This window comes from Streptomyces sp. MB09-01, assembly GCF_033794505.1.
Lineage (GTDB): Bacteria > Actinomycetota > Actinomycetes > Streptomycetales > Streptomycetaceae > Streptomyces.
Window position 1 is genome coordinate 1 of the sequence record NZ_JARAYQ010000026.1, and the last position, 56,459, is coordinate 56,459.

Sequence of the window (56,459 nt, forward strand, 5' to 3'; positions counted from 1 at the left end):
ACCCGGATGTCATGCCCGTTAGCGCGAGATACTCATGACATCTCCCGGGGCGGGCGCAGCACGGCCCGTCCACGCAAGCCCCGGAAGATGTCATGAGTATCTCGCGCTAACGGGCATGACATCCGGGTGGTGCAGCGCTACGGTCGTGAAGTTGGCTGGAAGTCGCACAGGAGGCCCCGTGAAGGCGGAGAACGAGCAGCGCACGGGTTTGCTCTACGGATTCGGCGCATACGGGATGTGGGGGCTGGTCCCCCTCTTCTGGCCGCTCCTGATGCCTGCGGGGGCCGTCGAGATCCTCGCCCACCGCATGACGTGGTCCCTGGCCGTGGTCGGGCTGGCGCTGGTCGCGGTACGCCGCTGGGGCTGGATCCGGGAGCTGCTGCGCCAGCCGCGCAAGCTCGGCCTGACCGCGCTGGCCGCGTCGGTGATCAGCGTGAACTGGGGTCTGTACATCTGGTCGGTCAACAACGGCCACGTCGTCGAATCGAGCCTCGGCTACTTCATCAACCCGCTGGTCAGCATCGCGATGGGCGTGCTCGTGCTGGGCGAGCGGCTGCGCCGCGTGCAGTGGATGGCGGTCGGCATCAGCTTCGTCGCCGTACTCGTGCTCGCCATCGGCTACGGGCGGCCGCCGTGGATCTCGCTGGTCCTGGCCTGCTCCTTCGCGACGTACGGACTGATCAAGAAGAAGCTCAACATGGGCGGGCTGGAATCGCTGGCCGCCGAGACGGCCATGCTGTTCCTGCCGGCCCTGGGCTACCTGCTGTGGCTGGGCTCGCAGGGCGAGTCCACCTTCGCCTCGCAGGGCGCCGGGCACGCGCTCCTGCTGGCCGCGACCGGGCTGGTCACCGCGATCCCGCTGGTGTTCTTCGGGGCGGCCGCCATCCGCGTCCCGCTGTCCACCCTCGGGCTGCTCCAGTACATGGCCCCCGTCTTCCAGTTCGGGCTGGGCGTCCTGTACTTCCACGAGGCCATGCCGCCCGAGCGCTGGGCCGGCTTCTCCCTGGTGTGGGCCGCGCTCGCCCTCCTGACCTGGGACGCGCTGCGCACGGCACGGCGGTCCCGGGCGGCCTTCGCGGTGGCCCCGGCCGTCGCGCCGGCACCGGCCCGCGAGCCGGCGTAACGGCCTTCCGGCAGGCACACACCAGCAAACGCTCCCCACCCACGATCCCCGGTACAGGGCACCCGTACCGGGGATCGTCCGTTTTCCGAACTGCCCTGACCGGATTATGGTCTTGACGGACAGTCATACTCTCGCTGAACATCAGGCTCGCACTGACGCACTAACGCTCACCTGCTCTATCCCGCTCGTTCCGTCATATCCCCGCGGAATCCCGGAGCCCCCACATGAGCCTGTCCGTCTCCCGGCGCCTTGCTGCCGTGACCGCCTTCGCGGTCGCGGGCCTGATCGCCTCCACCGCCCCCGCCGCTCTCGCCGCCCCCACGGCGGTCACCGCGGCGCCCACCCCGCCCGACATCCCGCTGGCCAACGTCAAGGCCCACCTGTCGCAGCTCTCCACGATCGCCGCGAACAACGGCGGCAACCGCGCCCACGGCAGGGCCGGCTACAAGGCCTCGATCGACTACGTGAAGGCCAAGCTCGACGCGGCCGGCTTCACGACCACGCTGCAGACCTTCACCTCCAGCGGCGCCACCGGCTACAACCTGATCGCCGACTGGCCGGGCGGCGACCCCAACTCCGTCCTGATGGCGGGCGCGCACCTCGACTCCGTGACCTCGGGCGCGGGAATCAACGACAACGGCTCGGGCAGTGCGGCCGTCCTGGAGACCGCCCTCGCGGTCTCCAGGGCCGGCCTCCAGCCCACCAAGCACCTGCGCTTCGGCTGGTGGGGCGCGGAGGAGCTGGGCCTGGTCGGCTCGAAGTACTACGTCAACAACCTGCCGACGGCCGAGCGCGCGAAGTTCTCCGGCTACCTGAACTTCGACATGATCGGGTCCCCGAACCCGGGCTACTTCGTCTACGACGACGACCCGACCATCGAGCAGACCTTCAAGAACTACTACGCCGGCCTCGGCGTGCCCACCGAGATCGAGACCGAGGGCGACGGCCGCTCCGACCACGCCTCGTTCAAGAACGTGGGCATCCCGGTCGGCGGCCTGTTCACCGGCGCCAGCAACACGAAGTCCTCGGCCCAGGCACAGAAGTGGGGCGGCACGGCCGGTCAGGCCTTCGACCGCTGCTACCACTCCTCCTGCGACAACACGGCGAACATCAACGACACCGCCCTGGACCGCAATGCCGACGCCATCGCGTACGCGATCTGGAACCTCGGGGCGGGCACTCCGGTCCCGCCGGGCCCGTCCTTCGAGAGCACGACGGACGTGAACATCCCCGACTCCCCCGCTGCCGCGGTCAGCTCGCCGATCACCGTCTCGGGTGTCGCGGGCAACGCCCCGGCCACCACCAAGGTGGACGTGAACATCGTCCACACCTACCGCGGTGACCTGGTGGTCGACCTGGTGGCCCCGGACGGCACGGTCTACAACCTCCACAACCGCAGCGGCGGCAGCGCCGACAACCTCGTGCAGTCGTACACCGTCAACGCCTCCAGCGAGGTGGCGAACGGCGTCTGGAACCTTCGGGTCAAGGACGCGGCCGCGCAGGACGTCGGCTACGTCAACAGCTGGAAGATCACCTTCTAGCCGATCCGGCAGCACGGCGGCACCTGATCCAGAGCTCGAGGGCTCCGGTGCGATCCGACCGGATCGTGCCGGGGCCCGTCCCGGTCCTGGCTGCGCTTCCTGGTGACGCGTCCCGGCTACGCCTCCTCGGCGCCGCCCTGGAGCGAGGCGGGCAGCGGTTCCTGGATGCGGGCGCGCAGTTCCTCGGCGACGGCCGCGATGTCCGCGCGGCCCAGCTTCGCCGCCTCCACGAGATCGCCCAGCTCCTCCGGCGAGGGCAGCTGCCGGGCCCCGGCCACGCGCAGGTACGAGCGGGTCGCGGCGGCCGCGTAGAACTCGTTCATCGGGGATTCCAGGGCCGGGCACACCGCGAGGGTGTGCAGAAACGCGGCGGCCCGCCACGCGGTGTCCGGGGCGGGCTGTTCGGGCACCAGAACGAGGTCGTTCTGGTGGCGGGCGACCGCGGCGGCCACCCCCGAGGGGTCCCACACGGCGGGGTCGGACGGAAGATGGTGGGCCAGAGCGGTCCAGGCCCACTCCATGGTGATCTTCAATGCCCGAACCGCTCCTGGAAGTAGCCCCAGTGGTCGGCGAACTCCTCTATGCCGGACAGGAAGTTCTTCCGGTCCTCGTCGAGTTCGCGTTCGGTGACCTCGGTGATCAGCGCGGTGACCGTCGTCCCCAGGGCCGCCGCACGTGCCTTCAGGCGTTCGTGGAAGTCCTCGTCCAGGCGGATGGTGACGTGTCTCGACATGTCCAACACCGTACAGCGGGTGTGCTGTACGGGCAGCCGGAATGCCGCAAGGGTGGGCAGGGACACAGTCCCGGCCCACCCTTGCGGCACTCTCGTGCGGGGTGACTACTTGTTGGCGTCGGCCGCCTTCACCAGCGCGTCCTTGGTGACCGCGCCGACGTAGACCTTGCCGTCGTCGGTGACCAGGGCGTTGACGAGGCGGGTCGACAGGACCCGGCCCTCACCGAACTTCCCGGTGACCTTGTCCCCGAGGGAGTCGAGGAACTGCTTGGCCTCCTTGGGGGCGTTCTTGTCGTTCTCCAGATCCTTCAGGCCCTTGCCGGCGCCCGAGTCGATCCGCGCGATGGTCGCCCAGCCCTCGCCGAGCACCTTCACGTCGCCCTGGCCGTTCGGACCGCCCAGCAGCCCGTCCAGGCCCGGGAAGGACTCCAGCGCCTTGAAGGACTGGTCCTTGTCCCCCTTGCCCGAGCCGTCCACGCCCTCGGTCACCTTGGCGCCCTTGGGCGCGGTGAAGGCGAAGGTGTCGGCGGCCGGCTTGGCGAAGTCCACCTTGGTGAAGCCGGCGTCCACGATCGGCTTGCCGCCCTGGGCGGAGAGCAGCTGCACGCGCAGCGGCACGCCGTTCTTGGCGTCGACCGCGATCTGGACCGACCCGACCGTGGAGCCGCTCTGCTTGGGCTTGAGCACCAGCTGGTAGGCGTCCCGGCCGGCCACCTGCGCGGTGTCGCCGACGCTGACGTCGGTGGTCGGGCCGGCGGCCTTCAGGAGCTCCTCGGCGATCTTCTGGGGGGAGGCGCCCATCCGGTCGGCCGTCTTGTGGTCCTTGCCGGCGTCCTTGCCCGCCTGCGGGTTCTTCTCGTGGAAGACCTCGTTCGACTTGGAGTCGTAGCCCCAGACGTCGTCGCCGTTGTGGATGAGGCTGTACTCGTCCTTGCCGTCCAGGAACGTGAGCTTCTGGCGGTCCGGGCCGTCTGCCGCGACGCGGAAGGTGTGCGTGCCGCTCGCCAGCTGCGCGACCTTGTCCTCCGGGTTGGCGGAGCCGCCGGCGACCCCACCGCCGCCGAGCAGCCCGGTCGCGATCTTCGGGAGGCCCAGGTCGGTGCTGATCCTGGCCGTTCCCGACAGCTGCTCCACGTCGGAGGCGGCGACCTTCTCGATGAGCTGCTGCGCCGTCACCTTCGGCAGGTCGGGCCCGCCGGCGTTGGCGAAGGCCGGGACCATCGCCACGGTCGCCGCGGCAACACCCGCCACCGCCACCGGTACGGCGTACCGGGCGACCTTGCGAGAAGTCTTCGTGTTCGCTGCCATGTCAGTGCCCTGCCCTCTTGTGTCGACGGCGGCGACCGCCGTGTCGCCGCGCTCACCCGATCTGGTGGGGTTGATGACTCCATCTGACCAAATCACCGGCTCCAGGGCGTCAGCCCCCGGACGCAACTGCGCGTACGACCGTGGGATGACACGGGAAGGGCCCTCCTGCCCGGACCCGTAGGGGTCGCGGGGCGGAAGGGCCCGTTCCGATACGGCGGGTGCCCGAGGGGCTAGCCGGCGCGGTGCACCACGGCGTCGCAGAGCTCTTCGAGCGCCGACTTCGCGAAGCACTCGGGCAGCGGCGCGAGCGTGGCCCGCGCCTCCTCCGCGTACCGGACGGTGTCGCGGCGGGCCTGCTCCAGGGCGGGGTGCGCCCGCAGCCGGGTCAGCACCTCGGCGTGGCGGGCGTCGTCCGTCAGGTCGCCGTCCAGGAGGCGTACGAGTTCCAGGTCCTCGGGGCGCCCGTCCCGCTCGGCCATTTCGCGCAGCCGCAGCACGGGCAGCGTCGGAATGCCCTCGCGCAGGTCGGTGCCGGGGGTCTTGCCGGACTCGTGCGCGTCGGAGGCGATGTCGAGGACGTCGTCGGCGAGCTGGAAGGCGGTGCCGAGCCGCTCGCCGTACTGGGTGAGGATGTCGACGACCGACTCGTCGGCGCCTGCCATGAGCGCGCCGAAGCGGCCGGATACGGCGATCAGCGAGCCGGTCTTGCCGGCGATGACGTCGAGGTAGTGGGCGACGGGGTCGCGGCCGTCGCGCGGACCGGCCGTCTCCAGGATCTGACCCGTCACCAGCCGTTCGAAGGCCTCGGCCTGGATGCGTACGGCCTCGGGCCCGAGGTCGGCCAGTATGTGCGAGGCGCGGGCGAAGAGGAAGTCGCCCGTCAGCACGGCGACCGAGTTGCCCCAGCGGGCGTTGGCGCTCTCGACGCCGCGGCGCACGTCCGCCTCGTCCATGACGTCGTCGTGGTAGAGCGTCGCCAGGTGGGTGAGTTCGACCACCACGGCGGAGGGAACGATTCCGGGCGCGTAGGGATCCCCGAAACGGGAGGCGAGCATCACCAGCAGCGGCCGGAACCGCTTGCCTCCGGCCCGGACCAGGTGCTGTGCGGCCTCGGTGATGAAGGGGACTTCGCTCTTGGTGGCTTCCAGCAGACCCGCCTCGACGGCGGCCAGTCCGGCCTGGACATCGGTCTCAAGAGCCTGGTCCCGCACGCTCAGTCCGAACGGCCCGACGACGGTCACGAGGGGTACTCCTGTCTGCTGACGATCACGCTGACGATCACATGGATTGTCGATGTGTCGCTGCCATCACTCAAGCCAGCGTATCGGGTCTGTTTTCGATCACCGAGAGCGCCTTCCCGGCCACCACCCGCGCACTGCCTGATACACCCCGGTATGTTCTGAAGGAGCCGAAACAATCGGAGCATGCGCTTTGTCCAGAATTGCGACCGCCAGGGACGGGCCCGCGGAACCGGCGGACGACCAGCCGCCGCCCCGCGACGGCCACGCCTTCCTCGGCCACCCGCGGGGCCTCGGCACGCTCTCCGGCCTGGAGGTCTGGGAGCGCTTCTCCTTCCTCGGCATGCAGACGGTCCTCGTCCTCTACTTCTCGGACACGGTGGCCGGGGGCGGCCTGGGGATGAGCCGGGGCACGGCGGCCTCCGAGTCGGTGGCCTACGGAACCATGGTCCACCTCGTCGCCGTCGCCGGCGGATGGCTCGCCGACCGCATCCTCGGTTCGTACCGGGCCGTGCTCGCCACCCTTCTGGCGGCCGCCGGCCGGCTGACGACGGCCCGCTTCGTCGACCTGCTCACCCTCGTCTCGGTGATCGCCCCGGTCGTCCGCTTCGCGGTGATGTTCCGCAGACGGCGGGTGACGGGCCCCCTCGCGCTCGCCAACGGCATCCGGGCCCAGGCCGTCAAGACCTACGGCCAGGTGTCGAACCCCGTGCACGTCGGCCTCAACGGCGCCGTGGCGGTGGCGGCGGGCCTGGCCGTCTTCGCGCCGGCTCCGTGGCTGCGGCGCACGATGCACCCCGTCCACTGAGGTCCATTGAGGTGGTTCACACATGATCATCCGTACCGCGTTCCCGTACGAGACCACCCACGAGGATGTCCGGATCCCGATGGCCGACGGCGTGGAGCTGTACGCGCGCATCTGGCGCCCGGTGACGGACGCGCCGGTTCCGGCGCTGCTGGAGTACCTCCCGTACCGGCTCACCGACTGGACCGCGCCGCGCGACTGGCAGCGCCATCCCTGGTATGCGGGCCACGGCTACGCCTCGGTACGGGTGGACGTGCGCGGCCACGGCTGCAGCGGCGGGCGCCCCGGCGACGAGTACGACGCCCGCGAGCTGGCCGACGGGGTCGCGGCGGTGGAGTGGCTGGCGGCGCAGCCGTGGTGCACGGGGGCGGTGGGGATGTTCGGGATCTCCTGGGGCGGCTGCAATTCCCTCCAGATCGCCGCGCTGGCCCCCGAGGCGCTGAAGGCGGTCGTCACCGTCTGCTCGACGGACGACCGGTACGACAACGACGTGCACTACATGGGCGGCTCGGTGCTGGCCGTGGACATGCACGCGTGGGCGGCGACCATGCTGGCCTTCGCCTCCCGGCCGCCGGACCCGCTGTTCGTCGGCGACGGCTGGCGGCAGCAGTGGCTGGACCGGCTGGAGGCGGTCGAGCCGCTGGTCCACACCTGGCTCTCGCACCAGACCCGCGACGCCTACTGGTGCCACGGCAGCGTCTGCGAGGACTACGCGGCGGTCGGCGCGGCGGTGCTCGCGGTGGGCGGCTGGCACGACCCGTACCGGGACACCGTGCTGCGGCTGGTGGAGCACCTGCCGTCCGGGCGCGTACGGGGCCTGATCGGGCCCTGGTCGCACCAGTACCCGGACCGCGGACTGCCGCCCGGACCGGCGATCGGCTTCCTCCAGGAGACGCTGCGCTGGTGGGACCACTGGCTGAGGGGCACGGACAACGGGGTGATGGACGAGCCGCTGCTGCGCGCCTGGATCAGCGACTCGCACCCGCCGGCGACGGTGTACGAGGAGCTCCCGGGCCGCTGGGTCGGTGAGAAGGCCTGGCCCTCGGCGTCCGTGATCCCCGTCCCGTACGTGTTCCAGGGCGCGCCGGTGGCGGTCGCCTCCCCGCAGCACACCGGAATGGACGCCGGCCGTTTCTTCCCCTTCGGCAACGACGCCGACCTGCCGCCGGACCAGCGGGAGGAGGACGCGAAGTCCGCCTGCTTCGAGTTCCCGGTGGGGGGCGCGGAGCCGGTGGAGATCCTGGGCCGGCCCTCGGTGACCCTGCGGCTGCGGCTCGACGTGCCGTACGGGCAGGTGGTGGCCCGGCTGTGCGACGTCGCCCCGGACGGGACGTCGACGCTGGTCACGCGGGGCGCCCTGAACCTGTCGGCCCGCCAGGGCCGGGACCGGGCCGTGCCGTGGCCGGTGGGCTCGTACGAGGACGTCACCTTCGAGCTGAACGGCATCGGCCACGCCTTCTCGCCCGGCCACCGGATCCGGCTCGCCGTGTCCTCCGCGTACTGGCCGTGGATCTGGCCGCGGGCCGGGTCCGGGGCCGGCTGGACCCTGGACCCGGCGGGCAGCGCGCTGACCCTCCCGGTGCGGGCCGCGTCCACCGCTTCCGCCGCGTCCGTCGTGGACGGGGGGATCGTCTTCGAGCCCCCGGAGCAGGCGCCGCCGCTGGGGGTCGCCTTCCCGGCCACGCTGGACGAACCGCGCCCGGAGCGAGTCGTCGTACGGGACGTCGCGCGCGGGACGTGGCGGCTGGAGGTGGACCCGCGGTACGGGGGCACGCGGGTGTACCCGGACGGCCTGGAGTGCAGCGAGGACGCGGAGGAGGTGTACGAGATCCAGGACGCCGACCCGCTGTCCGCGCGGGCCCGCTCGCAGTGGCGGATCCGGCTCCACCGGCCCGAACTGGGCTGGGACGCGCGGGTGGAGACCCGGTCGGAGATCTCGTGCGACGAGGGCGGCTTCCTGACGTCGAACGAGGTGGTGTGCCGGGAGGGGGGCGAGGTGGTCTTCCACCGCACGTGGGAACGCCGTCTGCCGCGTGCGGCGGGCTGAACCGCCCTGCCGGGCGCCCTGGGGCTCCGCCCGGACCCCGCTCCTCGAACGCCGGAGGGGCTGAGATCGCCCTGCGGGCAACCCAGCCGCGCCCGGCGGCCGGCGCCAGCCACATCCGGCCCCGCCGGCGAGGTCGAAGGATCCGAGGCGCGGGGGTGCGGGGTGGCGGCCCCGGAGAGGGCGGTCAGGCGTACAGGCGCTCCAGGACCACCGCGATGCCGTCGTCCTCGTTGGACAAGGTGATCTCGTCGGCCACCGCCACCAGTTCGTGGTGGGAATTGGCCATGGCCACCCCGTGCGCGGCCCACGCGAACATCGGCACATCGTTCGGCATGTCCCCGAAGGCGATCGTCCCGGCCGCGGACGCCCCCAGCACTTCCGCCGCCCGCGCGAGCCCACTGGCCTTGTCGATGCCCGGCGGCTGGAGTTCCACCGTGTGCTCCCCCGCCATCGTGACGTTCACGAGGTCCCCGACCACCGCCCGCGCCACCCGCGTCAGCTCGTCGTCGTCCAGCTCCGGGTGCTGGAGCAGCACCTTGTTGATCGGGGCGGACCACAGGTCCGACCGCCGCGGCACCGGCACCGTCGGCAGGTGCGGGTGCCACATCCGGTAGCCCGGCCCTATCAGCATCTCCGCGTCCACCCCCTCCTGGTTGACCGCCGCGTAGACCTCGCCGATCTCCGCCTCGATCTTGCCGAGGGCCACCTCGGCCAGTTCCCGGTCCATGGAGACGGAGTGCAGCAGGAGCCCGCGCGCCGCGTCGTACACCTGCGCGCCCTGCGCGCACACCGCAAGCCCCGTGTAGCCAAGTGCGTCGAAGACGTGTCGGACCTGTGGAACGGGACGGCCGGTGACGATGATGTGGCGGGCGCCGGCGACCCGGGCTGCGTCGAGAGCCGCATGGGATCGGGCTGAAACGGTGTCCCCGGCACGCAGCAGAGTCCCGTCCAGGTCAGTGGCGATCAAGGCGAAGGGGAGGGCCGGAAGAGGCGCGGAAGTCACGGCGCCAAGGATACGGACCCCTTTGGACAAGTCCTACAAATAGAGCGCGAATCCGGCCTCCCACGCGCCCCCTCAGCCACGTAACGTGTCAACCAGCCCCCGGGACACCCCCGGACCGCGTCGAAAGCGAGGCAGTACCCCATGCCCCAGCAGAGCCCCCTCGATGTCCCCGAGGGCGACCCGTTCGGGCCGCACAACCTCCCGTACGGCGTCTTCTCGACCCCCGCGGAGGACCGTCGCCGGATCGGCGTGCGGATCGGCGGGCACGTGCTCGACGCGGGGGCGGCCGCCACCGCGCTCGGTTCCCCGTACGCCGGGCTGCTCGGACAGTCCTCCCTCAACCCGCTGCTGGCCGCCGGGCGCACCGCCTGGCGCGACGTGCGCCGCGCGCTGACCGCCTGGGTGACCGACCCCGGCCACCGGGCCACGGTCGAGCCGCACCTGCTGCCGCTCGACGGGGTCACGCTGCACCTGCCGTACGAGGTCGCCGACTACGTCGACTTCTACGCGAGCGAGCACCACGCCACCAACGTCGGGAGGATGTTCCGCCCCGACGGGGACGCGCTGACGCCCAACTGGAAGCACCTGCCCATCGGTTACCACGGCCGCTCCGGCACGATCGTGGTCTCCGGTACCGACGTCGTACGGCCCTCCGGGCAGCGCAAGGCGCCCACCGACCCGGCGCCCGTCTTCGGCCCGTCCGTCAAGCTCGACATCGAGGCGGAGGTCGGCTTCGTCGTCGGCGCTCCCTCCGAGCTGGGCCGCCCGGTGCCGCTGGCCGACTTCGAGGACCACGTCTTCGGGCTGTTCCTGCTGAACGACTGGTCCGCGCGCGACATCCAGGCCTGGGAGTACGTGCCGCTGGGCCCCTTCCTCGGCAAGTCCTTCGCCACCTCCGTCTCCGCGTGGGTCACCCCGCTGGAGGCCCTGGACACGGCCCGCGTCGCCCCGCCGGCCCGGGACTTCCCGCTCTTGCCGTACCTGGACGACGCCGAGCTCGACCGCCCCGGCGGCTTCGACCTGCACATCACCGTCTCCATCAACGGGCAGGAGGTGGCGCAGCCGCCGTTCGCGTCGATGTACTGGACCGCCGCCCAGCAGCTCGCGCACATGACCGTCAACGGCGCCTCCCTGCGCACCGGCGACGTGTACGGCTCCGGCACCGTCAGCGGCCCCGAGACCGGCCAGCGCGGCTCGCTGCTGGAGCTCACCTGGAACGGCCGGGACGCGATCGAGCTCGCCGACGGCAAGCGCACCTTCCTGGAGGACGGGGACACCGTCACCCTCACCGCCTGGGCCCCCGGTCCGGACGGTACGCGCGTCGGCCTCGGCGAGGTCACCGGCCGCATCGTGGGACAGCGCTAGTCCACCCCTCGGTCGGCGGGGTGGCGGATCTTTCCGTCACCCCGCCGAAACCGCAGCTCAGAGCCTTGCGAATGCGCCGTCAGGTGGCGCAACACTGCAGCAACACCACCGCCTCCGGGCCCCCGGTACGTTCCCTGCCATGCCAGCCGAACGCACCGCCACGCACACCGTCCCGGTCGCCGCCGCGCGCCGCCGGCGGCTGCGCGCGGATCAGGCGCGACAGCTCGCCGACCTGCTCCGCCACCAGATACTGGCGGGCGGCTACCCCGGCGGGGTCCTCCCCCTGGAGGGCGCCCTCGCCGCCGACTACGGCGCCGGCCGCAACACCGTCCGCCAGGCCCTCGACCTGCTGCGCGGCGAGCAGTTGGTGGAGCGCCGGCCGGGTGTCGGCACGGTCGTCGTCTGTGAGAAGTACCCGCACGGCCTGGACCGCCTGCAGGGCCTGGCCGAGACCCTGCACGAACACGGCCGGGTGACCAACGAGGTCCGCACGGTCGGGCCCGTGCGCGCCCCCGCCCCCGTCGCCGGGCGCCTCGGCCTGCCCGAGCACGCCGACGTGCTCTACATAGAACGGCTGCGGCGCCTGAACGGACTGCCGCTCTCCCTCGACCTCACCTACGTGCCGATGGACATCGGAGCCGAGCTGCTGGGCTGCGACCTGGAGAACACGGACGTCTTCCGGCTCCTGGAACAACTGACCGGGCAGCCGCTCGGCCACGCCGAGATCACCCTCGAGGCCGTCAACGCCGACGCGCACTCCGCCGCCGTCCTTCAGGCCCCGCGCGGGGCCGCCGTCCTGATGCTGGAACGGCTCACCCACCTGCGCGACGGCCGGCCCGTGGACCTGGAGTTCATCCGCTTCCGCGGCGACCGGATCACCATGAGCGGCCTGCTGCGCCGCTCCGTCTGAGCCACCGCCCCACCCCCTTCCCTGGAGACAGCCATGCCTGTGGTCCCCCAGCGCGGCGACGTGCCCGTGACCATCGACGAGTCCCTGTGCATCGACGGCTGCACCCTCTGCGTCGACATGTGTCCGCTCGACTCGCTCGCGATCCGCGAGGACAACGGCAAGGCCTACATGCACGTGGACGAGTGCTGGTACTGCGGCCCGTGCGCCGCCCGCTGTCCCACCGGCGCGGTCACCGTCAACATGCCCTACCTGCTCCGGTGAAAGGCCCCACCTCCATGCGTACGAAGGCTCTCGCGCCCGCGCTCGTCCTGCTCCTCGCCCCGCTCGCCACGGCCTGCGGCGGCGACGCCTCCGGGGCCTCCGGCTCCGGGACGGTCACCGTGACCGTCGGCTACCAGTCCAAGACCATCAACACCGTCACCGCCGGCACCCTGCTGCGCTCGCTCGGCTACTTCGAGCAGGAACTCGCCGCGCGCGGCGAGCAGGACGGCGTCACGTACAAGGTGGACTGGCAGGACTACGCCACCGGCGCCCCGATCACGGCCCAGATGACTGCCGGGAAGATCGACATCGGCTCGATGGGCGATTTCCCGCTCCTCATCAATGCGGCCCGCGGCAAGGAACTGAAGCAGCCCACCCATCTCGTCTCCGTCACCGGCTACAACCTGCGCGGCGGCCTCAACACGGTGGTCACCGCACCGGATTCGAAGCTGGAGTCCCTCGCCGACCTGCGCGGCAAGAAGGTGTCGACGAGCGTGGGCTCCGCCGCCGACGGAACGCTCGTACGGGCCCTGCAGCGCGCCGGGATCGACCCGGAGAGCGGCATCCAGAAGCTCAACCAGCAGCCCAGCGTGGGAGCTTCGGCCCTCCAGGCGGGCAGTGCCGACGCCCTGTCGCAGTTCGTGGCGTGGCCGGGGCAGCTCGCGTACGAGGGGCGGGCGAAGGCCCTCTACGACGGCGCCGAGCTGAACCTGCCGACCTTCCACGGGGTCACCGTGCGCGAGAAGTTCGCGAAGGAGCGGCCGGGCGTACTGGACGACTTCCTGCGGGCGCAGCGCAAGGCCACCGACCACCTGCGCGCGGAGCCGGTGGCGGCCGCCGAGTCGGTGGCCAAGGAGACCGGCCTGCCGGCGGAGGTGGTGTACCTCTACAACGGCGCGAACGGCATCGCCACCTTCGATCCGGCGCTGCGCCCGGAGCTGATCGACGCACTGAAGCAGGACGTGCCGGTGCTGCAGGCCGGCAAGCTGGTCGGCGACGTGGACGTGGACGCCTTCGTGGATCCCGAGCCCCTGAAGCGGGCGGCGGGCGGCGCGCCGGAGTACCCCAAGGCGTCGGCCCCCAAGTCCGAGCTGTGGGTGAAGGGCCAGACCCGCACGCAGTCCTTCGACTCCCCGCGCGAGCTGCTGAAGGCGGCGCGCGGCGCGGACGTCCGGGCGGCGTACGTGCCGGACGCGGTGACCGGCACGCTGTGGTTCGCGGACAAGGCGGTGTGGGTGGCCGAGGGGACCGAGCTGCGCGCCTTCGTCACGCCGGCGGGCGCGAAGTCGTACGTCGACCAGCACCAGGGATCCGGGGCGCGGATCCTGAGCTTCGCCGAGGCCGGGGCCCTGGCGTCATGACGGGCGGCCGCTGGCTGCTGCGGGCGGCTTCGCTCGGGGCGGCGCTCCTGCTGTGGCAGGGGCTGACCTCGCTCGACGTGAGCCTGTGGCTGCGCTTCGAGCAGTTCCCGACGGTGGGCGAGATCGCGTCGACGTTCGCGGAGCGGGCCGGGACCGGGCCCTACTGGCAGGACCTGGCCTCCAGCCTGCGCCGGATCGTGACGGGCTTCGCGCTCGCCGCCGTCCTGGGCGTGGTCGTGGGCACGGCGGTCGCCCGGTCCCGGATCGCGGCCGATGTGGTCGGCCCGCTGCTGGAGGTCCTGCGTCCGATCCCGGCCATCGCGCTGGTGCCGGTGGCGATCCTGATGTTCCCGTCCAACGAGCAGGGGATCGTCTTCATCACCTGCGCGGCCGCCTTCTTCCCGGTGCTGGTCTCGACGCGGCACGCCGTGCGGGCGCTGGCCCCGGTGTGGGAGGAGGCGGTCCTCACGATGGGCGGCGGGCGGGCGCGGGTGCTGTTCTCCGTGGTCCTGCCGGGGGCCCTGCCGGGCATCTTCGGGGGCCTGTCCGTCGGCATCGGGGTCTCGTGGATCTGCGTGATCTCCGCCGAGATGATCTCCGGCGAGTACGGGGTCGGCTACCGCACCTGGCAGGACTACACGGTGGTCGACTACCCCGGCGTCTTCGTCGGCATGGTCACCATCGGCGCGCTGGGCTGGCTGACCTCCACTGCGGTGGAGCGCGCGGGCCGCCACCTGACGTCCTGGCTCCCCCGCTCCGCCGTCTCTTCGTCCCCCGCCACCGCACCTCGAGCCTCCCGCCCGGCCCGGGTGCCGCTGCGCGGGGCAGGAGCAGCCCCGCAGGCCACGACCACCGGAGGGACGCAGAAGTGACCACCCTGACCACCCGGAAACCCGGCGCCACCAGGAAACCCGGCGCCACCCTCGCACTGCGCGGGGTGCGGCTCGGCCACCGCGGGCACGTGGTGCTCGACGGGGTCGACCTGACGGTCGAAGCCGGGGAGGTGCTGGCCGTCGTGGGCCCGTCCGGATGCGGGAAGTCCACGCTGCTGCGCACCCTGGCCGGCCTGCTGCCCCCACTGGGCGGCACGGTCGAACAGGACGGGCGGCCGCTGGCCGGCCCGGACGCCGACCGCGCCCTGGTCTTCCAGGACGACGCCCTGCTCCCCTGGCGCACGGTCCGCGCCAACGTCGAACTCCCCCTCGCCATCGGGCGCTCCCGCGCCGACGGGCGCGGCAGCCCGCTGTCGCGGCCACAGCGGCGGCGGGTTGCCGAGGAGTGGCTGGAGCGCGTCGGTCTCGGCGGCCACGCCCACCGGCTCCCGCACCAGCTCTCCGGTGGCCAGCGCCAGCGCGTGCAACTGGCCCGCGCCCTCGCAGCGCGCCCGCGCGCCGTCCTGATGGACGAGCCGTTCGGGGCGCTCGACGCCCAGACCCGGGCCGAGATGCAGGACCTCCTCGTGGACGTGCTCGCCGGCACCGGCGCGACCGTCGTCTTCGTCACCCACGACGTGGACGAGGCCCTCTTCGTCGGGGACCGCGTCGCCCTGCTCGGCACCGGCGAGCTGGTCTCCGTACCGCACCCCCGCGACCACGACCGCGCGGCGACGCACGCCGCCCTGCGGCAGCAGATCATCGACTCCCTCTGAAAGGCAGCACCGTGGACATCCCCGCGATCGGCGACGCCGAGGAACTCTCCTGCGACGTCCTCGTCATCGGCGGCGGCACCGCCGGCACGATGGCGGCGCTGACCGCCGCCGAGCACGGGGCCCGCGTCCTGCTGCTGGAGAAGGCCCACGTACGCCACTCCGGCGCCCTCGCCATGGGCATGGACGGGGTCAACAACGCCGTCGTCCCCGGCCGCGCCGAGCCCGACGACTACGTCGCCGAGATCACCCGGGCGAACGACGGCGTCGTCGACCAGTCCACGGTCCGCCAGACCGCCACCCGCGGGTTCGCGATGGTGCAGCGCCTGGAGTCGTACGGGGTGAAGTTCGAGAAGGACGAGCACGGCGAGTACGCGGTGCGTCAGGTCCACCGCTCGGGCTCGTACGTGCTGCCCATGCCCGAGGGCAAGGACGTCAAGAAGGTCCTCTACCGGCAGCTGCGGCGGCGCGAGATGCGGGAGCGGATCCGGATCGAGAACCGGGTGATGCCGGTACGGGTCCTCACCTCGCCCGAGGACGGCCGGGCGATCGGCGCGGCCGGGTTCAACACCCGGACGGGTGCCTTCGTGACGGTGCGCGCGGGCGCGGTGATCCTGGCGACCGGCCCGTGCGGACGCCTCGGCCTGCCGGCCTCCGGATACCTCTACGGCACCTACGAGAACCCGACCAACGCGGGCGACGGCTACGCCATGGCCTACCACGCGGGAGCCGCGCTGACGGGGATCGAGTGCTTCCAGATCAACCCGCTGATCAAGGACTACAACGGTCCGGCGTGCGCGTACGTCGCGAACCCCTTCGGCGGCTACCAGGTCAACCGGCACGGCGAGCGGTTCGTGGACTCCGACTACTGGTCGGGGCAGATGATGGCGGAGTTCGCGGCCGAACTCGGCTCGGACCGCGGCCCGGTCTACCTCAAGCTCAGCCACCTCCCGGAGGAGTCGGTGGCCTCGCTGGAATCGATCCTGCACACCACCGAGCGGCCGACGCGCGGCACCTTCCACGCGGGCCGCGGCCACGACTACCGCACGCACGACATCGAGATGCACATCTCGGAGATCGGGCTGTGCGGGGGCCACTCGGCGTCGGGCGTCCGCGTCGACGACCACGCCCGCACCACCGTGCCGCGGCTTTACGCGGCCGGGGACCTGGCCTCGGTACCGCACAACTACATGATCGGGGCGTTCGTCTTCGGCGACCTGGCGGGCGCGGACGCGGCCGGTCACACGGCGTACGAGGGCGAGTTGCCGGCCGGCCAGGTGGCGGCGGCCCACGAGCTGATCTACCGGCCGCTGCGCAACCCGCAGGGCCCGCCGCAGCCCCAGGTGGAGTACAAGCTGCGGCGGTTCGTGAACGACTACGTGGCCCCGCCGAAGACGGGCGCGAAGCTCTCGCTCGCCGTGGCCGCCTTCGACCGGATGACCGGCGAGATCGCGGAGATGGGCGCGACGACCGCGCACGAGCTGATGCGGTGCGCGGAGGTGTCCTTCATCCGCGACTGCGCGGAGATGGCGGCCCGCTCCTCGCTGGCCCGTACGGAGTCCCGCTGGGGCCTCTACCACGAGCGGCTCGACCACCCGGAGCGCGACGACACCGGCTGGCTGCACCACCTGGACCTGCGCAAGTCGGCCTCGGGCGCGATGGAGTTCACCGCCCGGCCGGTGGAGCCCTATCTGGTGCCGGTGGACGGGTTCGCCCCGGCCGGCGGGCCCTCGCGGCACCTGGGGGAGGTCGACCTGGTCCCGGTGGCCACGGCGGGCGCCCGCCAGTCTCCTCCGGCAGCGCGGACGCAAGGGCCGGGGGCCCCCGGCCCCGCGGGCGCGGCAGCCGCAGCCGCAGCCGCAGACACCGGACCCGCGGGCGCGGGGGACGCCTCGCCCCGGATCCTGGAACTGCTCGCCCTTGCGGAGGAGTCACCCGGCCTGGACCTCCTGCACCCCTACCTCGACGACTCCGATCCGGCGGTCCGGGCGGCGGCCGTCGCCGCCCTCGGCGAGACCGTCCCCGCGGGAGCCGGGCCGGCCCTGGCCGGCCGGCTCGCGGACGCGGCTCCCGCCGTACGGGCGGCCGCCGCGGCCGCGCTGCGCGAGCTGCTGGAGGTGCTGCCGGGCGGGCCGGAGCTGGCGGCCGGGCTGCGCGCCGCGCTGGCCGTGCCCGACGCGGTGGTGCGCTCGGCCGCGCTCGAAGCCCTGCGGGCGCTGCGGCTGGGCGACGCGGAGCTGTACGCGGCCTCGCTGGCCGATGCCGACCCGGAGGTCCGGATCCACGCGGTGCGGGCCCTGGTCTCGGTGGACGCGGTCCCGGCGCTGGCCGCGGCCGCGGCGGATCCGGCCCGCGAGGTCCGGGTGGCGGTGGCCAAGGGGCTGGCCGCGGTGCGGGATCCGGCGCCGGCGCCGCTGGACCCGCTGCTCGGGGACGCCGACCCGCTGGTGCGGGGTGCGGCGCTGGGCGCGCTGGCCTCGGTCGGCTGCCCTGAGGGGTACGCCCGTACCGCGGTGGCGGCCCTGGCCGACGCGGCCTGGCAGGTCCGGGCGGGGGCGGCGGCCGGGCTGTCGGCGGCCTCCCCGGAATCGGCGGTGCCGGCTCTGGCCAAGGCTCTGGCCGACGCCAACGCGGACGTCCGCAAGGCGGCGGTGCTGTCCCTGCTGGCCCACCGGCGCTCCGCGGAGGCCCGGTCCGCGCTCGCCACCGCGGTCACGGACCCGGACGCGGACGTCCGCGCGTACGCGGCCCGCGCCTGAGGGCGCCGGGGCCCCGTTCGGAGGCGCGCCGCGTGCGGCGGGCGGGAGGGGCCGGGATGGTGGACGGACGAATGGAAGCGGGAACCCGTACCCCGTACCCCCACCGCGAGGAGCCGCCGCCATGACCGTACGCAGCCTGAGGACCGTCGTCACCTGCGCGGCCGCCGTGTCGCTCGGCCTGACCGCCGTGGCCCCGGCCCACGGGGTCGAGGGCCCCGCGCCCGACCCGCGCAACGCCAGGGCCATGCGGGACATGGCGACGGCGATCGCGGCGACGGCCAAGTACGCGGACGAGCGGCAGGCCCTCAAGGACGGCTACGTCCCCCACGGCGAGGAGTGCATGACCAACCCGTTCGGGGTGGGCGCCATGAACTACCACTACGTCAAGCAGGCCAACTGGGGTTCGAAGGACCCCGCCAGGCCGACCGCGCTCCTCTACAGCAGGGAGAAGGACCGCAGCGGCCGCCGCAGGCTCGAGACCGTGGAGTGGATGTCCACCGACCGGGACCAGGACCTGAAGACCGCCGACGACCGGCCGAGCATGTTCGGGCTGCCCTTCGACGGCCCCATGCCGGGCCACTGGGCGGGCATGCCCAAGCACTACGACCTGCACATGTGGGCGTACAAGAAGAACCCGGCCGGCCGGTTCCACAACTGGAACCCGGCCCTGACCTGCCCGAAGAAGGCTCCGGCCGCGGGGGGCACCGGGCACGCCCACGGCCGCTAATCCGCACCTGCCTGCGCAGTCAAGTGCCATGCACATATGACTCACCCATAGGGGCGGCTTTCCGCGAGAGCTCCGGCGATACGCTGAACGCACTCGCGAGACTCTGCCCCATGGGAGCACTGATGAGCGTCGAACCCGCAGCGCCGCAGCCTGAGCCGGAGCCGGGACCCCGCTGGCCCATCCCCCCCGCGGGCGGCTGGACAGCGGACGACCTGGACACGCTTCCGAATCTGCCTCCGCACACGGAGCTGATCGACGGGAGCCTGATCTTCGTGAGTCCGCAGAGCATCTTCCACGAGCGAGCCATCGACTTGTTCAAGTGGCAGCTGCGGTCGGCGGCCCCCGCCGACTTCGAGATCTTTCGCGAGTTCACGATCGACATCGACAAAAGAAACCGGCCCGAGCCGGATGTGGTGGTCGTACGCACCGACGTCGTGGACGATCTGGAACAGACCCGGTTCCCTGCCGAGGCAGTGGTACTGGCCGTCGAGGTGGTCTCCCCCGACTCTGTCGGACGTGACCGCGAAACCAAGCCGTTGAAGTACGCCAGGGCCGGGATCGTCCACTTCTGGCGGGTCGAGAACAAGGACGGACGTGCGGTGGTCTACGTCTACGAGTTGGATCCCGCCACGGGCGCCTACGTCGCGACGGGGATCTTCCACGACCGCCTGAAGGTCTCCGTACCGTTCACCATCGATGTCGACCTCACGACGATCACACCCCGGCACCGCCCGAAAAAATAGCCTCGTGCGACGGCGAAGGGCCCGGCTCCCCTGGGGGAGCCGGGCCCTTGGTCCGGGCCGGACCGGTCAGCGGACGAAGGTGCTCGCCTGCCCCGCCAGGTCCAGGAAGTACTGCGGGGCCACGCCCAGGACCACGGTGACGGCGACGCCCACCGCGATGGTGGTCATCGTCAGCGGCGAGGGGACCGCCACCGTCGGGCCGTCGGCCTTCGGTTCGCTGAAGAACATCAGGACGATCACGCGGATGTAGAAGAACGCGGCGATCGCGGACGAGATGACACCGACCACGACCAGCGCTCCCGCGCCGCCCTCGGCCGCCGCCGTGAACACGGCGAACTTGCCCGTGAAGCCCGACGTCAGCGGGATGCCGGCGAAGGCGAGCAGGAACACCGCGAAGACGGCCGCCGTCAGCGGCGAACGCCGGCCCAGCCCCGCCCACTTGGACAGGTGCGTCGCCTCGCCGCCCGCGTCGCGCACCAGCGTGACCACGGCGAAGGCGCCGATCGTCACGAAGGAGTACGCGCCCAGGTAGAAGAGGACCGCCTGGACGCCCTCCGCCGACGTCGCGATCACACCGGCCAGGATGAAGCCCGCGTGCGCGATCGAGGAGTACGCGAGAAGCCGCTTGACGTCCGTCTGGGTCACGGCGACCACCGCGCCCGCCAGCATCGTGACGATGGCCACCCCCCACATCACCGGCCGCCAGTCCCACCGCAGGCCCGGAAGGACCACGTAGAGCAGCCGCAGCAGCGCGCCGAAGGCGGCCACCTTCGTCGCGGCCGCCATGAAGCCGGTGACCGGGGTCGGGGCGCCCTGGTAGACGTCCGGGGTCCACATGTGGAAGGGGACCGCGCCGACCTTGAAGAGCAGGCCCATCAGGATCAGCGCGCCGCCGATCAGCAGCAGTGCGTCGTTGCCCATGGTGGAGGCCAGCGCCGGGTCGATCTTCGTGAGCGTGCCGTCGACCACGTCGGCGATCACCGCGTACGAGACCGAGCCTGCGTAGCCGTAGAGCAGCGCGATGCCGAAGAGGAGGAAGGCGGAGGAGAAGGCTCCCAGCAGGAAGTACTTCACCGCGGCCTCCTGCGACATCAGCCGCTGGCGGCGGGCGACGGCGCAGAGCAGGTACAGCGGGAGGGAGAAGACCTCCAGCGCGATGAAGAGCGTCAGCAGGTCGTTGGCCGCCGGGAAGATCAGCATCCCGGCGATCGCGAACAGGGCCAGCGGGAAGACCTCGGTGGTGGTGAAGCCGGCCTTGACGGCCGCCTTCTCGCTCTCGCTGCCCGGTACGGACGCCGCCTGGGCGGCGAAGGAGTCCACCCGGTTGCCGTGCGCGGCCGGGTCGAGGCGCCGCTCGGCGAAGGTGAAGATCGCGACGACCGAGGCCAGCAGGATGGTGCCCTGCAGGAACAGCGCCGGGCCGTCCACGGCGATGGCGCCCATCGCGGCGATGTGCGCCTTCGTCGAGCCGTACCCGCCGGCCGCCAGGCCGACGACCGCCGCGAAGGCCGAGGCCAGCGCCGCGACGGCGAGGAACACCTGTACGTAGTAGCGGGACTTGCGGGGCACGAAGGCCTCCACGAGGATCCCGAGGACCGCCGCGCCCACCACGATCAGCGTGGGCGCGAGCTGCGCGTACTCGATGGTCGGTGCCGGGATCCGGTCGACCGGCGCCTCGGCCGCAAGCGTCCACAGGCTGTGGGCGGAAGTCACTGTGCTCACTTCGCCGCCTCCCCGTTCTTGGCTTCGACGGCCACTTCGGGCTTCGGGTCCGTCTGCTTCACGTCCGACATGGTGTGCTCCACCGCCGGGTTGACGATGTCGGTGAGCACCTTCGGGTAGACGCCCAGCCCGATCAGCAGCGCGATCAGCGGGGCGACCACCAGCAGCTCCCGCAGGCGCAGGTCCGGCATCGTGCGGACCTCCTCCTTCACGGGGCCGGTCATCGTGCGCTGGTAGAGCACCAGCGTGTACAGCGCGGCGAGCACGATGCCGATGGTGGCGATGATGCCGACGACCGGGTACCGGGCGAACGTGCCGACCAGGACCAGGAACTCACTCACGAAGGGCGCGAGGCCCGGCAGCGAGAGGGTGGCCAGGCCGCCGATCAGGAAGGTCCCGGCGAGGACCGGGGCCACCTTCTGGACGCCGCCGTAGTCGGCGATGAGCCGCGAGCCGCGCCGCGAGATCAGGAAGCCGGCCACCAGCATCAGCGCCGCCGTCGACAGGCCGTGGTTGACCATGTAGAGGGTGGCCCCGGACTGGCCCTGCGAGGTCATCGCGAAGATGCCCAGGATGATGAAGCCGAAGTGCGAGATCGAGGCGTAGGCGACCAGCCGCTTGATGTCCCGCTGGCCGACCGCGACCAGCGCGCCGTAGACGATGCTGATCAGGGCCAGGACCAGGATCACCGGCGTGGCCCACTTGCTGGCGTCCGGGAAGAGCCCGAGGCAGAAGCGGAGCATCGCGAAGGTGCCGACCTTGTCGACGACCGCGGTGATCAGGACGGCGACCGGGGCGGTGGACTCGCCCATCGCGTTCGGCAGCCAGGTGTGCAGCGGCCACAGCGGGGCCTTCACCGCGAAGGCGAAGAAGAAGCCGAGGAAGAGGAGCCGCTCGGTGTTGGTCGCCATGTCGAGCGTGCCCGCGGCACGGGCGGCGGTGATCTCCTGGAGCGAGAAGTTCCCGGCGACCACGTACAGCCCGATGACGGCGGCCAGCATGATCAGGCCGCCGACCAGGTTGTAGAGGAGGAACTTGACCGCCGCGTACGAGCGCTGCGCGGCCGCGTTCTCGTCGGTACCCGAGTGCGCCCGGTCCCCGAAGCCGCCGATGAGGAAGTACATCGGGATGAGCATGGCTTCGAAGAAGATGTAGAAGAGGAAGACGTCGGTGGCCTCGAAGGAGATGATCACCATCGCCTCGACCAGCAGGATCAGGGCGAAGAAGCCCTGGGTCGGCCGCCAGCGGGAGGATTTGGTCTCCAGCGGGTCGGCGTCGTGCCAGCCGGCCGCGATCACGAAGGGGATCAGCAGCGCGGTGAGCCCGATGAGCACCACCCCGATCCCGTCGACGCCCAACTCGTAGCGGACGCCGAAGTCGGCGATCCAGGGGCGGGATTCGGTGAGCTGGTAGCGGTCGCCACCGGGGTCGAAGCGGACCGCGACGAGCACGGCCAGCGCCAGGGTCGCCAGCGAGAAGAGCAGCGCGAGCCACTTGGCGGCGGTCCTGCGGGCGGCCGGGACGGCCGCCGTCAGGATCGCACCGACCGCGGGGACCGCGGCCGTCACCGTCAGAAGCGGGAAACTCATTTCACACCGCCCTCATCAGCAGGGTCGCGGCGATCAGGACCACCGTTCCCCCGAACATCGAGACCGCGTAGCTGCGGGCGTAGCCGTTCTGCAGCTTGCGCAGGCGGCCCGAGAGCCCGCCGACCGAGGCGGCCGTCCCGTTGACCACCCCGTCGACGAGGCTGTGGTCGACGTACACGAGCGAGCGGGTCAGGTGCTCCCCGCCGCGCACCAGCACGACGTGGTTGAAGTCGTCCTGGTACAGGTCCCGCCGGGCCGCCCGGGTGAGGAGCGAGCCGCGCGGGGCGACCACCGGGACGGGCCTGCGGCCGTACATCCCCCAGGCGATGCCGACGCCGACGAGCAGGACGACCATGGTGGCCGCGGTCACCGTCATGGCGCTGACCGGCGGGTGGCCGTGCTCGTAACCGGTGACGGGCTCCAGCCAGTTCAGGAACCGGTCGCCGATCTCGAAGAAGCCGCCGGCGAGGACCGAGCCGAACGCCAGGATGACCATCGGGATGGTCATCGACTTCGGGGACTCGTGCGGGTGCGGCGGGTGTCCTTCGGCGTCGGGCTGCCAGCGCTTCTCGCCGAAGAAGGTGAGGAGCATGACGCGGGTCATGTAGAACGCCGTGATGCCGGCGCCCAGCAGGGTCACGCCGCCGAGGATCCAGCCCTCGGTGCCGCCCTTCGCGAAGGCAGCCTCGATGATCATGTCCTTGGAGAAGAAGCCCGACAGGCCCGGGAAGCCGATGATGGCCAGGTACCCGAGTCCGAAGGTCACGAAGGTGACCGGCATGTACTTCCGCAGGGCCCCGTACTTGCGCATGTCCACCTCGTCGTTCATCCCGTGCATCACGGAACCGGCGCCGAGGAAGAGCCCTGCCTTGAAGAAGCCGTGCGTCACCAGGTGCATGATCGCGAAGACGTAGCCGATCGGGCCGAGGCCCGCGGCGAGGATCATGTAGCCGATCTGCGACATCGTCGAGCCCGCCAGGGCCTTCTTGATGTCGTCCTTCGCGCAACCGACGATCGCACCGAAGAGCAGCGTGACCGCGCCCACGACGGTGACCACGAGCTGCGCGTCCGGCGCCCCGTTGAAGACGGCGGCCGAGCGGACGATCAGGTACACGCCGGCCGTCACCATGGTGGCGGCGTGGATCAGGGCCGAGACCGGGGTCGGGCCCTCCATCGCGTCACCGAGCCAGGACTGCAGCGGGACCTGCGCCGACTTGCCGCAGGCGGCCAGCAGCAGCATCAGGCCGATCGCCGTGAGCATGCCCTCGGACGTCTCCCCCACCGCGCCGAACACCGGCTCGAAGGCGAAGGTCCCGAAGGTGGTGAACATCAGCATGATCGCGATCGACAGGCCCATGTCGCCGACGCGGTTGACGAGGAAGGCCTTCTTCGCGGCGGTGGCCGCGCTGGGCTTGTGCTGCCAGAAGCCGATCAGGAGGTACGAGGCGAGGCCCACGCCCTCCCAGCCGAAGTACAGCAGCAGGTAGTTGTCGGCGAGGACCAGCAGCAGCATGGCCGCGACGAACAGGTTGAGGTAGCCGAAGAAGCGGCGGCGGCGCTCGTCGTGCTCCATGTACCCGATCGAGTACACGTGGATGAGCGTGCCCACCCCGGAGATCAGCAGGACGAAGGTCATCGACAGCTGGTCCAGCTGGAAGGCCATGTCCGCCTGGAAGCCCTCGACGGGGATCCAGGTGTACAGGCGCTGGTACAGGGTCCGGTCATCGGCACTGCGCGACAGCATGTCGGCGAACAGCACGGCGCCGATCCCGAAGGAGACGGCCGCGAGCAGGGTGCCGATCCAGTGACCGATCTTGTCGAGGCGCCGGCCGCCGCACAGCAGCACCACCGCTCCGAGCAGGGGCGCCGCGATCAGCAGCGCAATCAGGTTCTCCACAGCGACCCCTTACAGCTTCATCAGGCTGGCGTCGTCGACCGAGGCCGAGTGGCGGGTACGGAACAGCGACACGATGATCGCCAGGCCGACCACGACCTCCGCGGCGGCGACGACCATCGTGAAGAACGCGATGATCTGGCCGTCGAGGTTGCCGTGCATCCGGGAGAAGGCGACGAAGGCGAGGTTGCAGGCGTTGAGCATCAGCTCGACGCACATGAACAGCACGATCGCGTTCTTGCGGATCAGCACGCCGGTCGCGCCGATGGTGAACAGCAGGGCCGCCAGGTACAGGTAGTTGACCGGATTCACTTGGCTGCCTCCTCGCGGCCGAGGCGCTCCGCCGACGCCTGCTCCAGTGCCTTCAGGTCGTTCAGCGCCTCGCTCGACACGTCGCGGATCTGGCCGCGGCCGCGCAGCGTCTTGTTGACCGTCAGCTCGGACGGCGTGCCGTCCGGCAGGAGACCGGCGACGTCCACCGCGTTGTGCCGGGCGTAGACGCCGGGCGCGGGCAGCGGCGGGAGCTGCACCCCCTCGCGGACGCGCTTCTCGGCGAGCTCGCGCTGGGTGGCCGCCCGTTCGGTGCGCTCGCGGTGGGTGAGCACCATCGCGCCGACGGCCGCGGTGATCAGCAGCGCGCCGGTGATCTCGAAGGCGAAGACGTACTTGGTGAAGATCAGCTGCGCCAGGCCCTCGACGTGTCCGGCGGAGTTGATCCGGCCGAGCCCGTTGAAGTGGGTGAGGTTGGCGTGGCCGATGCCGGCGATCAGCAGGATGCCGAAGCCGAGCCCGCACAGGGCGGCCAGCCAGCGCTGCCCCTTGATGGTCTCCTTCAGGGAGTCGGCGGCGGTGACGCCGACGAGCATGACCACGAAGAGGAAGAGCATCATGATCGCGCCGGTGTAGACGATGACCTGGACGACGCCCAGGAAGTACGCCCCGTTGGCGAGGTAGAAGACTGCCAGGATGATCATCGTCCCGGCCAGGCTGAGGGCGCTGTGCACGGCCTTCTTCATCAGGATCGTGGCCAGGGCGCCGACGACGGCGACCGTGCCGAGGATCCAGAACTGCACGGCCTCGCCGGTGGAGGTGAGGCTTGCCGCGAGGGTGCTCACGCCTGCACCTCCTCGGCCTGCGGGCCGTCCACCGACTCGTCCTCGGGCTTCTCGCCCTTGGTGACCGCGACCTGCCGGACCGTGCCAGGGGCGGCCCCCGTCACCTGCCCGCGGTAGTAGTCGGTGTCCTCCGCGCCGGGGTACATCGCGTGCGGAGCCTCGACCATGCCCTCGGTGAGGCCGGCGAGCAGCTGCTCCTTGGTGTAGATGAGCGACTCACGGCTGGCGTCGGCCAGTTCGAACTCGTTCGTCATGGTGAGCGCCCTCGTCGGGCACGCCTCGACGCACAGCCCGCACAGGATGCAGCGGGCGTAGTTGATCTGGTAGACGGCGCCGTACCGCTCGCCCGGGGAGTAGCGCTCCTCCTCGGTGTTGTCCGCGCCCTCCACGTAGATGGCGTCGGCGGGACAGGCCCAGGCGCACAGCTCGCACCCGATGCACTTCTCCAGACCGTCGGGGTGCCGGTTGAGCTGATGCCGTCCGTGGAAGCGCGGGGCGGTCGTCTTCTGCTGCTCCGGGTACTGCTCGGTGAGGCGCTTCTTGAACATGGCCTTGAAGGTCACGCCGAAGCCCGCCACCGGGTTCTGCCACTTGTCGTCGTCGGACATCTCTCAAGCCTCCTCTCGGTCACTGTCAGTATTCGTCCCGCCACTGACAATCAGCTCCCGCTCGCTGCGGGGCCGCCTGCGCGGTACGGGTGCCAGGTGCTGGCCGGGCTTGGGCGGTACGGGGAATCCGCCCGCCAGCGGGTCGAAGGGCGCGGCGTCCTTGACCGCCTCGGCGGCCTGCGCCTTCTCGCGCTTGTCGCGGAAGATGTCCGCGACGAAGGAGAGCAGCAGGATCGCCACGACTCCGCCGCCGACGTAGAGGACGATCTCGCTGAAGTCGTACGCCTCGTTGCGCAGCGCCCGGACGGTCGCGACCAGCATCAGCCAGACCACGGAGACCGGGATGAGCACCTTCCAGCCGAGCTTCATCAGCTGGTCGTAGCGCACGCGGGGCAGCGTGCCGCGCAGCCAGATGAAGAAGAACAGCAGCAGCTGCACCTTGAGGACGAACCAGAGCATCGGCCACCAGCCGTGGTTCGCGCCCTCCCAGAAGGTGCTGATCGGGTACGGGGCCCGCCAGCCGCCCAGGAAGAGGGTGACCGAGACCGCCGAGACGGTGACCATGTTGACGTACTCGGCCAGCATGAACAGCGCGAACTTGATGGACGAGTACTCGGTGTTGAAGCCGCCGACCAGGTCGCCCTCGGACTCCGGCATGTCGAACGGGGCACGGTTCGTCTCGCCGACCATCGTGATGACGTAGATGATGAAGGACACCGGCAGCAGGACGATGAACCAGCGGTCCTCCTGCGCCTCGACGATCGCCGAGGTCGACATCGACCCGGAGTAGAGGAAGACCGAGGCGAAGGCCGCGCCCATCGCGATCTCGTAGGAGATCATCTGCGCGCAGGAGCGCAGTCCGCCGAGGAGCGGGTACGTGGAGCCGGAGGACCAGCCCGCCAGCACGATGCCGTAGATGCCGACCGAGGCCACCGCGAGGATGTAGAGCATCGCGATGGGCAGGTCGGTCAGCTGCATCGTGGTGCGCTGGCCGAAGATGGAGATCTGGTCGTCGGCGGGCCCGAAGGGGATCACCGCGATGGCCATGAAGGCCGGGATCGCCGCGATGATCGGGGCCAGGACGTAGACCACCTTGTCGGCGCGCTTGACGATCAGGTCTTCCTTGAGCATCAGCTTCACGCCGTCGGCGAGCGACTGGAGCATGCCCCAGGGCCCGTGCCGGTTGGGGCCGATGCGCAGCTGCATCCAGGCGACGACCTTGCGCTCCCACACGATGGAGAAGAGCACGGTCACCATCAGGAAGGCGAAGCAGAACACCGCCTTGATGACGACCAGCCACCAGACGTCGCGGCCGAACAGGGACAGGTCCTCGGCGGCCAGTTGTACGAAGTCACCGTGTACCGCGTTCACGCGTCCACCTCCGCAGTGGTGTCGCCGGCGCCGGCCGGGGTCGCCGGACCGATGCGTACGAGGCTGCCCGGGCGGGCGCCGGCGTCGGCGAGGACGCCGGAGCCGGTGGAGTTCAGCGGGAGCCAGACCACGCGGTCGGGCATCGCGGTGATCCGGAGCGGGAGTTCCACGGAGCCGGCCGGTCCGGTGACGGCGAGGACGTCGCCGTCTTTGACGCCCGTCTCGGCGGCCGTGGCGGCCGACAGCCGGGCGCTCGCCTCGTGGCGGGTGCCGGCCAGGGCCTCGTCGCCCTCCTGGAGCCGGCCCAGGTCGAGGAGGAGCCGGTGGCCCGCGAGGACCGCCTCGCCGGCGCCCGGGCGGGGCAGCGCCACGGTGTCGGCGGCCTGTTCGGCGGCGCGCTCCCCGGCCCACGGCCCGAGCGCGTCGAGCTCCCGGCGTACGGCGTGCACGTCGGGCAGCGCGATCGGCCGGTCGGCGGCGTCGGCCAGCATGTGGAGCACGCGGGCGTCGGCCGGGGCGAGCCGGCGGGTCATCTGGTCGGGCTTGAGCGCCGCCTCGAACGGGCGGACCCTGCCCTCCCAGTTGATGAACGCGCCCGCCTTCTCGGCCACCGCGGCGACCGGGAGGACCACGTCCGCGTGGGCGGTGATCTCGCTGGGCCGCAGTTCCAGGGAGACCACGAAGGCCTCTTGGAGGGCGATCCGCGCGCGGACCGGATCCGGCAGGTCGGTCACCTCGACGCCCGCGACCAGCAGGGCCGAGAGCTCGCGGGAGGCCGCGGCCTCGACGATCTGGCCGGTGTCGCGGCCGTAGCGGTGCGGGAGCTCGTCCAGGCCCCAGGCGGTGGCCACCTCGTCGCGGGCCCGCGGGTCGATGGCCGGCCGGCCGCCCGGCAGCAGGGACGGCAGTGCGCCCGCCTCGACGGCGGCCCGCTCACCGGCCCGGCGCGGGATCCACACCAGCTTCGCCCCGGTCGCCGCGGCGGCCCGTACGGCGGCGGTCAGCGCGCCGGGCACCCCGGCGAGCCGCTCCCCGACCACGATGACGGCGCCTGGCTCGCGCAGCGCGTCGGCGGCCGCGGCCCCGCCGGCCTCCAGGCCGGTCCCGGAGGACAGCACGCCTTGAGACAGCGCAGTCAGCCACGCGGGCTCGGTTCCGGGGGCGGCGGCCAGCAGGGTGCCGCCCGCCTTCTCCAGGCCGCGGGTGGCGAAGGGGGCGAGGGCGAAGGTCCGCTGCTTGTGCTTGCGGTGGGCCTTGCGCAGCCGCAGGAAGACGCCGGGGGCCTCCTCCTCCGTCTCGATGCCGGCGAGGAGGACGGCGGGCGCCGCCTCCAGGGAGGCGTACGTGACCCCCGTGCCGTCGAGGTCCTTGCCGGTGCCGGCGACGGTGGCGGCCAGGAACTCGGCCTCCTCCGCACTGTGCACGCGGGCCCGGAAGTCGATGTCGTTGGTGTCGAGCACCACCCGGGCGAACTTGGCGTACGCGTAGGCGTCCTCGACGGTGAGCCGGCCGCCGGTGAGCACCCCGGCCCGGCCGCGCGCGGCGGCGAGCCCGTTAGCCGCGGCCTCCAGGGCCTCGGGCCAGCTCGCCGGCTCCAGGACCCCTGCGGCGCTGCGCACCAGCGGGGTGGTGAGCCGGTCCGGGCGCTGTGCGTAGCGGAACCCGAAGCGGCCCTTGTCGCAGATCCACTCCTCGTTGACCTCGGGGTCCTCCGCGGCGAGGCGGCGCAGCACCTTGCCGCGACGGTGGTCGGTACGGGTCGCGCAGCCGCCCGCGCAGTGCTCGCACACGCTCGGGGAGGAGACGAGGTCGAAGGGGCGGGAGCGGAACCGGTAGGCGGCCGAGGTGAGGGCGCCGACCGGGCAGATCTGAATGGTGTTGCCCGAGAAGTACGACTCGAAGGGGTCGCCCTCGCCGGTGCCGACCTGCTGCAGCGCGCCGCGCTCCAGCAGCTCGATCATCGGGTCGCCGGCGATCTCGTTGGAGAAGCGGGTGCAGCGGGCGCACAGGACGCACCGCTCGCGGTCCAGCAGCACCTGTGTGGAGATCGGGACCGGCTTCTCGTAGGTGCGCTTCCTGCCCTCGAACCGCGATTCGGCGTTGCCGTGCGACATCGCCTGGTTCTGCAGCGGGCACTCGCCGCCCTTGTCGCAGACCGGGCAGTCCAGCGGGTGGTTGATGAGCAGCAGCTCCATCACCCCGCGCTGGGCCTTGTCGGCGACCTCGGAGGTCAGCTGGGTCCTGACGACCATGCCGTCGGTGCAGGTGATGGTGCAGGAGGCCATCGGCTTGCGCTGGCCCTCGACCTCGACGATGCACTGGCGGCAGGCGCCGGCCGGGGAGAGGAGGGGGTGGTCGCAGAACCGGGGGATCTCGATGCCGAGCTGTTCGGCGGCCCGGATGACGAGGGTGCCCTTGGGCACCGACAGTTCGGCCCCGTCGATGGTCAGCGACACCAGATCCTCGGGCGGAACGGCCGCGTCTCCTCCGGAGGCGGCCGTAGTGGTGACGGTCATGCGTTCACCTCCGTGTCGGCCCAGAGGGTCGACTTCCTGGGGTCGAAGGGGCAGCCCTTGCCCGTGATGTGCTGCTCGTACTCCTCGCGGAAGTACTTGAGCGAGGAGAAGATCGGGCTGGCCGCGCCGTCACCGAGCGCGCAGAAGGACTTGCCGTTGATGTTGTCGGCGATGTCGTTCAGCTTGTCGAGGTCGGACATGACGCCCTTGCCGGCCTCGATGTCGCGCAGCAGCTGGACCAGCCAGTACGTGCCTTCGCGGCACGGGGTGCACTTGCCGCAGGACTCGTGGGCGTAGAACTCGGTCCACCGGGTCACGGCCCGCACCACGCAGGTCGTCTCGTCGAAGCACTGGAGCGCCTTGGTGCCGAGCATCGAGCCGGCCGCGCCGACGCCCTCGTAGTCGAGCGGGACGTCGAGGTGCTCGTCGGTGAACATCGGGGTGGAGGAGCCGCCCGGGGTCCAGAACTTCAGCCGGTGCCCGGGCCGCATGCCGCCGCTCATGTCGAGCAGCTGGCGCAGGGTGATGCCGAGCGGGGCCTCGTACTGGCCGGGGCCGGCGACGTGCCCGGAGAGCGAATACAGCGTGAAACCGGGGGATTTCTCGGTCCCCATCGACTTGAACCAGTCCTTGCCCTTGTTCAGGATCGCGGGAACCGAGGCGATGGACTCGACGTTGTTCACGACGGTGGGGCACGCGTAGAGCCCCTCGACGGCAGGGAAGGGGGGACGCAGCCGGGGCTGACCGCGCCGGCCTTCGAGGGAGTCGAGCAGCGCCGTCTCCTCCCCGCAGATGTACGCGCCCGCTCCCGCGTGCACCGTGATGTCGAGGTCGAGCCCGCTCCCCAGGATGTCCTTCCCGAGGTAACCGGCCTCGTACGCCTCGCGCACCGCCTCGTGCAGGCGCCGCAGGACCGGCACCACCTCGCCGCGCAGGTAGATGAAGGCGTGCTGCGAGCGGATCGCGTAGCACGCGATGATCATTCCCTCGATGAGGGAGTGCGGGTTGGCGAAGAGGAGGGGGATGTCCTTGCAGGTTCCCGGCTCCGACTCGTCCGCGTTCACGACGAGGTAGTGCGGCTTTCCGTCGCCCTGCGGGATGAACTGCCACTTCATCCCGGTGGGGAAGCCCGCGCCGCCGCGTCCGCGCAGACCCGAGTCCTTCACGTAGGCGATGAGGTCGTCGGGGGTCATCGCGAGCGCCTTGCGCAGGCCCTCGTAGCCCTCGTGGCGCCGGTAGGTCTCCAGCGTCCACGACTGCGGCTCGTCCCAGAAGGCCGAGAGCACAGGCGCGAGGAGCTTCTCCGGGCTCGTGCCCCCGCCGGCCTCCGGCCGGGAGGTGCTGCCCCCATTGCTCAGTTCGGAGGACACGGTCATCCCTCCCCTCCCTCGGTGGTGGTGTCGCCACGGGTCTCGCCGCGCGCCTCGGTGCGCGGGTGCACGATCGAGGTGTGCGGGGACTCGCCGCGGGCGATGCGCAGCCCGATCAGGGAGGCGGGACCGGCGCCGCCGGTCGCCTCGACCGCGCCCTCGCGCTCGTCCGGGAACCCGGCCAGGATCCGGGCGGTCTCCTTGTACGTGCACAGCGGCGCGCCCCGGGTCGGCGAGACCTCGCGGCCGGCCAGCAGGTCGTCCACCAGGGCCTTGGCGGATGCGGGGGTCTGGTTGTCGAAGAACTCCCAGTTGACCATCACGACGGGGGCGAAGTCGCAGGCCGCGTTGCACTCGATGTGTTCGAGGGTGACCTTGCCGTCGGGGGTGGTCTCGTTGTTGCCGACCCCGAGGTGCTCCTTGAGTTCCTCGAAGATGGCGTCGCCGCCCATCACCGCGCACAGCGTGTTCGTGCACACGCCGACCTGGTAGTCGCCGGAGGGCTTGCGCCGGTACATCGTGTAGAAGGTCGCGACGGCCGTGACCTCCGCGGTGGTCAGGCCCAGCACCTCGGCGCAGAAGCGGACCCCGGTGCGCGAGACGTGTCCCTCCTGCGCCTGGCACAGGTGCAGGAGCGGCAGCAGCGCGGAGCGGCTGTCCGGGTAGCGGGCGATGACCTCCTTCGCGTCCGCTTCGAGGCGCTCGCGTACCTCCGCCGGAAAGTCGGGGGCGGGCAGCTGGGGCATGCCCAGCGAGACCCCTTGGTTCTGAGGACTGGCGGTCATCGGTCGACGCCTCCCATCACGGGGTCGATGGAGGCGACGGCGACGATGACGTCGGCGACCTGGCCGCCCTCGCACATCGCGGCCATGGCCTGCAGGTTGGTGAAGGACGGGTCGCGGAAGTGGACCCGGTAGGGGCGGGTGCCGCCGTCGGAGACGACGTGCACGCCGAGCTCGCCCTTGGGCGATTCGACGGCCGCGTACGCCTGCCCGGCCGGTACCCGGAAGCCCTCGGTCACCAGCTTGAAGTGGTGGATGAGGGCCTCCATGGAGGTGCCCATGATGTTCCTGATGTGGTCGAGGGAGTTGCCGAGGCCGTCCGGGCCCATCGCCAGCTGCGCCGGCCAGGCGATCTTCTTGTCGGCGACCATCACCGGGCCCGGCTCCAGGCGTTCCAGGCACTGCTCGACGATCCGCAGCGACTGGCGCATCTCCTCCAGACGGATCAGGAACCGCCCGTAGGAGTCGCAGCTCTCGGTGGTCGGCACGTCGAACTCGTAGGTCTCGTATCCGCAGTACGGCTCGGACTTGCGCAGGTCGTGCGGCAGTCCGGCGGAGCGCAGGATCGGGCCGGTGGCGCCGAGCGCCATGCAGCCGGTGAGGTCGAGGTAGCCGACGTCCTGCATGCGGGCCTTGAAGATCGGGTTGCCGGTGGCGAGCTTGTCGTATTCCGGCAGGTTCTTCTTCATCGTCTTGACGAACTCGCGCAGCTGGTCGACCGCGCCCGGGGGCAGGTCCTGCGCGAGGCCGCCGGGGCGGACGAACGCGTGGTTCATGCGCAGGCCGGTGATCAGCTCGAAGATGTCGAGGATCAGCTCGCGGTCGCGGAAGCCGTAGATCATGATCGTGGTCGCGCCCAGCTCCATGCCGCCGGTGGCGATGCACACCAGGTGGGAGGAGAGCCGGTTGAGCTCCATCAGCAGGACGCGGATGACGGTGGCGCGGTCCGGGATCTGGTCGGTGATGCCGAGCAGCTTCTCGACGCCGAGGCAGTACGCCGTCTCGTTGAAGAACGGCGTGAGGTAGTCCATGCGCGTCACGAAGGTGGTGCCCTGCGTCCAGTTCCGGAATTCGAGGTTCTTCTCGATGCCGGTGTGCAGGTACCCGATGCCGCAGCGGGCCTCGGTGACCGTCTCGCCGTCGATCTCCAGGATCAGGCGGAGCACCCCGTGGGTGGACGGGTGCTGGGGGCCCATGTTGACGACGATCCGCTCGTCGTCGGCCCTGGCCGCGGACTGGACGATCTCGTCCCAGTCGCCGCCGGTGACGGTGTAGACGGTGCCCTCGGTCGTCTCGCGCGCCGAGGCGTGGTCGGCGGAGGCGTGGTTTGACGTGGACATCAGCTGTACGACCTCCGCTGGTCGGGAGCCGGGATCTGGGCGCCCTTGTACTCGATGGGGATGCCGCCGAGCGGGTAGTCCTTGCGCTGCGGGAAGCCCTGCCAGTCGTCCGGCATCATGATCCGGGTGAGGGCCGGGTGCCCGTCGAAGACCAGGCCGAAGAAGTCGTACGTCTCGCGCTCGTGCCAGTCGTTGGTCGGGTAGACGGAGACGAGCGACGGGACGTGCGGGTCGCTGTCCGGGACGGACACCTCCAGCCGCACGATCCGGCCGTGGGTGAGCGAGCGCAGGTGGTACACGGCGTGCAGCTCGCGGCCCTTGTCGTCGGGGAAGTGCACGCCGGAGACGCCGGTGCAGAGTTCGAAGCGCAGGGCCGGGTCGTCGCGCAGGGTGCTCGCGACGCGGAGCAGGTGCTCCCGGGCGATGTGGAAGGTGAGCTCGCCCCGGTCGACCGCCGTCTTCTCGATGGCGTTCGCGGGGAGCAGGTCCTGCTCCTCCAGGGCGCCTTCCAGTTCGTCGGCCACCTCGTCGAAGTAGGAGCCGTACGGGCGGGCGGTGGCGCCGGGCAGGGCGACGGTACGGACGAGGCCGCCGTAGCCGCTGGTGTCGCCGCCGTTCCTGGCGCCGAACATGCCCTTGCGCACGCCGATGACCTCGGGGCCCTGGTCGCGCGGCGCAGGGACGTTGCTGCCGTTGCCGCCGTTCTCGCCCGTGGTGCCGTTCTCCGGCTCTTGGGTCTCGCTCACCGGAGCAGCCCCTTCATCTCGATGGTGGGGAGGGCCTTCAGGGCCGCCTCCTCCGCCTCACGTGCCGCCTGTTCCCGGTTCACGCCGAGCTTTCCGCCCTGGATCTTCTGGTGGAGCTTGAGGATCGCGTCCAACAGCATCTCGGGGCGCGGCGGGCAGCCGGGCAGGTAGATGTCCACCGGCACGATGTGGTCGACGCCCTGGACGATCGCGTAGTTGTTGAACATCCCGCCCGAAGAGGCGCAGACCCCCATGGAGATCACCCACTTGGGAGCGGGCATCTGGTCGTAGACCTGTCGCAGCACCGGCGCCATCTTCTGGCTGACCCGGCCGGCCACGATCATCAGGTCGGCCTGGCGCGGGGAGCCGCGGAAGACCTCCATGCCGAAGCGGGCCAGGTCGTACCGGCCCGCTCCGGTGGTCATCATCTCGATGGCGCAGCAGGCCAGGCCGAAGGTCGCCGGGAAGACGGACGACTTGCGCACCCACCCCGCGGCCTGTTCGACGGTGGTCAGCAGGAAGCCGCTCGGCAGCTTCTCTTCCAGTCCCATGGAAAATTCAGCCCCTCAGTCCCATTCCAGGCCGCCGCGGCGCCACACGTAGGCGTAGGCGACGAAGACGGTGAGCACGAAGAGCAGCATCTCGACGAGCCCGAAGATCCCCAGGGAGTCGAAGGTGACGGCCCAGGGGTAGAGGAAGACAACCTCGATGTCGAAGACGATGAAGAGCATCGCCGTCAGGTAGTACTTGATGGGGAAGCGGCCGCCGCCGGCCGGCATCGGCGTCGGCTCGATGCCGCACTCGTAGGCTTCGAGCTTCGCCCGGTTGTACCGTTTTGGGCCGATCAGCGTGGCCATGACCACGGAGAAGATCGCAAACCCTGCGCCGAGGGCGCCGAGCACGAGGATGGGCGCGTACGCATTCACGCTCCTCGCTCCTTCCAGTCGTCCTTGACCGTTGGACCGCCGCCGGCACCGCGTGCCCCGCCTCGCGAAGATCGCGCTTTGATCGAGCGCTTGCATGTGAGGCAGTTCACAAGCCGGACTGCTGCGCATCTTATGCCCGCCCGTCTGTGATCTGCGACACGGGTTACAACACCGGGTTTGTGATCTCCACCACCTGACGAACGATCATGAAGTCCAATGAGTGGTGATCTTCATACGTGAAGCATCCACATGATCACCAAAGGTGACATCCGACCCCGTTACCGCAGGTAGAAGGCGCGCAGCACTATCAAATGGTGGCCCGTGCAGGCAAATTGGCACCACGGGCACGGGGGTGATAAAGGGATCGACGTCGCCCGGTCGGGGGAGCCGGTGCGTACGGAGGTGGACGCGGGGCAGAAGGAGGGTCGCGGAGCGCCCCGGGTGCGTGCATCCGTTCACGAACCCCCCGGCCTCTTCACAGGAAGGTCACGGACGGGGCACAGCGTCCGCATCGCGTGACGCTCCTGTGACCTGCGCCACTCTGAATCTGCGCTTCCGAAAGAGGGCTTGGCCATCTGTGCAGAGGGATGGTAGGTCGCGGATCAATTGGGACTTATTACAGAAACCCCATGATCACAGCCTTGTGAAGGCCTGTCCGTTTCGCCCGTTACGGCGTCAATAAGAAGCCGGACGCGCCCGGTTAGCGTCGTTCGCGGGCAACTGTGGCGCAAGCCACGTTTCTTGAAGGGACCCCGGGCGCCCTGATAGCGGTTGTCCTCATGTCCCACACCGCTCACATACCCAGCCACCGGAAGCCCCGTCGTAGCGCCTCGAAGCTCGCGGTCCGCGCCGGAGTTGCCGGTGGCGTCCTCAGCACCCTGGCCATGGCCGGCACCGCGAGCGCGTCCCCGTCCGAGCCCGTGGCCGAGACGACGCTCGAAATGCCGGTCCTCAACCTGGATCTGGCCGCCGAGGTCTCCTCCGCCGTCACCAAGGCAGCCGAGAACACCCGCCTGGCCGCCGTCGAGGGCGAACTGACCGCCCAGGAGGAGAGCGCCCGCACCGGCGCCGCCGCCGAGGCGAAGCAGGCCAAGGAAGAGGCCCAGAAGAAGGCCGACGAGGAGAAGAAGGAGAAGGAGGAGGCGGACCGCAAGGCCGCGGCCGAGCGCGCCACCCGCTCCTCCGCCCGTACTTCCCTCAACAGCACCTCGGCCTCCGGCTCCGGCTCCGGCAGCTCCCAGGGCACCGGTACCGTCACCGCCCCGGCCACCGGCTCCGCCGCCGCGATCGTCAACTTCGCCCGCGCGCAGGTCGGCAAGGCGTACGTCATGGGCGGCACCGGCCCGTCCTCGTTCGACTGCTCCGGCCTCGTCCAGGCCGCCTACCGCCAGGCCGGCATCTCCCTGCCGCGCATGTCCCAGGCGCAGTCCTCGGCCGGCACCTCGGTGTCCCTGAACGCCCTTCAGCCGGGCGACATCCTGTACTGGGGCTCCAAGGGCAGCGCGTACCACGTCGCCATCTACGTCGGCGGCGGCAAGTTCGTCGGCGCGCAGAACCCCAGCACGGGCATCGTCGAGCGCAACCTGAGCTACGACAAGCCGACCGGCGCCGTCCGCGTCCTCTGATCCTCCGGATCGTCACGAACGCGCGAAAGGGCCGGTACTCCCCCGCTCGGGGGTGGAGTACCGGCCCTTCGGCGCGCCTCAGACGAGGCTCGCCGCCAGCTTGAAGCGGGCGTCGCGCTGCTCCTTGTAGAGCGCCAGCGTCTCGGCGTGCTCCTCGACGAGACGCTCCTGGTAGGCCTTCTCGACCGCGGCCCAGATCCCGACGAGGTTCACCTCGCGCTTGCACGCGACGTCGGCCCTGGCCGCCGTGACGGCCTTCGCCCCGCCCTTGTCGTCGTCCAGGCCCAGCTTCTCGATGACCTCGTACGGCGTGGCGATCCCGCTGTATCCTGACTTGTCCATGCATGCCGACCACTTCTTCAGCATGGCGACGACCCGGGAGTCCTGCCGGGACCGCTCGTGCGCCTCCGAGGCCAGCCCGAACGTGAAGAGCAGGTCCACGCTGTCCTTGGTCGGCGCGTACAGCTTCCGGTACCCCTCCCGCGCGCACCCGCCCGCCGGCACCTTCTGCCCGCCCGCGGTGAGGCCGCTGTCCAGCTGGGCGGCCTCCTCCTCGGTGTTCGCGTCGGGCGCCGCGCCGCCCTGGGCGCCCGGCTGTTCGCCGTTCATCACGACGTAGGCGCTGTCGCTCAGCTGCGGGGCCGGGGGCTTGGCCGGCATTCCCTCCCCCGCGGCCTTGTCGTACCCGTGGGCCGCCGCGTACGCCGCATCGGCCAGCCCGAAGAGGTACCGGTGCCGGTCCTCGGCCGCCCCGCCGCCGGACGGAGCGGCCGCCTTCACCCCCTCGTACGTGAACCCGTACCGGGCCATGCACCGGGAGACCAGCATCTGCTGGACCTGGCCCATGCGGCTCCGCTCTGCTTCGGAGTCCGTGTACGCGTCCATGGGGAAGGACAGCGTGGCCGTCGGCGGATCGGTCTCCACGGGGCCGAGCTCCGGTTCTCCGCGCTCCGCACCGCCGGCGCCGGAGCATCCGGCCAGCGCCGTGGCCAGCAGGACGGCCGGGACGACGAGACGGAGGCGCGGGGCGGTGCGCATGGCGTGGAACTCCTTGGTCCGGATCAGGGGTGGAGGGTGTAGGTGGCCGAGCTGATCTTGTTCTTGAAAGTGGTCGAGGCGTTGCCGGAGTAGTTCGACGGGATCTCACCGACATTGCCGTCGATGTTCGCGTCGGTGGCGACCTTCCAGGCGTAGACGTCGCGGTTCTTGTAGGACTCGGTGTTGTCGTTCACGAGGGCCCCCGCGCCCGTGCACCCGCTCTTGAAGTAGTTGTCGTTGAAGTTCAGGTCCTCGCCGTACAGGTCGAAGACACAACCGGACTGATTCTGGTAGTAGAAAAGACCGAACTCGTGGACTTCCAGATTTCCGTCCTTGCCCATGGCCGCCGCCGGCCCGGCCGCACCCAGGAGAATCGCGCCCATCGATACGGCGGCGACGCCGCCCGTGGTCAGCGCACGGAATGCCTTGTTCATGATCTGCCCCTCTGCAGGTGAAATGGTGACGCAGAGCCGCAACCATGATCACGACTCTCCGTCCGGCCGGGATTCAACAGGTCGAGGCACCGGAAAACCAAGTCCTTCTCACCTGATGGACAGTCACGTCTGGTTACTGACCAGGAACTTGTGCGCGCACTTTCTGCTACCTACTATCGCCCGGCGCGCACTCCTCACACTTCTCGCACGGGCGCGCCGATCCCCACTTCTACCGCCGCAAGGGAACTCCCGTCGTGCACGCACGCTATTTCGCTCCACTGCTCCTCATATGCATTTCGCTGACGGGATGCGGCGGCGGGGAAGGCGAACCCGAGGCGAGCGACAGCCTGCCGCCCACCGCCGAGCAAATCGCCTACCACGACTGTTTGAAGAAGCAGGGTGTGGCCATCGTTTACACGGACTACGGCGCGCCCCGCGTGGACAAGTCGAAGCCCTGGAACGAGGAGGCGCACAAAGCCTGCGAGTCGATGCTGCCGGCCGCGGCGAAGCCCCAGCCGGCCGAGCCGGAGGTGCTCGCCGCCGCGCAGAAGGAGGCCGCGTGCCTGCGGGCCGAGGGCGTGTCCTGGTACCCGGACCCCGACCCGGTCACCGGGGAGATCGACCAGGCCAAGGGCACTCCGGAGCAGTGGACCGCGCTCAAGCGGGACCACCTGGACGCGTTGAAGAAGTGCCGGACGCCGAGATGAGCGAGTTCGATCACGTCGTGGAGCACACCGAGGTCCCGGAGGACGACCGGAGCGGGCTCGCACGGGGGCGGCGCGTGGTGCTCGGAGTCGTCGGCGGGGCCGCGCTGATGGCGGTCGGGGGGCTGCTGGCCACCACCCTGGTGAAGTCCCCCGCGCAGGTCGCCGCGGAGACCGGGCCGCCCGCGCAGGGGGCCCTGACCGCCGAGGTCGAGCGGCGGGTGCTCGCGCAGACCCTGGTGATGCGCGGCTCCGTCGTCGCCGACCAGAGCGTCGAGGTGTCCCCGCAGGGGGTGCGCTCCGGCGACGGTTCGGGGTCGGGCGCGGCCGTGGTGACCAAGCTGCCGCCGAAGGCCGGGGATCCGGTCCCGGCGGGGCAGCTGATCGCCGAGGTCTCCGGACGGCCGGTGTTCACCCTGCACGGCACGCAGCCGATGTACCGGGACCTCAAGCCGGGGGCCACCGGGGACGACGTCGCGCAGGTGCAGCAGGCGCTGCGCGAGCTCGGGCACGGCACCGGCTCCGACCCGAAGGGCGTCTTCGGGACCGGTACGAAGGCCGCGCTCGCCGCCCGCTACCGGGCCATCGGGTACGAGCCGCTGCCGGCGGTCGCCGACGGCGGCGCGGCGCTGAAGTCGGCCCGCGAGGCGGTCCGGTCGGCGACGTGGGCCGTCGAGGACGCGGTGGGCTCCGCCGGTTCCGCGGGTCAGGGCGGCGGTTCCACCGCCGGGCCGGGGCCCGGCCCCACGGGCACGCCCACGGACGCCGGATCCGGCAAGGGCGGCACGGCGGCGGGCGCGGGTTCCGGCTCGGGGTCGGGGTCGGGGTCCGGCTCGGGCTCGGGCTCCGGGCGGGAGTTGGTGCGGGCACGGCAGGCGCTCAAGGAGGCGCAGGACGCGCTGGCGGCCGCCGAGGCCGCCGACGGTCCGATGCTGCCCGCCGCAGAGACCGTGTTCCTGGGTTCCTTCCCGGCCCGCGTCAGCTCCGTCGGCGCCCGCGTGGGCTCCCCCGTCTCGGGCCCGGTCCTCACGCTCTCCGCCGGGGAGCTCGTCGTCGAGGCCTACCTCAAGGACGACAAGAAGCAGCTGCTGCGCCCCGGCATGGCGGTGGTGGTCTCCTCCGAGGTCTCCGGCACCGACGTCCGCGGAAAGGTGGCGTCGGTCGCCGCCGAGCGGTCCGCCGCGCAGCCCGCCGGCCCGCCCCAGCAGCAGGCCCAGGGCCAGAGCTCCAAGGGCGGGGGCGGGGACGGCGCGGGCGGCGGCAGCGGCGGCGGCGACCTCGGGTACCGGATGGTGGTCCGCGCCGACCAGCCGCTGCCCGCCGGCTTCGCCGGGCAGGACGTCCGGCTGACCGTCGAGTCCGCATCCACCGACGGCGAGGCGCTCGTGGTCCCGGTCACCGCCGTGTCGGCCGGCGCGGACGGTCGTACGGTCGTCACCGCCGTGTCCGCCGAGGGCACCCAGCGGCGCATCGAAGTGCGCACCGGGACCAGCGGCGACGGCTTCGTGGCCGTCACCCCGGCCCAGGCGGGCTCCCTCGCGGCCGGCACCCGAGTCGTGATCGGGGTCGCGCCCCGCGGGACCCGCGAGACCCGCGGGACGGCCAGATGAAGCTCCTGCCCCGGCGCTCCCGGCCCGCCTCCCCTGCCGCCGAACCGCCCCAGGCCGGGACGGAGGCCGGAGCCGAGGCCGGGGCCGGGGCCGAGGCCGAGGCCGGGAGCCCCGATGCCCAGGCCGGGGCCGCCGCACCCGGGTCCCAGGTCGAGGCCCGGTCCGGGGCCGAAGCGCCCGATGCCCGGTCCGGGGTCGGGGCCCGGCCCGGGGTCGGGGCTCAGGCCGAAGCGCCCGCTGGCGGGGCTCAGGCCGAGGCCGGGGCCCAAGCGCCAGCCGTCGAGCCCGGAGCCGGAGCATCCGAAGCCGGGGCCCGAACGCCGGGGGCCGAGGCGCCCGCCGCCAAGGCTGGAGCCCGAGCTTCCGAGGCCGAGGCCCGGGCCAGGGCCGAAGCGCCCGGGGTCGGGGCCCAAGCGCACGCCGTCGGGGCCGCCCCCGTCATCGAGTTCCGCGGGGTCGGGCTGACCTACCCCGGGCCGCCGCCCGTCGAGGCACTCCACCCCTGCGAGCTGCTCGTCCGGCGCGGCGAGTTCCTCACCGTCGTCGGCCCCTCCGGCTCCGGGAAGTCCACCTTCCTCAACGTCGCCGGGCTGCTCGACTCCCCCACCACCGGCCGGTACCTCCTCGACGGGATCGACACCGCGGCCCTCCCCGACCGGGAGCGCACCGCCCTGCGCGGCCGCCGCATCGGCTTCGTCTTCCAGTCCTTCCACCTCCTGCCCCACCGGTCCGCCCTGGAGAACGTCACCCTCGCCATGCTCTACACCGGAATTCCGCGCGCCCAGCGCCTCGTACGGGCCCGCGAGGCCCTGGACCAGGTCGGTCTCGGGCACCGGGCCGGCGCCGTCCCCGGGCGGCTGTCGGGCGGTGAGCGGCAGCGCGTGGCCATCGCGCGCGCCCTCGTCGGGCGGCCCTCGCTGCTGCTGTGCGACGAGCCGACCGGCAACCTCGACTCCGCCAACGCCGCCTCCGTCCTCGGGCTGCTGGACGAGCTCCACGGCTCCGGAATGACCGTCCTCGTCATCACGCACGACGTCGAAGTGGCCCGGCGCGGCCGCCGGACCGTCACCATCCGCGACGGGCGGCTGCACCTGTGAGCACCGTCGAACCGACCCGGCTGTCCGTACGCGACGCCCTGGCCGAGGCCGTCGCCGGCATGCTGCGCCGCCCCGGCCGGGCCGCGCTCACCGCCCTCGGCACCGTCCTCGGCGTCGGCAGCTTCGTGGCCGTACTCGGCCTCACCGCCACCATCTCCTCGCAGATCGACGGCCGGTTCAACGTCCTGACCGCCACCGAGGTGAGCATCGAGGACGTCGCCGCCCGGCAGGACGAGTTCGCCGGCCCCGGCTTCCCCGCCGATGCCGAGCAGCGGCTGCGCGCGGTCGCGGGCATCGAGCACGCCGGGGTGATGTGGACGGTGCGGCTGGACTCGCGGACCTCCGTCGGCCCCCTGCCGTCCGGCGCCGGCGAGGCCACCACCGGCGCGGCCGTCGTCGCCGCCTCCCCCGGGGCCGTCGCCGCCCTCGTACCGACCCTCCAGCAGGGGCGGCTCTACGACGACTTCGCCGAGCGCGGGCACGAGCGCGTCGTCGTCATCGGCAGCGGGCTCGCCGCCCGCCTCGGGATCACCACCCTGGCCACTCGGCCCGCGCTCTACATCGGCCAGGAGCCCTTCACCGTGGGCGGCATCGTCGCGGACCTGGAACGCCGGCCCGAGCACCTGATGTCGGTCCTCGTCCCGCGCACCACCGCGGAGCAGCTGTGGGGTCCCCCGTCGCCCGGCTCGGCGAGCATGCTGGTCGCCACCGAGCTCGGGGCCGCCCGGCAGGTCGCCGACCTGGCCCCGCTCGCGCTGCGCCCCGACCATCCCGAGTACCTCAAGGCCGTACCGCCGCCGGACCCGCGCACGCTGCGCTCCGGTGTCACGTCCGACCTGAGCGCGCTCTTCCTGCTGCTCGCCGGGATCTGCCTGGTGATCGGGGCCGTCGGGATCGCCAACACCACGCTCGTCGCCGTGCTGGAGCGGACCGGCGAGATCGGGCTGCGCCGTGCGCTCGGCGCCCGCGGCCGGCACGTCTCGGCGCAGTTCCTCACCGAGTCCGCGGCCCTCGGAGCCCTCGGCGGGCTGGTCGGCACCTCGCTGGGCGAGCTGACCGTGGTCGCCGTCTCCCTCGCCCGGGACTGGACCCCGGTGATCCACCCGGTCACCGTCGCCGCGGCCCCGCTCGTCGGCCTGGTCACCGGGCTGCTGGCCGGGCTCTATCCCGCCTGGCGGGCGGCCCGTGTGGAACCGGCCGAGGCCCTGCGAAGATAGCGGCGGCGCCCTGACCGTCAGAGCCGACCCGTCACCGGAGGTGGTGGTCCCGTGAACCCGAAGCCGTACGAGTCCCACGGCGCCGGCGACCCCACCGCCGTCGCGGGCGCGCTCGGGCTCGGCCTGCTCGCCGTCGGGGGCTGGCTGCTGACGACCACCCGCCCCTGGCAGAAGCCGGGGCACCCGCTCACGCTGGGGCTCGGCTGGGCGGCCTCGGGCGTGCTGCTGCTGTGCGGGCTGGTGCTGCTGGCGAGGTGCATCCGTACGGTCCACGGCGGCCCGGAGCCCGCCCCGGAGCCGTACGCGACCGCAGCCGAAGCCACGACCGCGGCCACGGAGGACTGAACGAGCGGCGCCCGCGCGGGCGCCGCCGCCCGGTTCAGGCCTTCGGGGCCACCTTCGACAGGCCGTTGATGATGCGGTCCATCGCGTCGCCGCCCGTCGGGTCGGTCAGGTTGGCCAGCATCTTCAGCGTGAACCGCATCAGGACCGGGTGGGTCAGGCCGCGCTGCGCGGCGACCTTCATGACCTTCGGGTTGCCGATGAGCTTCACGAAGGCGCGGCCCAGCGTGTAGTAGCCGCCGTAGGTCTCCTTGAGCACCTTCGGGTAGTTGTGCAGCGCCAGCTCGCGCTGGGCCGGGGTGGCCCGGGCGTGTGCCTGCACGATGACGTCGGCCGCGATCTGGCCCGACTCCATGGCGTACGCGATGCCCTCGCCGTTGAACGGGTTGACGAGCCCGCCCGCGTCACCGACCAGCAGCAGGCCCTTGGTGTAGTGCGGCTGCCGGTTGAAGGCCATCGGCAGGGCCGCGCCGCGGATCGGCTGCGTCATGTTCTCGGGGGTGTAGCCCCAGTCCTCGGGCATCGAGGCGCACCACGCCTTGAGGACCTCGCGCCAGTCCAGCTCCTTGAAGGCGGAGGAGGAGTTGAGGATGCCGAGGCCGACGTTGGAGGTGCCGTCGCCCATGCCGAAGATCCAGCCGTAGCCGGGCAGCAGCCGGTCCTGCGCGCCGCGCCGGTCCCACAGCTCCAGCCAGGACTCCAGGTAGTCGTCGTCGTGCCGCGGCGAGGTGAAGTACGTGCGGACGGCGACGCCCATCGGGCGGTCCTCGCGCCGGTGCAGGCCCATCGCCAGGGAGATCCGCGAGGAGTTGCCGTCGGCCGCGACGACGAGCGGGGCGTGGAAGGTGACCGGGGTCTTCTCGTCGCCCAGCTTCGCGTGCACGCCGGTGATGTGGCCGGTGCGCGGGTCGCGTACGGGCTCGCCGACGTTGCAGCGCTCGTACAGCCGGGCGCCGGCCTTCTGCGCCTGGCGGGCGAGGGTCTCGTCGAAGTCGTCACGCTTGCGGACGAGTCCGTAGTCCGGGTAGGAGGCGAGTTCCGGCCAGTCCAGCTGCAGCCGCTGGCCGCCGCCGATGATGCGCAGACCCTTGTTCCGCAGCCAGCCGGCCTCTTCGGAGATGTCGATGCCCATCGCCACCAGCTGCTTGGTGGCGCGCGGGGTGAGGCCGTCACCGCAGACCTTCTCACGCGGGAACGCCGTCTTCTCCAGCAGCAGGACGTCCAATCCGGCCTTGGCGAGGTAGTAGGCGGTGGTCGAGCCGGCGGGCCCGGCCCCGACGACGATCACGTCCGCGGAGTGTTCGGAGAGGAGCTCGGTCACTGCGGGGTCTCCCGAAGGCTCGATAAAGGGTGCCCAACGGCACCGGACATGTGCAGTCTATGCAGCGAGAGAGATCACGATCCGAAGGGTGCCTCCGATGACCACCTCGCCGACCCGGCCGCTTCCCGCCGTACAGCTCCGCGTGCCCACGGACGAGGACGCGCACGCCTGGCACGCGGTCTTCGCCGACCCCGACGTCATGGAGTTCCTGGGCGGTCCCGCGGAACTGTCCGCGTACGAGGAGTTCACCGCACGCCAGCGCATGCACGACGCCCAGCTCGGCTACTGCCTGTGGACCCTGCTGGACGGGGAGGGCGCGGTGATCGGCTTCACCGGAGCCCAGCCGTGGCCCCGGGAGAAGGAGTGGGGCCCGGTCGGCGAGATCGAGATCGGGTGGCGGCTGGGCCGCTCCGCGTGGGGCCGGGGCTACGCGTACGCCGCCGCGCTGGCCACCCTGGAGCGGGTCCGGGCGGCCGGCCTGACCCGGGTCGTGGCGATGATCGACGCCCGCAACGACCGCTCGGTGGCGGTCGCGGAACGCCTGGGCATGGTGCTGGCCGAGGAGTTCAGCACCCCGTCGGGCAATCCCGCACGCCGCTACGAACTCACCTTTTAGAACAGAAGAGAGCAGTCCGTGTCCTCCAACGACTCCGTCAACGGCACCGGCTCTCCGTCTGCCGCCGTCACGCGGACGTCCTCCGTCCTGACCGTGTGGTGGGCGACGTCTCCGATCGCCATGCTCGTCAGCGCCCGCTTCGGCGTCTGGGCACATGACCACGGCTTCTTCCGGGGCCCCGCCGCGGTGCTGGTGTGGGTGGCCCTCACGGGCGTGGTCGTCGCTCCCCCGGCCGGGCTGGTGCTGGCGTACGCGGGAGGGCACCGGCGAGTGCGCCGGCGCTTCGCCGTCATGAGCGCCGTGTCCCTGGTCGTGTGCTTCCTCGTCTTCCTCTTCTTCCAGTTCGCCACGGAATGCCGTCCGGGAGAGCCGTCCTGCTCTCCGTAGCGCACGGCGTGCGGACCTACCAATTCCAGCTTTCCCCCCAACCGGACGGGCCTCGCTATACCTGCACTTGACCTCCGGTCGCAACAGAATATTTCACGCCAATCTCCCCGGAAGCAGATGCCCGGACTGCTCCGCACACGATCCTTCCGATAGGTTGATCAACAAGCGCGGCAATTTCGGCCACCGTCCGAAATCGTCAGACCGGTGCCGGGGGGACACATCGGTCTGCTCTTGCGCGCTCCTGTCATGCGCACCCGCGCCCACCAGCCCACATGCCACTGCGGCGGGCCGGTGCCCCACCTGGTTGCGACCGCACCGACAGGAGTTCCCGCATGGCCGACGAAATGGTGCTCAGGGCCCAGAGCTGGCTCAATACCGCCTACCGCGGAAAGCTGGGCACCGAGCCGCTCGTCGAAAATGGCGTCACCAGCTGGAAGGTGATGTTCGCCCTCACCCGCGCCCTTCAGTACGAGCTCGGACTCACGACTCTCTCCGACACTTTCGGGCCCACGACGCTGAATACCCTCCAGTCGAAATACCCGGCTCTCAACAGCGGCACGGTGCCCAACCAGAACGTCGCCTCGATCATCCAGGCCGCCCTTTACTGCAAGGGCTACGACGGGGGCTCGTTCGACGGCACGTACAACTCCCGTGTGTCGGCGTCCATCGTCAAACTGAAGCAGGACATGGGGGTGGACTCCACGTACCCCGGTGACACCCTGGTCCCCAAGGTGTTCAAGGGCCTGCTCAACATGGACGCCTACGTCACCGTCAACGGCGGCTCGGAGAACATCCGGGCCGTCCAGCGCTGGCTGAACGGCTCCTACGTGGGCCGCCGGGACTTCTACATCATCCCGGCGGACGGCCACCACTCCCGCGACGTCGCGAAGTCCATGCTGTTCGCCGTGCAGTACGAGCTGGGCATGGCCGACGGCACCGCGAACGGCGTCTTCGGACCCGGCACCCAGAACGGACTGAAGAGCCACACCGTCTCCACGGGTTCCTCGGGCACCTGGGTCCGGCTCTTCTCCGGCGGCATGGTCCTCAACCAGCGCCCGGTCTCCTTCACCTCCAGCTTCACCGACTCGCTCGCCTACGCGGTCAGCGCCTTCCAGTCGTTCGTGAACCTTCCGGTCACCGGCACCGGCAACTTCTCCACCTGGGCCTCGCTGCTGGTCTCCTACGGCGACCAGTCCCGCAACGGCGAGGCGTGCGACGGCATCACGCTGATCACGCCCGCGCGGGCGGCGACCCTGAAAGCCCAGGGCATCAAATACGTGGGCCGGTACCTCACCAACCCGGTCCCCCCGAAGGACGACAAGGACCCGCTGCGGCACAAGGCGATCCAGCCGGGCGAGCTGCAGACCATCGCCGCGAGCGGGCTCCGCTGCTTCCCGATCTACCAGACCTTCGGCCGCGACGCCTCGGACTTCAGCTACCCCCTGGGCCGTGCCGCGGGCCAGTCCGCGATCAACGCGGCGCTGGACCACGGTTTCAAGACCGGGACACGGATCTTCTTCGCCGTGGACTTCGACGCGCTCGACGAGGACGTGTCGAGCAGCGTCCTGCCGCACTTCAAGGGCATCCAGGACGCCATCGCGGACGACGGCAACCGCTTCGGCATCGGTGTCTACGGACCCCGGAACGTCTGCACCCGTGTCGGCGAGGCCGGTCACGCCACCGCCTCGTTCGTCTCCGACATGTCGTCCGGCTTCTCCGGCAACTTCGGCTACCCGATGCCCGAGAACTGGGCCTACGACCAGATCGTCACCCGCACCATCGGCTCGGGTGACGGCGCGATCAACATCGACATCAACATCGCGTCGGGGCGCGACATCGGGCAGGCTTCGTTCAACGCGCCCCGCACCCCGCTCCCGGACACCAACCTCGCTTCCAGCGTCATCGGGGCGATGCGGACGGACGTCGGCAAGTACATGGAGTCGATCGGTTTCCCGAACGACGGCGGCATCAGGACGTACGGCAACGAAACGTGCTTCCAGAGGGTCGTCGTCGAGTGGGACACGGTGATCACCCAGCTCGCCTACAAGTACAAGATGCGCAAGGCGCTCATCCAGACGGCGTGCTACTGGGAGATGCGGCACATCGACGCCGCCGACCTGGCCGCGGACGTGCGTGTCGCGGCTCAGTTCCAGTCCGGCCTCGGGTTCGCGGACAGCTCGACCGGGATCGCCCAGATGTTCGGGAAGACCGCCGTCCTGGCGTGGAACTACGCCATCCAGAACGGGTTCACCACGGGCACGATCCGCAACGTCACCAGTGACAAGGACAAGTTCGAGGTCTGGGACGACCTCCGGAACGAGGACTACTTCGCCATCCAGAGCGTCCCCCTCGTCCACCTCTGGAACGCCGGTGGCGCGCCGGGCAACTCGCCCACCGAGAAGGTGATGCGGCCGATGAGCCTGGACTACACGGAGAGCGAGATCTACCAGATCCTGCGCCGGTACCAGGGCACCGAGGACTCGGTGGCCGTGGAGCACGCGAAGAAGCGCCTGGCGCTCTACCAAATCATGGAGAAGTACAACTCCATATCCCGGAACGTCTGACGCCGGCCATCGGTACGAGGAGACAAGAAATGACTGAAAAGATCTCTCGCCGCACGGTTCTGCGGCGGGCCGCCTTCGTGGCGGTCGGCGTCGCGGTCGGCTCGCAGCTGGCCACCCCCGCCCACGCCGCAGGGCGTTCCCCGGATCCGGCCCACGTCCGTGACGCCATCAAGAAGGCCCAGGAACGCGAGAAGCGCGTCCAGACCGGCATCCCCTCGAAGAACGGGTGGGAGATGGAGAAGGTCGCGGATGACCACGGCAGCATCTACACCCGGCCCGTCACCGGTCTCCCGGTCGGGGGGATCCAGGTCCGCATGGCCGACGTCGAGACCGTCCTGGTCCACGTGGTCCGCCGCTTCCACTACGAGATCGACGCCCTCCGGGGCGGTGACGTCGTCGGCTGGGTGAAGCCCGACTCCGTGCGCAAGGGCCTTCCGGAGTCGAACCTGGCTTCCGGAACGGCCGTGCGGATCCGCTCCGGTTCCTACCCTGCCGGGGCGCGCGGCGGCTTCTACCCGATGCAGGAGCTGACCCTGCGGGACATCCTCGCCGACTGCGAGGGCGTGGTGCGCTGGGGCGGCGACGACCCGAAGCCGGACGAGGCGCTGTTCTACATCGACGTGCGGCCCGGCGACGAACGGCTCGGCAGGGTCGCGGGGAAGATCTGGGACTGGAACTACACGCCCGGGCAGGGTTCCGGGGTCCTCGTGGACACCGTCCAGCCGCAGCGCCGGAGTTCTGCCGATCGTCTGGCAGCACAGCAGTCCTGATCACGGGAGCAGCGGGTCCGGACCACGCACGGTCCGGACCCGCTGCACCGGCGTTCGCGGGCCTAGAAGACCGACAGGCCCGTCAGGGTCGTGAAGCGGTCCAGGGCGGCCACGCCCGCCACCGAGTTGCCCCGGGCGTCCAGGCCCGGGCTCCACACCGCCAGAACACACTGGCCCGGGACGACCGCGACGATGCCGCCGCCGACGCCGCTCTTGCCCGGCAGGCCGACGCGGTACGCGAACTCGCCGGCCGCGTCGTAGGTCCCGCAGGTCAGCATCACCGCGTTGATCTGCTTGGCCTCGCTGCGGGTCAGCAGCCGCGAGCCGTCCGCCCGGAGCCCGTGCCGGGCCAGGAAGCGCCCGGCGAGGGCCAGGTCGGCGCAGGTCATCTCGATGGAGCACTGCCAGAAGTAGTGCTCCAGCAGTGCGGGCACCGGGTTGTCGATGTTCCCGTACGAGGCCATGAAGTGGGCGACGGCCGCGTTGCGGTCGCCGTGCTCCTGCTCGGAGGCCGCGACGTCGGCGTCGAAGCCTATGGCGGGGTTCTGGCTCTCCTGCCGCAGGAACTCCAGCAGTTCGCTGCTCGCGTCGCCCGTGAGGGTCTGGAGCCGGTCGGTGACCACGAGGGCGCCCGCGTTGATGAACGGGTTGCGCGGAATGCCGTTCTCGTACTCCAGTTGTACGAGGGAGTTGAACGGGTTGCCGGAGGGCTCCCGGCCGACCCGCTCCCACAGGCTGTCGCCGCCCTCGGCCAGGGCCAGGGCGAGCGCGAAGACCTTGGTGATGGACTGCGCGGAGAAGGGGACCCGCCAGTCGCCCACCCCGAAGACGTTGCCGTCGAGGTCGGCGACGGCCATCCCGAAGTGCCGCGGGTCCACCTCGGCGAGGGCCGGGATGTACTCGGCGGGCGTGCCGCTGCCGAGCAGCGGGGCGATGTCGGCCGCGATGCGCTCCAGCAGGGGCCCGTAGTCGGTGGGGGCGGCGTCGGGCACGGCGGTCAGTCCTTGGTGCCCCGGTGCAGCGCGACGATGCCGCCGCTGAGGTTGCGCCAGGCCACCTTGGACCAGCCGGCCTTCTGCAGCAGCCCGGCGAGCGCGGGCTGGTCCGGCCATGCGCGGATGGACTCGGCGAGGTACACGTACGCGTCGGGGTTGGACGACACGGCGCGGGCCACCGGCGGCAGCGCGCGCATCAGGTACTCGGTGTAGACGGTCCGGAACGGCGCCCACGTGGGCTGCGAGAACTCGCAGATCACGACCTGGCCGCCGGGCTTGGTGACCCGGTACAGCTCGCGCAGGGCGGTGTCGGTGTCCTGGACGTTGCGCAGGCCGAAGGAGATCGTCACGGTGTCGAAGACGTCGTCCTTGAACGGCAGCTTCGTCGCGTCGCCGGCGGTCAGCGGCAGCCAGGAGTGCTTCTTCTTGCCCTCCTGGAGCATGCCCAGCGAGAAGTCGCAGGGGACCACGTACGCACCGGTCGCGGCGAAGGGCAGCGAGGAGGTCGCCGTGCCGGCGGCCAGGTCGAGGACCTTCTGCCCGGGACGCGCGCCGACCGCCTTCGCGACCTCCTTGCGCCACACCCTGTCCTGGCCGAGGGAGAGGACGTCGTTGGTCAGGTCGTAGTTCGCCGCGACCCTGTCGAACATGGAGGCGACTTCGTGCGGCTGCTTGTCCAGGGAGGCCCTTGTCACTGGCGTTCGCCCCTCGGTGTGCGATGCGGATCGGCGGGTACGGCCCCATCCTCTCAGGCCGCGCCGCCCCCGCCGGTGCCGCCTCCCCCGGCGGTCGCGCCGCTCAGCGGCGCAGTGCCTCGGCCGGCTCGATCCGGGAAGCCCGCCATGCCGGATAGAGGCCGGCCAGTACACCGGTCAGCAGTCCGATGGCGGGCGCGGCCAGGACCGTGAGCGGGTGGATGACCGGCGTCCACTCCCTGATCACCGCGACGAGGACGACGGTCACGCTGCCCAGTGAGGTGCCCACGAGCCCGCCCAGCGCGCCGAGAGCCCCGGACTCGGCCAGGAACTGCAGGCTGATGTGGCGCCCGCGGGCGCCCAGGGCGCGGCGCAGCCCGATCTCGCCGGTGCGTTCCAGTACGGCGACCAGGGTCGTGTTGGCGATGCCGACCGCTCCGATGATCAGGCAGATCCCGGCGAGGACGAGGAACAGCTGGCCGAGGTCCGAGGACACGTTCGTCCGCAGGCTCTTCGGATCCGCCGGCGCGACCGCCTTGAGGTACTCCGGATGATCGGGGCGCAGTGCGGTCGGGGCCAGTTCCGCGACCTGCTGGGCCGCCCCCAGCTCGGTGGCGACGAGCATCCTGGCGTCGGTGCCCTGGGGAGGCCCGAAGACCTCCTCGGCCGTGCTGCGGGGCACGACGACGGACAGCAGCAGGTCCGCCTTGCGCTCCACGTCGCCGATGATCCCCACGACGGTGAAGGGTTCCTCGCCGATGAAGACCGCCGGATGCGTGGCGACCGTGGTGATCCCGAGCCGGGCGGCGGTGGCCGCACCGAGGACCGCGACCCGTTGCCGGGTCTCGGAGTGGTAGTCGTCGAAGAGCCTGCCCTGGTCGAGCGCGGGGACGGCGGCCCGCAGCGCGCCGGGGGACGCGGCGACGACGTCGAGCCGCTCGCCTCCCTCGTCCGCGCCGACGGGCGAGGAGCTCACGGTGGTGCCCGGGGGGAGCCGCACCCCGTAGTACACGCCGGCGTTCCTGACGCCGCCCAGGCGCTCGATCCGTCGGTCCGCGTCGGCGGGGAAGCCGGGGCCGGCGAACTCGTTCCGGCTCCGGGCCACGTCCTCGACGGTCACCTCGGTGGCACTGAGCACGCTGAAGCGGGCGTCGATCTGGGACGAGGTCGTCGCCGTCAGACCGAGGATGGCGACGAACGACCCGACACCCAGGACGGTGCCCAGGGCCGTCAGCATCGAACGGGCGGGGCGCTGCAGGATGCCGGCCAGGGACTCGGCGAGTGCGTCGCGCACGGCCAGCCGCGAGGGCCGTACGAGGCTCCGCGGCGGCCCTTGCGCCCGGCGGCCCCGGATGCGGATACGGGTCCGGACCCGACCGGTCATGCGGTCACCCCGGCGTGCTCCGCGGCGCGCTCGGAAAGGACGCCGTCCCGGATCGTGACCGTCCGGCCGCCTCGGCGGGCGACCTCCGGATCGTGCGTGATCACGAGGATGGTCATCCCGTCCCGGTGCAGTTCGTCCAGGAGACCGAGGACCGTCTGCGCGTTGGCGGTGTCCAGGTTTCCGGTCGGTTCGTCGCACAGCAGCAGGGAGGGGTTGCCGACCAGGGCGCGGGCGATGGCCACGCGCTGCCGCTCACCGCCCGACAACCGGGCGGGCAGCGCGTCGACGCGGTGGCCCAGCCCCACCCGCTGGAGGACTTCCCGAGCCCGGGGCACGCGTTCGCGCCGCGGGACCCCGTTGTAGAGCATGGCGAGGGCCACGTTCTCCTCGGCCGAGCGGTGGGCGAGCAGGTGGAAGGACTGGAAGACGAACCCGATGCGGCTGCCGCGCAGCGCGGTGCGCCCCGCGTCCCCGAGGGTGCCGGTGTCGATCCCGTCGAGTGCGTAGGTGCCCGAGGTGGGCGCGTCGAGGAGCCCCGCGATGTTCAGGAACGTGGACTTGCCGGAGCCGGAGGGACCGACGACGGTGACGAACTCGCCTGCTGCCACCCGCAGGTCGGCGGGGCGCAGCGCCTGCACCGGCGGCGGCCCGGGATAGGTCAGGCCGACCTGCCGGAACTCGATGACGGGCGGCGCGGCCTCGGCGTCCGGCGCGCTCGGCCCGTCCTCTGGGTCCGGGGCGTCCGGCGCGCCCGTCCCGTTCGGGGTGTCCATCACGGCCGGCCCGCCGTTCCGCCGCGTGCTCCCGGGGTCTGCTTCACGCCGGTGACCACGCTGTCCCCTTCGTTCAGGGTGCCCGGAGCACTGGGCACGACCTCGACGAAGCCGTCCCCGACGGTCCCCGCCTTGACCCCGACCCGGCGCTGTGCGCCGGAGGCGTCGACGACGGTCACGCTGGTGAGGCCGTCCGCTCCCGCCGACACGGCGCTCACGGGCACGACGAGGGCGGCCCCGTCGGTCGCGGCCGCCTCGATGGTCAGGCGTACGTCCTGCCCCACGAGAGAGGGATCGAGCGGCTGGTCGGGACGGATGACGAGGGCGTAGCCCGGCTGTCCCGCGGGCCCCTGGGCCTGGCCCTGGCCCTGACCCGGGCCCTGGCCGGACCCGCCGGCCGGGGCGGCGGCCTTCGGGACGGACAGCTTGTCGTCCACCGACTGCACCTGGGCGGCCGCGGTGATGCGGCTCACCTCGGACTGGATCTCCACCTTCTGTCCGGCGCGCACCAGACCCTTCTGGTGCTCCTTGAGCTGTGCCCGGACCACGAGCTCCCCGGCGGACAGGGTCATCGCGGTACCGGAGACGTTGCTGCCGACGGCCACGTTGAGGGCGTCCACCCGTGCGGGGAGCCCGTCCAGGAAGACCACCTCTCCGGCGGGCAGCATCGGTCCGGCCTTGGCCTGGGCCTCCGACAGCCGGCGGCGGGCCTTGTCGAGGTCCTCCTGGGCCCGGGTCACCGCCAGTTGGGGGTCGGACCCGCTGGAGGCCGGCTTGCCGGAGGGCGCAGCCGACGCCCCGGGCGCTCCGGTCGCTCCGGTCGCTCCACCTCCGGGTACCTCGGCCTTGGCGGCCGCCCGTGCGTCCTGCAGGGCCCGTTCCGCTCCGCTCACCGAGTCCTGGGCCCCGGTCACGGCCTGACCGCCGTCCGTCGACGCCGGCAGCGGGTCGTAGCCGATGGAGGCGTAGAAGGCGGTCAGCGCCGCCTTCGTACCGGCGCCGAACTGGCCGGCCTTGTCGCCGCCGCTGCCGTGGCCCATCGCGGCCAGTGCCCGCTGGAGCTGCGCGACATCATCACCGGTCGCTCCGGGCTTGAGGTCCCGGTACACGGGCGTCTTTCCGGGCAGGACGAACAGCGGGCGGCCGGAGATCTCCATGAGCACCCGTCCGGCGCCCGCCTCGCTCCCCTGCGCGAGCGGCAGTTTCGTCACCACCGCGGCCGCGGCGCCTTCGCCCCCGCCGGAGGGGGCGACCTGGACCGTCTGCGCGGCGCTCGCCGTACCCCGGACGATGAGCGTGTCGCGGAGCACCCTCTTCTCGACGCGGGACGTCAGCACGTCCACCGGCGGCGGCCCCGCTTCCGCGGCGGCCTGCGCGGGCGACTTGATCACGAACGAGGACCCCACACCGACCGCGGTGAGCAGGACGGCCCCACCCGCCACCGCCCCGATCCAGCGGCGACGGCGCGAAAGCCCGGCCGGCGCCGGGACCTTCTGAGAAACCACGAGTTCCGACTCCTTCATCCCGCTCCCCCGACGATCCGGGCCGCGCAGCCCCACCGTCATGACGACTCGTCAACTCCCTCTGAGCGACGGTCCCCACGCACAATCGCTTGATCCAAACCAAGTTGCGGAGTGCGAACGCTTCGCATTAACTGGCGCGCGACCTGGGCTTTTCGAACTCTAACCGAACAGCGCCGGTGTTCTGCGAATGACTTTCGAGACGTCATCTACCTCACAGTCCAACGGACTTGACAACGAAAGAAGGAAGCACATGCGCACCCGCAACGTACTGCGCGGCGTCGCCGCCACCGCCCTCACCCTCTCCGCCCTCGGCCTCGGCATGGGCACGGCCAACGCCGGCGACCGGGAGAAGGACGGCTACCTCACCAGCACCGAGTTCGGCCTGTTCTGCTACGAGAACCAGGAGAACTCCGTCTTCGACCTCTGGTACGCCGACGAGAACTTCACCGACGACTGGTTCAAGGGCTCGAGAAGCTGTGCGGGTCAGAACGTCAACGACAACACCCGCTCCTACCTGAACGGCGACGGCTGCGTCTGGTACGTGTTCACCGACATCAACATGACCGGCAGCCAGGGCTCGATCCCGTCCGGCTACCGCGGCAACGCCAGCGCCACGTACAAGGACAAGATCTCCTCCACGACCCCGGGCTGCTGACGAACGCGACGTTCCACGACCACAGATCACCAGACCTGACAACGGGGGAAGAATCCCATGCGTACTCGCACCATCCTGCGCGGCGTCGCCGCCACCGCCCTCACCCTCTCCGCCCTCGGCCTCGGCATGGGCACCGCCAACGCCGACGAGAGGGACGGCTACCTCACCGAAACCGAGTTCGGCCTGTTCTGCTACGAGAACCAGGAGAACTCCGTCTTCGACCTCTTCAGCGGCGACAAGAACTTCGGCGACGACTTCTTCAAGGGGTCCCGGAGCTGCGCCGGCCAGATGGTCAACGACAACACCCGCTCCTACCTGAACAGGTCGAACTGCGGCTGGTACGTGCTCACCAACATTGACTGGCAGGGCAGCCAGGGCTTCGTCCCGTCCGGCTACCGCGGCAACGCCACCGACACGTTCAAGGACCGGATCTCCTCGGCGATGAAGGGCTGCTGACGACCACGACGGCCCCCCGGCTCGCCGCTCCTTGATCCAGAACTGCGGGGGGCGAGCACCTCGCATTGGCTGGCGCGCGACCTGGACGTTTCGATCTTTGACCGACCGGTCCCTGGGGCCTGCGCGCGAGTCGCCAGAACGTCATTCAGCTCACCGACCACAAGACTTGATAACGGGAGAACAACCTCATGCGTACTCGCACCGCACTGCGCGGCGTCGTCGCCGCCGCCCTCACCCTCTCCGCCCTCGGCCTCGGCATGGGCACCGCCAACGCCGACGGCTGGAAGGACGGATACCTCGACAACACGGAGTTCGGCCTCTTCTGCCAGACGAACTACCAGAACTCCGTGTTCGACCTGAGCGCCACGGACGACAACTTCGGCGACGACTTCTTCAAGGGGTCCCGGAGCTGCGCCGGCCAGATGGTCAACGAGAACACGCAGTCGTACATCAACAACAGCTGCGGGTTCTACGTCTGGACCAACTCCGGCATGTGGGGTGACAAGGGCTTCATTCCGGAGGGCCACCGGGGCAACGCCTCGGCGACCTTCAAGAAGAGGATCTCCTCCGCCGCCCGCATCTGCTGACGACCAGAGCATTCCACCGGTACGCCGCCCCACCCGTCCACGCCGGGTGGGGCGGCGTACCGCAGCCCCCTACCGCTGTTCCCGGAGCACCGATGACCCCCTCGCACCCCTCCCGCAC

52 protein-coding genes and 1 pseudogene are annotated in these 56,459 nt (G+C 71.2%); 26 read left to right on the top strand and 27 right to left on the bottom strand.

Annotation, left to right across the window (positions count from 1 at the left end):
• Positions 1 to 178: 178 nt before the first annotated feature.
• Both rarD and PV721_RS08475 read left to right on the top strand, forming a co-directional pair.
• Positions 179 to 1,123, top strand: a complete 945-nt coding sequence (rarD, locus tag PV721_RS08470) for an EamA family transporter RarD (RefSeq protein WP_319722217.1) — start codon at positions 179 to 181, stop codon at positions 1,121 to 1,123.
• 224 nt (positions 1,124 to 1,347) lie between these two features.
• On the top strand, positions 1,348 to 2,664 hold the full coding sequence (locus PV721_RS08475) for a M28 family metallopeptidase (protein WP_319722218.1): 1,317 nt from the start codon (positions 1,348 to 1,350) through the stop codon (positions 2,662 to 2,664).
• Positions 2,665 to 2,780: 116 nt separating this feature from the next.
• On the opposite strand, the gene PV721_RS08480 is transcribed toward PV721_RS08475, so the two are convergent.
• The 4 genes from PV721_RS08480 to PV721_RS08495 form a co-directional block, all read right to left on the bottom strand.
• Positions 2,781 to 3,197, bottom strand: coding sequence for a hypothetical protein (locus PV721_RS08480; protein WP_319722219.1), 417 nt, complete (start codon positions 3,195 to 3,197; stop codon positions 2,781 to 2,783).
• Positions 3,194 to 3,397, bottom strand: a complete 204-nt coding sequence (locus tag PV721_RS08485) for a hypothetical protein (RefSeq protein ID WP_319722220.1) — start codon at positions 3,395 to 3,397, stop codon at positions 3,194 to 3,196. The genes PV721_RS08480 and PV721_RS08485 overlap by 4 nt, the downstream gene beginning before the upstream one ends.
• A 105-nt stretch (positions 3,398 to 3,502) precedes the next feature.
• Positions 3,503 to 4,705: a sigma-E factor regulatory protein RseB domain-containing protein gene (locus PV721_RS08490; RefSeq protein ID WP_319722221.1), complete on the bottom strand. Its 1,203-nt coding sequence runs from the start codon at positions 4,703 to 4,705 to the stop codon at positions 3,503 to 3,505.
• 230 nt (positions 4,706 to 4,935) lie between these two features.
• Entirely contained in the window at positions 4,936 to 5,946 is a 1,011-nt protein-coding gene (locus PV721_RS08495; RefSeq protein ID WP_319722222.1) for a polyprenyl synthetase family protein, read from the bottom strand.
• A gap of 199 nt (positions 5,947 to 6,145) precedes the next feature.
• Here PV721_RS08495 and PV721_RS43865 point away from each other — a divergent pair.
• Positions 6,146 to 6,532 (top strand): annotated as a pseudogene (locus PV721_RS43865) (MFS transporter); the annotation flags it as partial.
• 241 nt (positions 6,533 to 6,773) lie between these two features.
• Positions 6,774 to 8,795, top strand: a complete 2,022-nt coding sequence (locus PV721_RS08505; RefSeq protein ID WP_319722224.1) for a CocE/NonD family hydrolase — start codon at positions 6,774 to 6,776, stop codon at positions 8,793 to 8,795.
• A 184-nt stretch (positions 8,796 to 8,979) separates the two neighbouring features.
• On the opposite strand, the gene PV721_RS08510 is transcribed toward PV721_RS08505, so the two are convergent.
• The gene (locus PV721_RS08510) at positions 8,980 to 9,798 is read right to left on the bottom strand and encodes an HAD family hydrolase (protein WP_319722225.1); all 819 of its coding nucleotides are present in this window, start codon (positions 9,796 to 9,798) and stop codon (positions 8,980 to 8,982) included.
• Between the two features lie 141 nt (positions 9,799 to 9,939).
• Here PV721_RS08510 and fahA point away from each other — a divergent pair, with 141 nt between their 5' ends.
• The 9 genes from fahA to PV721_RS08555 all read left to right on the top strand — a co-directional run bounded on the left by fahA (position 9,940) and on the right by PV721_RS08555 (position 19,569).
• Positions 9,940 to 11,163 carry a fumarylacetoacetase gene (gene fahA, locus PV721_RS08515; protein WP_319722226.1) on the top strand — a complete coding sequence of 408 codons (1,224 nt, stop codon included), beginning with the start codon at positions 9,940 to 9,942 and terminating at the stop codon, positions 11,161 to 11,163.
• Between the two features lie 139 nt (positions 11,164 to 11,302).
• The gene (locus PV721_RS08520; protein WP_319722227.1) at positions 11,303 to 12,073 is read left to right on the top strand and encodes a GntR family transcriptional regulator; all 771 of its coding nucleotides are present in this window, start codon (positions 11,303 to 11,305) and stop codon (positions 12,071 to 12,073) included.
• A 33-nt stretch (positions 12,074 to 12,106) separates the two neighbouring features.
• The gene (locus PV721_RS08525; RefSeq protein ID WP_030011381.1) at positions 12,107 to 12,334 is read left to right on the top strand and encodes a 4Fe-4S dicluster domain-containing protein; all 228 of its coding nucleotides are present in this window, start codon (positions 12,107 to 12,109) and stop codon (positions 12,332 to 12,334) included.
• A gap of 14 nt (positions 12,335 to 12,348) precedes the next feature.
• Positions 12,349 to 13,695, top strand: a complete 1,347-nt coding sequence (locus PV721_RS08530) for an ABC transporter substrate-binding protein (RefSeq protein WP_319722228.1) — start codon at positions 12,349 to 12,351, stop codon at positions 13,693 to 13,695.
• Complete coding sequence (locus tag PV721_RS08535; RefSeq protein WP_319722229.1) at positions 13,692 to 14,567, top strand: ABC transporter permease; 876 nt, start codon at positions 13,692 to 13,694, stop codon at positions 14,565 to 14,567. Before PV721_RS08530 ends, PV721_RS08535 begins: the two co-directional genes overlap by 4 nt.
• Positions 14,568 to 14,572: 5 nt before the next feature.
• Positions 14,573 to 15,343: an ABC transporter ATP-binding protein gene (locus PV721_RS08540; protein WP_416371059.1), complete on the top strand. Its 771-nt coding sequence runs from the start codon at positions 14,573 to 14,575 to the stop codon at positions 15,341 to 15,343.
• An 11-nt stretch (positions 15,344 to 15,354) separates the two neighbouring features.
• Positions 15,355 to 18,099, top strand: a complete 2,745-nt coding sequence (locus PV721_RS08545) for a fumarate reductase/succinate dehydrogenase flavoprotein subunit (RefSeq protein ID WP_319722230.1) — start codon at positions 15,355 to 15,357, stop codon at positions 18,097 to 18,099.
• Positions 18,100 to 18,220: 121 nt separating this feature from the next.
• On the top strand, positions 18,221 to 18,826 hold the full coding sequence (locus tag PV721_RS08550) for a hypothetical protein (RefSeq protein ID WP_319722231.1): 606 nt from the start codon (positions 18,221 to 18,223) through the stop codon (positions 18,824 to 18,826).
• A gap of 122 nt (positions 18,827 to 18,948) precedes the next feature.
• On the top strand, positions 18,949 to 19,569 hold the full coding sequence (locus PV721_RS08555) for a Uma2 family endonuclease (RefSeq protein WP_319722266.1): 621 nt from the start codon (positions 18,949 to 18,951) through the stop codon (positions 19,567 to 19,569).
• A 66-nt stretch (positions 19,570 to 19,635) separates the two neighbouring features.
• Here PV721_RS08555 and nuoN read toward each other — a convergent pair whose 3' ends face one another.
• The 14 genes from nuoN to PV721_RS08625 are packed head-to-tail and all read right to left on the bottom strand — an operon-like array spanning position 19,636 to position 35,548.
• On the bottom strand, positions 19,636 to 21,282 hold the full coding sequence (nuoN, locus tag PV721_RS08560) for an NADH-quinone oxidoreductase subunit NuoN (protein WP_416371060.1): 1,647 nt from the start codon (positions 21,280 to 21,282) through the stop codon (positions 19,636 to 19,638).
• A 5-nt stretch (positions 21,283 to 21,287) separates the two neighbouring features.
• Positions 21,288 to 22,880 (bottom strand): NADH-quinone oxidoreductase subunit M, encoded by a 1,593-nt coding sequence (locus PV721_RS08565; protein ID WP_319722233.1) that lies wholly within the window; start codon positions 22,878 to 22,880, stop codon positions 21,288 to 21,290.
• A 1-nt stretch (position 22,881) separates the two neighbouring features.
• The gene (gene nuoL, locus PV721_RS08570) at positions 22,882 to 24,777 is read right to left on the bottom strand and encodes an NADH-quinone oxidoreductase subunit L (protein ID WP_319722234.1); all 1,896 of its coding nucleotides are present in this window, start codon (positions 24,775 to 24,777) and stop codon (positions 22,882 to 22,884) included.
• A gap of 9 nt (positions 24,778 to 24,786) precedes the next feature.
• Positions 24,787 to 25,086 carry an NADH-quinone oxidoreductase subunit NuoK gene (nuoK, locus tag PV721_RS08575; RefSeq protein ID WP_030653455.1) on the bottom strand — a complete coding sequence of 100 codons (300 nt, stop codon included), beginning with the start codon at positions 25,084 to 25,086 and terminating at the stop codon, positions 24,787 to 24,789.
• Positions 25,083 to 25,889 (bottom strand): NADH-quinone oxidoreductase subunit J, encoded by an 807-nt coding sequence (locus PV721_RS08580; RefSeq protein WP_319722235.1) that lies wholly within the window; start codon positions 25,887 to 25,889, stop codon positions 25,083 to 25,085. Before PV721_RS08580 ends, nuoK begins: the two co-directional genes overlap by 4 nt.
• Positions 25,886 to 26,497 carry an NADH-quinone oxidoreductase subunit NuoI gene (gene nuoI, locus PV721_RS08585; RefSeq protein WP_319722236.1) on the bottom strand — a complete coding sequence of 204 codons (612 nt, stop codon included), beginning with the start codon at positions 26,495 to 26,497 and terminating at the stop codon, positions 25,886 to 25,888. The genes PV721_RS08580 and nuoI overlap by 4 nt, the downstream gene beginning before the upstream one ends.
• A 3-nt stretch (positions 26,498 to 26,500) precedes the next feature.
• Positions 26,501 to 27,868 carry an NADH-quinone oxidoreductase subunit NuoH gene (nuoH, locus tag PV721_RS08590; RefSeq protein ID WP_319722237.1) on the bottom strand — a complete coding sequence of 456 codons (1,368 nt, stop codon included), beginning with the start codon at positions 27,866 to 27,868 and terminating at the stop codon, positions 26,501 to 26,503.
• On the bottom strand, positions 27,865 to 30,384 hold the full coding sequence (locus tag PV721_RS08595; protein ID WP_319722238.1) for an NADH-quinone oxidoreductase subunit G: 2,520 nt from the start codon (positions 30,382 to 30,384) through the stop codon (positions 27,865 to 27,867). Before PV721_RS08595 ends, nuoH begins: the two co-directional genes overlap by 4 nt.
• The gene (gene nuoF, locus PV721_RS08600; RefSeq protein ID WP_319722239.1) at positions 30,381 to 31,760 is read right to left on the bottom strand and encodes an NADH-quinone oxidoreductase subunit NuoF; all 1,380 of its coding nucleotides are present in this window, start codon (positions 31,758 to 31,760) and stop codon (positions 30,381 to 30,383) included. The genes PV721_RS08595 and nuoF overlap by 4 nt, the downstream gene beginning before the upstream one ends.
• Positions 31,757 to 32,539 carry an NADH-quinone oxidoreductase subunit NuoE gene (gene nuoE, locus PV721_RS08605; protein WP_319722240.1) on the bottom strand — a complete coding sequence of 261 codons (783 nt, stop codon included), beginning with the start codon at positions 32,537 to 32,539 and terminating at the stop codon, positions 31,757 to 31,759. Before nuoE ends, nuoF begins: the two co-directional genes overlap by 4 nt.
• Positions 32,536 to 33,876 (bottom strand): NADH-quinone oxidoreductase subunit D, encoded by a 1,341-nt coding sequence (locus tag PV721_RS08610; protein ID WP_319722242.1) that lies wholly within the window; start codon positions 33,874 to 33,876, stop codon positions 32,536 to 32,538. Before PV721_RS08610 ends, nuoE begins: the two co-directional genes overlap by 4 nt.
• Positions 33,876 to 34,622: an NADH-quinone oxidoreductase subunit C gene (locus PV721_RS08615; RefSeq protein WP_319722243.1), complete on the bottom strand. Its 747-nt coding sequence runs from the start codon at positions 34,620 to 34,622 to the stop codon at positions 33,876 to 33,878. Before PV721_RS08615 ends, PV721_RS08610 begins: the two co-directional genes overlap by 1 nt.
• Complete coding sequence (locus tag PV721_RS08620; RefSeq protein ID WP_319722244.1) at positions 34,619 to 35,173, bottom strand: NADH-quinone oxidoreductase subunit B family protein; 555 nt, start codon at positions 35,171 to 35,173, stop codon at positions 34,619 to 34,621. Before PV721_RS08620 ends, PV721_RS08615 begins: the two co-directional genes overlap by 4 nt.
• A 15-nt stretch (positions 35,174 to 35,188) precedes the next feature.
• Positions 35,189 to 35,548 (bottom strand): NADH-quinone oxidoreductase subunit A, encoded by a 360-nt coding sequence (locus tag PV721_RS08625; protein WP_030010013.1) that lies wholly within the window; start codon positions 35,546 to 35,548, stop codon positions 35,189 to 35,191.
• Between the two features lie 779 nt (positions 35,549 to 36,327).
• On the opposite strand from PV721_RS08625, the gene PV721_RS08630 reads away from it, so the two are divergent.
• Positions 36,328 to 37,173: a C40 family peptidase gene (locus PV721_RS08630; protein WP_319722245.1), complete on the top strand. Its 846-nt coding sequence runs from the start codon at positions 36,328 to 36,330 to the stop codon at positions 37,171 to 37,173.
• A 78-nt stretch (positions 37,174 to 37,251) separates the two neighbouring features.
• Here the strand turns inward: PV721_RS08630 and PV721_RS08635 are convergent, their stop codons facing one another.
• On the bottom strand, positions 37,252 to 38,211 hold the full coding sequence (locus tag PV721_RS08635; protein WP_319722246.1) for a hypothetical protein: 960 nt from the start codon (positions 38,209 to 38,211) through the stop codon (positions 37,252 to 37,254).
• Positions 38,212 to 38,234: 23 nt separating this feature from the next.
• The gene (locus PV721_RS08640) at positions 38,235 to 38,645 is read right to left on the bottom strand and encodes a hypothetical protein (RefSeq protein WP_319722247.1); all 411 of its coding nucleotides are present in this window, start codon (positions 38,643 to 38,645) and stop codon (positions 38,235 to 38,237) included.
• A 254-nt stretch (positions 38,646 to 38,899) separates the two neighbouring features.
• Between PV721_RS08640 and PV721_RS08645 the strand changes: the two genes are divergently transcribed.
• The 5 genes from PV721_RS08645 (at position 38,900) to PV721_RS08665 (ending at position 43,618) form a co-directional block, all read left to right on the top strand.
• Complete coding sequence (locus PV721_RS08645) at positions 38,900 to 39,352, top strand: hypothetical protein (protein ID WP_319722248.1); 453 nt, start codon at positions 38,900 to 38,902, stop codon at positions 39,350 to 39,352.
• Entirely contained in the window at positions 39,349 to 40,959 is a 1,611-nt protein-coding gene (locus tag PV721_RS08650) for a peptidoglycan-binding domain-containing protein (protein WP_319722249.1), read from the top strand. Before PV721_RS08645 ends, PV721_RS08650 begins: the two co-directional genes overlap by 4 nt.
• Positions 40,960 to 41,399: 440 nt before the next feature.
• Positions 41,400 to 42,056, top strand: coding sequence for an ABC transporter ATP-binding protein (locus PV721_RS08655; protein ID WP_319722267.1), 657 nt, complete (start codon positions 41,400 to 41,402; stop codon positions 42,054 to 42,056).
• Positions 42,053 to 43,273 carry an ABC transporter permease gene (locus tag PV721_RS08660; RefSeq protein ID WP_319722250.1) on the top strand — a complete coding sequence of 407 codons (1,221 nt, stop codon included), beginning with the start codon at positions 42,053 to 42,055 and terminating at the stop codon, positions 43,271 to 43,273. The genes PV721_RS08655 and PV721_RS08660 overlap by 4 nt, the downstream gene beginning before the upstream one ends.
• 51 nt (positions 43,274 to 43,324) lie before the next feature.
• Entirely contained in the window at positions 43,325 to 43,618 is a 294-nt protein-coding gene (locus PV721_RS08665; protein WP_319722251.1) for a hypothetical protein, read from the top strand.
• A gap of 34 nt (positions 43,619 to 43,652) precedes the next feature.
• Here the strand turns inward: PV721_RS08665 and PV721_RS08670 are convergent, their stop codons facing one another.
• The gene (locus tag PV721_RS08670) at positions 43,653 to 44,936 is read right to left on the bottom strand and encodes a geranylgeranyl reductase family protein (RefSeq protein WP_319722252.1); all 1,284 of its coding nucleotides are present in this window, start codon (positions 44,934 to 44,936) and stop codon (positions 43,653 to 43,655) included.
• A gap of 97 nt (positions 44,937 to 45,033) precedes the next feature.
• Here PV721_RS08670 and PV721_RS08675 point away from each other — a divergent pair, with 97 nt between their 5' ends.
• The 4 genes from PV721_RS08675 (at position 45,034) to PV721_RS08690 (ending at position 49,273) form a co-directional block, all read left to right on the top strand.
• Positions 45,034 to 45,552: a GNAT family N-acetyltransferase gene (locus PV721_RS08675; protein ID WP_319722253.1), complete on the top strand. Its 519-nt coding sequence runs from the start codon at positions 45,034 to 45,036 to the stop codon at positions 45,550 to 45,552.
• Between the two features lie 18 nt (positions 45,553 to 45,570).
• A complete protein-coding gene (locus PV721_RS08680; protein ID WP_319722254.1) occupies positions 45,571 to 45,939 on the top strand; it encodes a hypothetical protein in 369 nt (122 codons plus the stop codon).
• Between the two features lie 332 nt (positions 45,940 to 46,271).
• A complete protein-coding gene (locus PV721_RS08685; protein WP_319722255.1) occupies positions 46,272 to 48,503 on the top strand; it encodes a glycoside hydrolase domain-containing protein in 2,232 nt (743 codons plus the stop codon).
• Positions 48,504 to 48,532: 29 nt separating this feature from the next.
• Entirely contained in the window at positions 48,533 to 49,273 is a 741-nt protein-coding gene (locus PV721_RS08690) for a hypothetical protein (protein ID WP_319722256.1), read from the top strand.
• A gap of 62 nt (positions 49,274 to 49,335) precedes the next feature.
• On the opposite strand, the gene PV721_RS08695 is transcribed toward PV721_RS08690, so the two are convergent.
• The 5 genes from PV721_RS08695 to PV721_RS08715 all read right to left on the bottom strand — a co-directional run bounded on the left by PV721_RS08695 (position 49,336) and on the right by PV721_RS08715 (position 54,625).
• The gene (locus tag PV721_RS08695) at positions 49,336 to 50,232 is read right to left on the bottom strand and encodes a glutaminase (protein ID WP_416371061.1); all 897 of its coding nucleotides are present in this window, start codon (positions 50,230 to 50,232) and stop codon (positions 49,336 to 49,338) included.
• 38 nt (positions 50,233 to 50,270) lie between these two features.
• On the bottom strand, positions 50,271 to 50,963 hold the full coding sequence (locus PV721_RS08700; RefSeq protein WP_319722258.1) for a demethylmenaquinone methyltransferase: 693 nt from the start codon (positions 50,961 to 50,963) through the stop codon (positions 50,271 to 50,273).
• A 103-nt stretch (positions 50,964 to 51,066) separates the two neighbouring features.
• Positions 51,067 to 52,347, bottom strand: coding sequence for an ABC transporter permease (locus PV721_RS08705; RefSeq protein WP_319722259.1), 1,281 nt, complete (start codon positions 52,345 to 52,347; stop codon positions 51,067 to 51,069).
• Complete coding sequence (locus tag PV721_RS08710) at positions 52,344 to 53,120, bottom strand: ABC transporter ATP-binding protein (RefSeq protein WP_416371062.1); 777 nt, start codon at positions 53,118 to 53,120, stop codon at positions 52,344 to 52,346. Before PV721_RS08710 ends, PV721_RS08705 begins: the two co-directional genes overlap by 4 nt.
• Entirely contained in the window at positions 53,120 to 54,625 is a 1,506-nt protein-coding gene (locus PV721_RS08715; RefSeq protein ID WP_319722261.1) for a peptidoglycan-binding domain-containing protein, read from the bottom strand. The genes PV721_RS08710 and PV721_RS08715 overlap by 1 nt, the downstream gene beginning before the upstream one ends.
• A 268-nt stretch (positions 54,626 to 54,893) precedes the next feature.
• Here PV721_RS08715 and PV721_RS08720 point away from each other — a divergent pair, with 268 nt between their 5' ends.
• The 3 genes from PV721_RS08720 (at position 54,894) to PV721_RS08730 (ending at position 56,341) form a co-directional block, all read left to right on the top strand.
• Positions 54,894 to 55,298, top strand: coding sequence for a peptidase inhibitor family I36 protein (locus PV721_RS08720; RefSeq protein WP_319722262.1), 405 nt, complete (start codon positions 54,894 to 54,896; stop codon positions 55,296 to 55,298).
• A 57-nt stretch (positions 55,299 to 55,355) separates the two neighbouring features.
• Complete coding sequence (locus PV721_RS08725) at positions 55,356 to 55,754, top strand: hypothetical protein (protein WP_319722263.1); 399 nt, start codon at positions 55,356 to 55,358, stop codon at positions 55,752 to 55,754.
• Positions 55,755 to 55,942: 188 nt separating this feature from the next.
• A complete protein-coding gene (locus PV721_RS08730) occupies positions 55,943 to 56,341 on the top strand; it encodes a hypothetical protein (RefSeq protein WP_319722264.1) in 399 nt (132 codons plus the stop codon).
• Positions 56,342 to 56,459: the final 118 nt, after the last annotated feature.

Coding starts and splice junctions, on each gene's coding strand:
- nuoF (WP_319722239.1), bottom strand. CDS start 31,760: ATGACCGTGTCCTCCGAACTGAGCAATGGGGGCAGCACCTCCCGGCCG.
- PV721_RS08685 (WP_319722255.1), top strand. CDS start 46,272: ATGGCCGACGAAATGGTGCTCAGGGCCCAGAGCTGGCTCAATACCGCC.
- fahA (WP_319722226.1), top strand. CDS start 9,940: ATGCCCCAGCAGAGCCCCCTCGATGTCCCCGAGGGCGACCCGTTCGGG.
- PV721_RS08475 (WP_319722218.1), top strand. CDS start 1,348: ATGAGCCTGTCCGTCTCCCGGCGCCTTGCTGCCGTGACCGCCTTCGCG.
- PV721_RS08690 (WP_319722256.1), top strand. CDS start 48,533: ATGACTGAAAAGATCTCTCGCCGCACGGTTCTGCGGCGGGCCGCCTTC.
- PV721_RS08505 (WP_319722224.1), top strand. CDS start 6,774: ATGATCATCCGTACCGCGTTCCCGTACGAGACCACCCACGAGGATGTC.
- PV721_RS08490 (WP_319722221.1), bottom strand. CDS start 4,705: ATGGCAGCGAACACGAAGACTTCTCGCAAGGTCGCCCGGTACGCCGTA.
- PV721_RS08520 (WP_319722227.1), top strand. CDS start 11,303: ATGCCAGCCGAACGCACCGCCACGCACACCGTCCCGGTCGCCGCCGCG.
- PV721_RS08710 (WP_416371062.1), bottom strand. CDS start 53,120: ATGGACACCCCGAACGGGACGGGCGCGCCGGACGCCCCGGACCCAGAG.
- PV721_RS08705 (WP_319722259.1), bottom strand. CDS start 52,347: ATGACCGGTCGGGTCCGGACCCGTATCCGCATCCGGGGCCGCCGGGCG.
- PV721_RS08730 (WP_319722264.1), top strand. CDS start 55,943: ATGCGTACTCGCACCGCACTGCGCGGCGTCGTCGCCGCCGCCCTCACC.
- PV721_RS08530 (WP_319722228.1), top strand. CDS start 12,349: ATGCGTACGAAGGCTCTCGCGCCCGCGCTCGTCCTGCTCCTCGCCCCG.
- PV721_RS08650 (WP_319722249.1), top strand. CDS start 39,349: ATGAGCGAGTTCGATCACGTCGTGGAGCACACCGAGGTCCCGGAGGAC.
- PV721_RS08485 (WP_319722220.1), bottom strand. CDS start 3,397: ATGTCGAGACACGTCACCATCCGCCTGGACGAGGACTTCCACGAACGC.
- PV721_RS08720 (WP_319722262.1), top strand. CDS start 54,894: ATGCGCACCCGCAACGTACTGCGCGGCGTCGCCGCCACCGCCCTCACC.
- PV721_RS08620 (WP_319722244.1), bottom strand. CDS start 35,173: ATGGGACTGGAAGAGAAGCTGCCGAGCGGCTTCCTGCTGACCACCGTC.
- PV721_RS08630 (WP_319722245.1), top strand. CDS start 36,328: ATGTCCCACACCGCTCACATACCCAGCCACCGGAAGCCCCGTCGTAGC.
- PV721_RS08550 (WP_319722231.1), top strand. CDS start 18,221: ATGACCGTACGCAGCCTGAGGACCGTCGTCACCTGCGCGGCCGCCGTG.
- PV721_RS08555 (WP_319722266.1), top strand. CDS start 18,949: ATGAGCGTCGAACCCGCAGCGCCGCAGCCTGAGCCGGAGCCGGGACCC.
- PV721_RS08595 (WP_319722238.1), bottom strand. CDS start 30,384: ATGACCGTCACCACTACGGCCGCCTCCGGAGGAGACGCGGCCGTTCCG.
- PV721_RS08675 (WP_319722253.1), top strand. CDS start 45,034: ATGACCACCTCGCCGACCCGGCCGCTTCCCGCCGTACAGCTCCGCGTG.
- PV721_RS08565 (WP_319722233.1), bottom strand. CDS start 22,880: ATGAGTTTCCCGCTTCTGACGGTGACGGCCGCGGTCCCCGCGGTCGGT.
- PV721_RS08725 (WP_319722263.1), top strand. CDS start 55,356: ATGCGTACTCGCACCATCCTGCGCGGCGTCGCCGCCACCGCCCTCACC.
- PV721_RS08535 (WP_319722229.1), top strand. CDS start 13,692: ATGACGGGCGGCCGCTGGCTGCTGCGGGCGGCTTCGCTCGGGGCGGCG.
- PV721_RS08640 (WP_319722247.1), bottom strand. CDS start 38,645: ATGAACAAGGCATTCCGTGCGCTGACCACGGGCGGCGTCGCCGCCGTA.
- PV721_RS08525 (WP_030011381.1), top strand. CDS start 12,107: ATGCCTGTGGTCCCCCAGCGCGGCGACGTGCCCGTGACCATCGACGAG.
- nuoI (WP_319722236.1), bottom strand. CDS start 26,497: ATGTCCGACGACGACAAGTGGCAGAACCCGGTGGCGGGCTTCGGCGTG.
- PV721_RS08635 (WP_319722246.1), bottom strand. CDS start 38,211: ATGCGCACCGCCCCGCGCCTCCGTCTCGTCGTCCCGGCCGTCCTGCTG.
- PV721_RS08610 (WP_319722242.1), bottom strand. CDS start 33,876: ATGTCCACGTCAAACCACGCCTCCGCCGACCACGCCTCGGCGCGCGAG.
- nuoE (WP_319722240.1), bottom strand. CDS start 32,539: ATGACCGCCAGTCCTCAGAACCAAGGGGTCTCGCTGGGCATGCCCCAG.